This is a genomic window from Novosphingobium sp. FG137, assembly GCF_057809735.1.
In genome coordinates this window covers 1-56,588 of record NZ_JBMDKN010000010.1, presented here as the reverse complement: position 1 = coordinate 56,588, position 56,588 = coordinate 1, and the positions used below count along the sequence as shown (strand labels likewise).

At 63.1% G+C, this 56,588-nt stretch carries 59 protein-coding genes; 31 read left to right on the top strand and 28 right to left on the bottom strand.

The genetic code is table 11. The features are described from left to right. The first annotated feature begins 163 nt into the window (after positions 1–163). Together ACODS2_RS21460 and ACODS2_RS21455 are read left to right on the top strand one after the other, a co-directional pair. Positions 164–2,422 (top strand): heavy metal translocating P-type ATPase, encoded by a 2,259-nt coding sequence (locus ACODS2_RS21460; RefSeq protein ID WP_489000598.1) that lies wholly within the window; start codon positions 164–166, stop codon positions 2,420–2,422. Beyond that, complete coding sequence (locus tag ACODS2_RS21455) at positions 2,419–2,808, top strand: MerR family transcriptional regulator (protein WP_179563624.1); 390 nt, start codon at positions 2,419–2,421, stop codon at positions 2,806–2,808. Before ACODS2_RS21460 ends, ACODS2_RS21455 begins: the two co-directional genes overlap by 4 nt. A gap of 113 nt (positions 2,809–2,921) precedes the next feature. Here the strand turns inward: ACODS2_RS21455 and ACODS2_RS21450 are convergent, their stop codons facing one another. After that, complete coding sequence (locus ACODS2_RS21450; protein WP_489000597.1) at positions 2,922–4,103, bottom strand: site-specific integrase; 1,182 nt, start codon at positions 4,101–4,103, stop codon at positions 2,922–2,924. 32 nt (positions 4,104–4,135) lie between these two features. Beyond that, a complete protein-coding gene (locus ACODS2_RS21445) occupies positions 4,136–5,386 on the bottom strand; it encodes a hypothetical protein (RefSeq protein ID WP_489000562.1) in 1,251 nt (416 codons plus the stop codon). A gap of 213 nt (positions 5,387–5,599) precedes the next feature. On the opposite strand from ACODS2_RS21445, the gene ACODS2_RS21440 reads away from it, so the two are divergent. Beyond that, a complete protein-coding gene (locus ACODS2_RS21440; protein WP_489000561.1) occupies positions 5,600–6,478 on the top strand; it encodes a hypothetical protein in 879 nt (292 codons plus the stop codon). Positions 6,479–6,485: 7 nt separating this feature from the next. Here ACODS2_RS21440 and ACODS2_RS21435 read toward each other — a convergent pair whose 3' ends face one another. The 3 genes from ACODS2_RS21435 to ACODS2_RS21425 form a co-directional block, all read right to left on the bottom strand. Further along, positions 6,486–7,502, bottom strand: coding sequence for a ParB/RepB/Spo0J family partition protein (locus ACODS2_RS21435; protein ID WP_489000560.1), 1,017 nt, complete (start codon positions 7,500–7,502; stop codon positions 6,486–6,488). A 46-nt stretch (positions 7,503–7,548) separates the two neighbouring features. After that, complete coding sequence (locus ACODS2_RS21430) at positions 7,549–8,751, bottom strand: AAA family ATPase (protein ID WP_149523971.1); 1,203 nt, start codon at positions 8,749–8,751, stop codon at positions 7,549–7,551. 189 nt (positions 8,752–8,940) lie between these two features. After that, positions 8,941–10,035: a replication initiation protein gene (locus tag ACODS2_RS21425; RefSeq protein WP_489000596.1), complete on the bottom strand. Its 1,095-nt coding sequence runs from the start codon at positions 10,033–10,035 to the stop codon at positions 8,941–8,943. Positions 10,036–10,758: 723 nt separating this feature from the next. Here ACODS2_RS21425 and ACODS2_RS21420 point away from each other — a divergent pair. The 18 genes from ACODS2_RS21420 (at position 10,759) to arsH (ending at position 29,117) form a co-directional block, all read left to right on the top strand. Further along, positions 10,759–11,079, top strand: a complete 321-nt coding sequence (locus ACODS2_RS21420) for a single-stranded DNA-binding protein (RefSeq protein WP_021243468.1) — start codon at positions 10,759–10,761, stop codon at positions 11,077–11,079. Between the two features lie 80 nt (positions 11,080–11,159). Further along, positions 11,160–12,059 carry a DUF7146 domain-containing protein gene (locus ACODS2_RS21415; protein ID WP_489000559.1) on the top strand — a complete coding sequence of 300 codons (900 nt, stop codon included), beginning with the start codon at positions 11,160–11,162 and terminating at the stop codon, positions 12,057–12,059. A 69-nt stretch (positions 12,060–12,128) separates the two neighbouring features. Further along, positions 12,129–16,346 (top strand): strawberry notch-like NTP hydrolase domain-containing protein, encoded by a 4,218-nt coding sequence (locus ACODS2_RS21410; protein ID WP_489000558.1) that lies wholly within the window; start codon positions 12,129–12,131, stop codon positions 16,344–16,346. 123 nt (positions 16,347–16,469) lie between these two features. Continuing rightward, on the top strand, positions 16,470–18,533 hold the full coding sequence (locus ACODS2_RS21405; protein WP_489000557.1) for a ParB/RepB/Spo0J family partition protein: 2,064 nt from the start codon (positions 16,470–16,472) through the stop codon (positions 18,531–18,533). A 138-nt stretch (positions 18,534–18,671) separates the two neighbouring features. Next, positions 18,672–19,595: an ArdC family protein gene (locus ACODS2_RS21400; RefSeq protein ID WP_489000556.1), complete on the top strand. Its 924-nt coding sequence runs from the start codon at positions 18,672–18,674 to the stop codon at positions 19,593–19,595. Positions 19,596–19,726: 131 nt separating this feature from the next. Further along, positions 19,727–20,362, top strand: coding sequence for a hypothetical protein (locus tag ACODS2_RS21395; protein WP_489000555.1), 636 nt, complete (start codon positions 19,727–19,729; stop codon positions 20,360–20,362). 25 nt (positions 20,363–20,387) lie between these two features. After that, positions 20,388–20,999, top strand: coding sequence for a DUF6927 domain-containing protein (locus ACODS2_RS21390; RefSeq protein WP_489000554.1), 612 nt, complete (start codon positions 20,388–20,390; stop codon positions 20,997–20,999). Further along, a complete protein-coding gene (locus ACODS2_RS21385; RefSeq protein ID WP_489000553.1) occupies positions 20,992–21,915 on the top strand; it encodes a hypothetical protein in 924 nt (307 codons plus the stop codon). Before ACODS2_RS21390 ends, ACODS2_RS21385 begins: the two co-directional genes overlap by 8 nt. Before the next feature lie 26 nt (positions 21,916–21,941). Beyond that, complete coding sequence (locus tag ACODS2_RS21380) at positions 21,942–22,388, top strand: hypothetical protein (protein WP_489000552.1); 447 nt, start codon at positions 21,942–21,944, stop codon at positions 22,386–22,388. Between the two features lie 243 nt (positions 22,389–22,631). Beyond that, positions 22,632–23,579, top strand: a complete 948-nt coding sequence (locus ACODS2_RS21375) for a DUF2493 domain-containing protein (RefSeq protein WP_489000551.1) — start codon at positions 22,632–22,634, stop codon at positions 23,577–23,579. 226 nt (positions 23,580–23,805) lie between these two features. Further along, positions 23,806–24,435, top strand: coding sequence for a hypothetical protein (locus ACODS2_RS21370; protein ID WP_489000550.1), 630 nt, complete (start codon positions 23,806–23,808; stop codon positions 24,433–24,435). A 490-nt stretch (positions 24,436–24,925) separates the two neighbouring features. After that, entirely contained in the window at positions 24,926–25,339 is a 414-nt protein-coding gene (locus ACODS2_RS21365) for a single-stranded DNA-binding protein (RefSeq protein ID WP_056366854.1), read from the top strand. A gap of 101 nt (positions 25,340–25,440) precedes the next feature. Beyond that, positions 25,441–25,773, top strand: a complete 333-nt coding sequence (locus ACODS2_RS21360) for an ArsR/SmtB family transcription factor (protein WP_021243482.1) — start codon at positions 25,441–25,443, stop codon at positions 25,771–25,773. 11 nt (positions 25,774–25,784) lie between these two features. Then, the gene (locus ACODS2_RS21355) at positions 25,785–26,306 is read left to right on the top strand and encodes an arsenate reductase ArsC (protein WP_416466070.1); all 522 of its coding nucleotides are present in this window, start codon (positions 25,785–25,787) and stop codon (positions 26,304–26,306) included. Continuing rightward, positions 26,303–26,737, top strand: a complete 435-nt coding sequence (gene arsC / locus ACODS2_RS21350; RefSeq protein WP_149523984.1) for an arsenate reductase (glutaredoxin) — start codon at positions 26,303–26,305, stop codon at positions 26,735–26,737. Before ACODS2_RS21355 ends, arsC begins: the two co-directional genes overlap by 4 nt. Positions 26,738–26,740: 3 nt before the next feature. Next, positions 26,741–27,277 carry a GNAT family N-acetyltransferase gene (locus ACODS2_RS21345; RefSeq protein WP_489000549.1) on the top strand — a complete coding sequence of 179 codons (537 nt, stop codon included), beginning with the start codon at positions 26,741–26,743 and terminating at the stop codon, positions 27,275–27,277. Then, the gene (gene arsB / locus ACODS2_RS21340; RefSeq protein ID WP_179563560.1) at positions 27,274–28,341 is read left to right on the top strand and encodes an ACR3 family arsenite efflux transporter; all 1,068 of its coding nucleotides are present in this window, start codon (positions 27,274–27,276) and stop codon (positions 28,339–28,341) included. Before ACODS2_RS21345 ends, arsB begins: the two co-directional genes overlap by 4 nt. After that, the gene (gene arsH, locus ACODS2_RS21335) at positions 28,338–29,117 is read left to right on the top strand and encodes an arsenical resistance protein ArsH (protein WP_489000548.1); all 780 of its coding nucleotides are present in this window, start codon (positions 28,338–28,340) and stop codon (positions 29,115–29,117) included. The genes arsB and arsH overlap by 4 nt, the downstream gene beginning before the upstream one ends. 32 nt (positions 29,118–29,149) lie before the next feature. On the opposite strand, the gene ACODS2_RS21330 is transcribed toward arsH, so the two are convergent. Together ACODS2_RS21330 and ACODS2_RS21325 are read right to left on the bottom strand one after the other, a co-directional pair. Next, a complete protein-coding gene (locus ACODS2_RS21330) occupies positions 29,150–29,578 on the bottom strand; it encodes a thermonuclease family protein (protein WP_304562660.1) in 429 nt (142 codons plus the stop codon). A 28-nt stretch (positions 29,579–29,606) separates the two neighbouring features. After that, positions 29,607–29,831, bottom strand: a complete 225-nt coding sequence (locus ACODS2_RS21325) for a hypothetical protein (protein WP_489000547.1) — start codon at positions 29,829–29,831, stop codon at positions 29,607–29,609. Positions 29,832–30,274: 443 nt separating this feature from the next. Between ACODS2_RS21325 and ACODS2_RS21320 the strand changes: the two genes are divergently transcribed. After that, positions 30,275–30,439 carry a hypothetical protein gene (locus tag ACODS2_RS21320; RefSeq protein WP_021243491.1) on the top strand — a complete coding sequence of 55 codons (165 nt, stop codon included), beginning with the start codon at positions 30,275–30,277 and terminating at the stop codon, positions 30,437–30,439. Between the two features lie 49 nt (positions 30,440–30,488). Next, complete coding sequence (locus ACODS2_RS21315; protein ID WP_489000546.1) at positions 30,489–31,022, top strand: hypothetical protein; 534 nt, start codon at positions 30,489–30,491, stop codon at positions 31,020–31,022. Positions 31,023–31,133: 111 nt separating this feature from the next. Here the strand turns inward: ACODS2_RS21315 and ACODS2_RS21310 are convergent, their stop codons facing one another. Next, on the bottom strand, positions 31,134–31,511 hold the full coding sequence (locus ACODS2_RS21310; RefSeq protein ID WP_489000545.1) for a hypothetical protein: 378 nt from the start codon (positions 31,509–31,511) through the stop codon (positions 31,134–31,136). Positions 31,512–31,785: 274 nt separating this feature from the next. Here ACODS2_RS21310 and ACODS2_RS21305 point away from each other — a divergent pair, with 274 nt between their 5' ends. The 7 genes from ACODS2_RS21305 (at position 31,786) to ACODS2_RS21275 (ending at position 36,669) form a co-directional block, all read left to right on the top strand. Beyond that, positions 31,786–32,181, top strand: coding sequence for a DUF3768 domain-containing protein (locus ACODS2_RS21305; protein ID WP_489000544.1), 396 nt, complete (start codon positions 31,786–31,788; stop codon positions 32,179–32,181). Positions 32,182–32,234: 53 nt separating this feature from the next. After that, complete coding sequence (locus ACODS2_RS21300) at positions 32,235–32,528, top strand: DUF7673 family protein (protein ID WP_489000543.1); 294 nt, start codon at positions 32,235–32,237, stop codon at positions 32,526–32,528. Positions 32,529–32,815: 287 nt separating this feature from the next. Then, positions 32,816–32,995, top strand: a complete 180-nt coding sequence (locus tag ACODS2_RS21295; protein WP_489000542.1) for a hypothetical protein — start codon at positions 32,816–32,818, stop codon at positions 32,993–32,995. Between the two features lie 13 nt (positions 32,996–33,008). Further along, a complete protein-coding gene (locus tag ACODS2_RS21290; protein WP_489000595.1) occupies positions 33,009–33,773 on the top strand; it encodes a ParA family protein in 765 nt (254 codons plus the stop codon). Next, complete coding sequence (locus ACODS2_RS21285; protein ID WP_489000541.1) at positions 33,773–34,708, top strand: ParB/RepB/Spo0J family partition protein; 936 nt, start codon at positions 33,773–33,775, stop codon at positions 34,706–34,708. The genes ACODS2_RS21290 and ACODS2_RS21285 overlap by 1 nt, the downstream gene beginning before the upstream one ends. A 301-nt stretch (positions 34,709–35,009) precedes the next feature. Next, the gene (locus tag ACODS2_RS21280; protein ID WP_489000540.1) at positions 35,010–35,546 is read left to right on the top strand and encodes a mobilization protein; all 537 of its coding nucleotides are present in this window, start codon (positions 35,010–35,012) and stop codon (positions 35,544–35,546) included. Further along, positions 35,539–36,669, top strand: coding sequence for a relaxase/mobilization nuclease domain-containing protein (locus ACODS2_RS21275; protein ID WP_489000539.1), 1,131 nt, complete (start codon positions 35,539–35,541; stop codon positions 36,667–36,669). Before ACODS2_RS21280 ends, ACODS2_RS21275 begins: the two co-directional genes overlap by 8 nt. Before the next feature lie 31 nt (positions 36,670–36,700). Here ACODS2_RS21275 and ACODS2_RS21270 read toward each other — a convergent pair whose 3' ends face one another. The 20 genes from ACODS2_RS21270 to ACODS2_RS21175 all read right to left on the bottom strand — a co-directional run bounded on the left by ACODS2_RS21270 (position 36,701) and on the right by ACODS2_RS21175 (position 55,654). Then, entirely contained in the window at positions 36,701–38,467 is a 1,767-nt protein-coding gene (locus ACODS2_RS21270; RefSeq protein ID WP_149523997.1) for an ABC-three component system protein, read from the bottom strand. Then, positions 38,464–38,709 carry an ABC-three component system middle component 6 gene (locus tag ACODS2_RS21265; protein WP_021243503.1) on the bottom strand — a complete coding sequence of 82 codons (246 nt, stop codon included), beginning with the start codon at positions 38,707–38,709 and terminating at the stop codon, positions 38,464–38,466. Before ACODS2_RS21265 ends, ACODS2_RS21270 begins: the two co-directional genes overlap by 4 nt. Further along, complete coding sequence (locus tag ACODS2_RS21260) at positions 38,706–39,614, bottom strand: ABC-three component system protein (protein WP_179563571.1); 909 nt, start codon at positions 39,612–39,614, stop codon at positions 38,706–38,708. Before ACODS2_RS21260 ends, ACODS2_RS21265 begins: the two co-directional genes overlap by 4 nt. A gap of 94 nt (positions 39,615–39,708) precedes the next feature. Further along, the gene (locus tag ACODS2_RS21255) at positions 39,709–40,542 is read right to left on the bottom strand and encodes a nucleotidyl transferase AbiEii/AbiGii toxin family protein (protein WP_489000538.1); all 834 of its coding nucleotides are present in this window, start codon (positions 40,540–40,542) and stop codon (positions 39,709–39,711) included. Next, on the bottom strand, positions 40,542–41,372 hold the full coding sequence (locus ACODS2_RS21250; RefSeq protein WP_489000537.1) for a type IV toxin-antitoxin system AbiEi family antitoxin domain-containing protein: 831 nt from the start codon (positions 41,370–41,372) through the stop codon (positions 40,542–40,544). Before ACODS2_RS21250 ends, ACODS2_RS21255 begins: the two co-directional genes overlap by 1 nt. Before the next feature lie 212 nt (positions 41,373–41,584). Next, positions 41,585–42,550, bottom strand: coding sequence for an LPD7 domain-containing protein (locus tag ACODS2_RS21245; RefSeq protein ID WP_489000536.1), 966 nt, complete (start codon positions 42,548–42,550; stop codon positions 41,585–41,587). Further along, complete coding sequence (locus tag ACODS2_RS21240; RefSeq protein ID WP_489000594.1) at positions 42,531–44,489, bottom strand: type IV secretory system conjugative DNA transfer family protein; 1,959 nt, start codon at positions 44,487–44,489, stop codon at positions 42,531–42,533. Before ACODS2_RS21240 ends, ACODS2_RS21245 begins: the two co-directional genes overlap by 20 nt. A gap of 19 nt (positions 44,490–44,508) precedes the next feature. Beyond that, complete coding sequence (gene virB11 / locus ACODS2_RS21235; protein WP_489000535.1) at positions 44,509–45,513, bottom strand: P-type DNA transfer ATPase VirB11; 1,005 nt, start codon at positions 45,511–45,513, stop codon at positions 44,509–44,511. A 2-nt stretch (positions 45,514–45,515) separates the two neighbouring features. Continuing rightward, positions 45,516–46,742 carry a type IV secretion system protein VirB10 gene (virB10, locus tag ACODS2_RS21230; protein ID WP_179563576.1) on the bottom strand — a complete coding sequence of 409 codons (1,227 nt, stop codon included), beginning with the start codon at positions 46,740–46,742 and terminating at the stop codon, positions 45,516–45,518. A gap of 5 nt (positions 46,743–46,747) precedes the next feature. Continuing rightward, positions 46,748–47,605 carry a P-type conjugative transfer protein VirB9 gene (gene virB9, locus ACODS2_RS21225; protein WP_179563577.1) on the bottom strand — a complete coding sequence of 286 codons (858 nt, stop codon included), beginning with the start codon at positions 47,603–47,605 and terminating at the stop codon, positions 46,748–46,750. Next, positions 47,602–48,291, bottom strand: a complete 690-nt coding sequence (locus ACODS2_RS21220) for a VirB8 family type IV secretion system protein (RefSeq protein WP_179563578.1) — start codon at positions 48,289–48,291, stop codon at positions 47,602–47,604. Before ACODS2_RS21220 ends, virB9 begins: the two co-directional genes overlap by 4 nt. A 328-nt stretch (positions 48,292–48,619) precedes the next feature. Next, on the bottom strand, positions 48,620–49,564 hold the full coding sequence (locus tag ACODS2_RS21215) for a TrbL/VirB6 family protein (RefSeq protein WP_489000534.1): 945 nt from the start codon (positions 49,562–49,564) through the stop codon (positions 48,620–48,622). A 15-nt stretch (positions 49,565–49,579) separates the two neighbouring features. Beyond that, a complete protein-coding gene (locus ACODS2_RS21210) occupies positions 49,580–49,807 on the bottom strand; it encodes an EexN family lipoprotein (RefSeq protein WP_179563579.1) in 228 nt (75 codons plus the stop codon). Further along, positions 49,804–50,514 (bottom strand): TrbJ/VirB5 family protein, encoded by a 711-nt coding sequence (locus ACODS2_RS21205; protein WP_179563580.1) that lies wholly within the window; start codon positions 50,512–50,514, stop codon positions 49,804–49,806. The genes ACODS2_RS21210 and ACODS2_RS21205 overlap by 4 nt, the downstream gene beginning before the upstream one ends. Before the next feature lie 4 nt (positions 50,515–50,518). Beyond that, positions 50,519–52,936 (bottom strand): VirB4 family type IV secretion/conjugal transfer ATPase, encoded by a 2,418-nt coding sequence (locus ACODS2_RS21200; RefSeq protein WP_489000533.1) that lies wholly within the window; start codon positions 52,934–52,936, stop codon positions 50,519–50,521. Further along, positions 52,929–53,264 carry a VirB3 family type IV secretion system protein gene (locus ACODS2_RS21195; RefSeq protein ID WP_149524010.1) on the bottom strand — a complete coding sequence of 112 codons (336 nt, stop codon included), beginning with the start codon at positions 53,262–53,264 and terminating at the stop codon, positions 52,929–52,931. Before ACODS2_RS21195 ends, ACODS2_RS21200 begins: the two co-directional genes overlap by 8 nt. Before the next feature lie 10 nt (positions 53,265–53,274). Next, entirely contained in the window at positions 53,275–53,616 is a 342-nt protein-coding gene (locus ACODS2_RS21190) for a TrbC/VirB2 family protein (protein WP_489000532.1), read from the bottom strand. Further along, positions 53,613–54,296 carry a lytic transglycosylase domain-containing protein gene (locus ACODS2_RS21185; protein ID WP_489000531.1) on the bottom strand — a complete coding sequence of 228 codons (684 nt, stop codon included), beginning with the start codon at positions 54,294–54,296 and terminating at the stop codon, positions 53,613–53,615. The genes ACODS2_RS21190 and ACODS2_RS21185 overlap by 4 nt, the downstream gene beginning before the upstream one ends. After that, a complete protein-coding gene (locus ACODS2_RS21180; protein ID WP_179563585.1) occupies positions 54,293–54,655 on the bottom strand; it encodes a hypothetical protein in 363 nt (120 codons plus the stop codon). Before ACODS2_RS21180 ends, ACODS2_RS21185 begins: the two co-directional genes overlap by 4 nt. Before the next feature lie 240 nt (positions 54,656–54,895). After that, positions 54,896–55,654 (bottom strand): autoinducer binding domain-containing protein, encoded by a 759-nt coding sequence (locus ACODS2_RS21175; RefSeq protein ID WP_179563586.1) that lies wholly within the window; start codon positions 55,652–55,654, stop codon positions 54,896–54,898. Between the two features lie 264 nt (positions 55,655–55,918). Between ACODS2_RS21175 and ACODS2_RS21170 the strand changes: the two genes are divergently transcribed. Further along, a complete protein-coding gene (locus ACODS2_RS21170; protein WP_489000530.1) occupies positions 55,919–56,485 on the top strand; it encodes a hypothetical protein in 567 nt (188 codons plus the stop codon). Positions 56,486–56,588 lie beyond the last annotated feature (103 nt).

Below are 56,588 nucleotides of genomic sequence, written 5' to 3'. Positions count from 1 at the left end.
TTGACCCTGACACGATGTCAGACCCCAGATTGCTATTAGTCGATAAGGAGACGAGCCTGTGACTGACCCTGTTCCTGCTAGCAATTCGGGCACCCACAGCTGCTGCGCCGGCAAGCACGGCGGCGACACGGACGCGAAGAGCGCCAAGGATCCGGTTTGCGGCATGAAGGTCGATCCGACAGCAACGCCTCATCATGCCTCGCATGATGGCAAGGACTATCATTTCTGTAGCGCAGGCTGTCGCACCAAGTTTGTCACCGACCCCAAGCGGTATCTGTCGGGCGAGGGCAACACGGCCGCGGTCGCAGCGCCGGGTGCGATCTGGACGTGCCCAATGCACCCGGAAATTCGTCGCGATGGTCCGGGCACCTGCCCGATCTGCGGCATGGCGCTCGAACCCGAAGAGCCGTCGCTTGATGATGCTCCCAATCCTGAGCTGGTCGACTTCACCCGGAGAACCTGGGTGGCTGCTGTTCTTGCCGTCCCGCTGCTGGCAATCTCGATGGTCGCGGAGATGCTCGGCATGGATTTCGTGCCGCCGGCATGGTCGTCCTGGGTGCAACTCGCGCTGACGGCGCCGATCGTCCTGTGGGCGGGCTGGCCATTCTTCCAGCGCGGTTGGACCTCGATCGCGACGTGGCACCTCAACATGTTCACGCTCGTGGCGATCGGCGTCGGCGCGGCGTTCGCCTACAGCGTGGTCGCCACGGTCGCGCCGGGTCTATTTCCGTCCTCCTTCCAGATGCACGGGATCGTGCCCGTTTATTACGAGGCGGCAGGGGTCGTGGTGACGCTGGTCCTGCTCGGACAGGTGCTCGAGCTGCGAGCGCGGGCTGCGACCGGTCGCGCGATCCGTGCGCTGATGGATCTTGCGCCGAAGACCGCTCGGCGGATCGATGCCGAGGGCAAAGAGGTGGAGGTCGATCTCGCCGAACTGATGGCCGGCGACCATGTCCGCGTGCGCCCTGGTGAGGCGGTGCCGGTCGATGGCGTTGTTATCGACGGGCGCTCGTCGGTCGACGAGTCCATGATAACGGGAGAACCTGCCCCCGTCCTCAAGGAGAAGGACGCAACTGTCACGGCCGGGACCGTCAATGGCACGGGAACGCTGGTGATCGAGGCGCGCGCGGTCGGCACAGATACGGTGCTCGCGCGGATCGTGAAGATGGTCGCGGAAGCCCAGCGCAGTCGCGCGCCGATCCAGGCGGTTGCTGACCGCGTATCGGGCTGGTTCGTGCCGCTCGTCGTCGCGATCGCGATCGCGACATTCATTGTATGGAATTTCGTCGGTCCTGAGCCGCGCTTTGGTCATGCCCTGCTCAATGCGATCGCCGTGCTCATCATCGCCTGTCCCTGTGCGCTCGGCCTGGCGACGCCAATGTCGATCATGGTAGGAACCGGCCGCGGCGCGCGCGCCGGTGTGCTCGTCAAGGATGCCGAAGCGCTGCAGATGATGGAGAAGGTCGACACGCTGGTGATCGATAAGACCGGCACGCTCACCGAAGGCCGCCCGGCCCTTACGACCATCGAGTTGGCTGAGGGGTATGAGCACAACATGGTGTTATCGGCCGCAGCCGCCGTAGAAGCTCTATCGGAACATCCGCTTGCCCAGGCCATCGTCGAAGCCGCGCGTAAAGCCGAGCTTCCGATTGCGAAAGCCGAGCAGTTTGAGTCCCAGACCGGGCTTGGTGTCAGTGGCAAGGTCGACGGGCGCGACGTGGTGGTCGGCAATGCCGAACAAATGCGTCGCGTTGGCGTGGATCCGTCATCCTTTGATAACGTAGCCGACACGCACCGCAGTGAAGGCGCGGGGGTGATGCTCGTAGCGATCGATGGCCACCTGGTCGGCCTCCTCGTGGTCGCAGATCCGATCAAACAATCGGCGGGCTCCGCGATCGCCGCCCTGCGCGAGGAAGGGCTGCGGATCGTGATGCTGACCGGCGACGCGAGAGCGACGGCCGATGCGGTGGCGCGGGCTATCGGCGGCATTGACGAAGTCCATGCCGGGCTGAAGCCCGAGGACAAGGCCCGCATCATTGGTGAACTCAAAGCAAATGGCGCAGTGGTCGCGATGGCTGGCGACGGAATCAACGACGCCCCGGCGCTGGCGGCGGCGGATGTCGGCGTCGCCATGGGCACCGGGACTGACGTCGCCATCGAGAGCGCTGGCATGACACTGACCAAGGGCGATCTCGCCGCGATGGTTCGTGCACGCCGGCTCGCGGTCGCCACCATGCGCAACATCCGGCAGAACCTGTTCTTCTCGTTCGTCTTCAATGGGGTCGGCGTACCGGTCGCTGCCGGTATCCTCTACCCCATCGCAGGCATCTTGCTGTCGCCGATGATCGCTGGCGCCGCGATGGCACTGTCGAGCTTCACGGTGGTGACCAATGCGCTAAGACTCAACCGGGCGAGGCTATGAAGATCGGCGAGGCATCGAGCGCCAGCGGCGTCTCGCAGCGCATGATTCGCCATTATGAGAAAATCGGCCTGATCGGTGCCGCGCCGCGCCGCCAGTCTGGCTATCGTGATTATTCCGATGCCGATCTCCATCGACTGCGGTTCATTGCCAATGCCCGCGACCTTGGTTTTCCGATCGAGGATATTCGCTCGCTGCTAAGCTTGTGGTCGGACGGTGCGCGTGAAAGCGCCGACGTAAAGCACATCGCATTGACCCGTGCCGCCGAATTGCATCGCAAGGCGCTTGGATTGGAGGCACTCAGAAGGTCGTTGCTGGACCTCGCCGAGCGTTGCAACGGGGACGAGAGGCCAGATTGTCCGATCATCGACGCACTACAAACTAAATGATCTGGGTGTAGCTTGCACACTGAGAGGTCTTCGAAACGAATAGGAAGCTGCCGCAACTAGGATGCCGGGCGATGCCAGCGAGCGGTGTCGCGACACGACATGTGGGCGCTACGTCAGGTGAGCTTCGCCATGAGCCGCCCCGCCGCCCCCTGCTCAGCCGCAAGATTGCGATTGTAGGCAAGCGGCATGCGCGGCGACTTCCACCGCAGAGCGTCCATGATCCCAGCGAGATCCTCGCCGCTGGCGAAAAGGTCTTGGTTGAGCCCAATCCGCGTGGAGTGCGCGCTTATTCCCTTCAGTAGCCGAGTTAGATCCTCGGCCGTGAGATCGGGGAGTGCGCCGAGATCGAATGCCCGCTGAATGATCGACCGGAAGATCGGCCCGATTGACCCTGGATGCAACGCAGCCGTGCCGACATCGTATTCGACGCGCGCCTTCACTGCGGGCTTGGAAAGCGTCTTGCGCAGATCCCAGCCCTCGCGTCCGGAGATGCTGTCGATCGGCCTGCCGCGCACCGCCGCACGGGCCTTGTACCGTCGCACTTGCACTCGCCGGAACAGATGCCCCGCCGTGATATCGGCGGCTTCGGTCCAGGCCGTGATTGCCGCGACCGTGCGAGGGCTGAGATAGGCGGTCGCCCCCTCCCCGTCCTGATCGCCCTTGCTGCGGAGGATCTGTAGCAGCCGCGCCTCGGGGTCGATCGCCCCTTCAATATGTTCGACCGCGACCGCAACCAGTTCCGAAGCCCGCAGACCGGTATCGTAAGCGGTTGATAGCAGCGCCCGATCGCGCAGGCCCGGCAGATCGTCCGCGCAGCTCTCGAGCAGCGCGCGGATGTTAAGCCCGCGCGCCTTGTCGCGCTCGACGTCGCGGACTGGCCCCTTGAACCGCAGCGGCCGCGCCTGTTTCTGCGCGGCACCCTTCTCGCGGCGCACCGCCTGCAGCCGCAGCTTGACCAATGGCGCTGGCGTTGGATCCTTCAGATCGAGCAACTGGTGGATCTTGGCGATTGACGCCTTGTAGCGCGCCAGCGACGCCGGCCGGCTACCAGTCTCTGCTCGCGCATCGAGATAATCGGCGACGGTCTCAGCCGTCGCCGGCAGCGCGAACCGATTGGTTCGCCGACACCAGGCGTCGAACGCTTCGATGTCGGATTTCAGCGCGCGGATGGTGTGAGGTGACGAGGCAGCCTGGAAGGCGTCGATCAGCGCCTTATTGACAGTGATCGTCCCCCCGGCCCCCATCTTCGTCACCTCCCAGACGAGATCGATCCCGGAGTTTGGCGGAGATGGCATCAGCGGTAACAGGGCGGGCAGCTCAGCCACCTCTAGAGCCTCGATTCCTTGACGATCTGCTCATGGGTGAAAGGCTCGATGCCATAGGCCGCCGCAAGGCCATTGAAGGCCTCCACCGCGACACGCTGGAGCTCGCCGGGGTCGACGGACGTCAGTGTCGCGTCATATTCGTAGGAATCCTCGACGGCCGCGTAACCCTCATCACCAAAGTCGAAGCGACCGCGCGGCCACCAGCTTCCGCGAAGATCGCTCACGCCCAGGCGCACATGGATCGGGAGCGAGCCTCCATGCGTAAGCGCGAGCGCGCAGTTGCGCTCCAGAAAGCCGAGCCACCGTTGGTAGAAATATCCGGTCGCGAGCGTCAGGCGATCACCCTCACGGTCGAAGAGAAAGCCGCCACCCACGCCCCAGAACTCGCCGGTCTGCTCGAACCACTGGGTCGCCGCGAGGGTCGGATAGACCCCCTCCTCCGCCGTCCCGGGCCAATAGACCACCGCGCCGCCTCGGCTGATGCCGTAGCTCAGCGTATTGGCGCGGGCGAGCAGCGCCGCATGTCCAGGGTGGTTGGCCAGAGCCTGTTTGGCGCCGGGGTTGGCAGCCCATTTTGAGGGGATCACCCGTGCATATCCCGGATATTTGTCCTTCCAGACAAATTTGGTGGTGCCGTGGGCCGGGTTTGTCACCAACTGCGGCTCGGATCGGTCGAACCAAAGGTTGGCGTCGCCGGCGAAATGCGGTTGCCAATGCACCGCCTCGGGAAGCGGTGCCGGCAACTGATCCATCGCCAGTCGAAGATACTCGGCCATACGCTTTGCGAGGTCTGCGCGCACGCGCCGCAGCTCCTCGCGATCGGCATCGACCGCCAGGTGGAAAGGAATAGGTCCGCGCCGCCCACGCATATCGAAAGGCAGCTTATCGACGGCAGCGCCTTCGAACGCCGTGTTCCAGACTTGCAGGATGCGGTTCTCACCAAGAGCGCGATGTGCATAGCCGAGTTCGATGAGCACGTTCGGATTAGCGCAGGTCTTCCCGCTCACCGAGACAGCGATCGGTGTGACATCGCCCACGAACACCGCGGCTTCGTCGATCTTGCGCAGAATCGTCGCAACAATATCAGGCGTGCCGGCGACGCCCTGTGTGTCCGAGGTGAGGCTCGGCCGATCGGCCTCGTCGAGATCGGCAGCCAGCATGCCGATCGCCTGATCGAGCGCCGATCGGATCACGTCGCGCGTTACGCGGGCGTCGAGATCGCTCTGCCATGACCAGAATACTGTCTTTTCCACGCGCTTGTCGCCCCTACCCGCCTCGGCGGCTTGTACCCTACATTAATAAGACGGGTCAAATGCGCTTATGTGATAACTGCAATTATCGCACGTGCTTATCTGGTCAGGAACGTAGAGGGAAACCAACTGCTGACTTTGGTTTCCCCAAGGGTTGCGGTAGAGTCTGGGTTGATGCCCTCCCCCTCCCCTTCCTGTGCCTCCAGCGAGCTGGCAATGCTCCTGCTCGGCCGACTAGATGGACGACTGCAGAACAGCCCATGGGCTGATATCTGGCTGGCCCGTGCGCGGTTGCAGGGCGCAGCCCAACTCGCCGGTCTCGCCGGCGTGCCCATCGACGTCCGGCATCTGCAGGACTGGATCTGCGGACGCACACCCCCTCCCCGCGCCTCTGAAGGGCTGAACGATCCCGTCTCTGTGGCGGCGGTGTTTCATCTCGCGATCGAGGCCAGCGTTGGCGACAACGGGCCGCTGGCGCGTGCGACGCTCAACGTCTTTCGTACTGTCCTGGATGATCGATCCGAAGCCGAAGTCTGGGCAGGCAGCGACCTGGCCTATTTCGGTCCCGCGTGGCGGCAGGCTCGCATCGAAGCACAAGCCCCCTACCCTTCTCCCTCGCTGCTCTCCGTCGCCGATCGGATGGCCGCCATGCTCAAGACGGTCGTCGTTGCCGAGCAGTCTGCGGTGGACGTGACGGCGATCGACGGTCGGACGCTCACACTCGAGCCGCCGGCGCGCGATCGCGCCTGGTTGGTGGCCAGCCATGTCCCGGCCATGCTCCATCATGCCGGACTTACCCTGGGCATCCTGCCGTCTCTCATTCTATTGCCGAAATTCCCGCCACCTGACGTAGGTGCGTTGACCAATGTCATTACACGATCGCTGCTCGTTGCCTGCCAATCCGGCCTGAAGGATCTCGACTGGATCGAGCGCCAGGGGTCAAAGGCATTGGCCGTGTCCGCAACGCGTCGAAGCCGGGCACCACTCCTTGCCCGGCTTGCGCTCGCCTATCCTGGGCTTCGTCCGTCTGCCGTGGCGCGGCTTCTTGACGTTACTCCACAGGGGGCCCGCAAGCTGGTGGCTAAACTCGGGTAAGGCAGCGCTACCGCCAATGCGTATCGAGCAGGGTCTTGATAGCAGCCTCCGCTTCGTCCCGTGATCCGCCGGCATGCGGGAGCAAAGTGATCCTAACCCCCTTGCGATCCTTGCCTTCGAACCGAAGCAACGGCTTTCCGTTCTGCGACGCCACGGTTTCGCTCGATCCTGACCTCTTGGGGGATCCTGACTTCTTGGGGGGATCAGCCGCCAGCGCCAGCGCACGAACAATATCCGGCACGGCGACCGGAGCGCCCTCCCCTCCCGATCGCGCCCCCAAGGCCGCCGCTTCGGCAAATACCCGCTGGCGACGATCATCCGGTTTCAGCAATGGCTTGATCGTTGTGACGTGCTTGATCCGCAAATCCTGTGGATTGGGAAAGGCGATCATCAATTCGGTCGGCAGACGCGCGAGGTCGAGATAGCGGCTTAACCAGCTTTCGGTGACATTGATCCGCTCGGCCATGACCTTCTGCCTACCCTCATAATAGGCTTCCAGCGCGCGGAGATAATCACGCGCGCGCTCGAGATCGCTGAGGTCTTCGCGCGCCCTGTTCTCAATGTCCGCTATGCGGAACGCTTCCTCGTCCGACAGTTCGCGAATATCCACGAGGAAGCGGAAGTCGGGATAGTTGTGGCTGCGCAGCCAGCTGATCGACCAATGGCGCCGCGCGCCGCAGATCACCTCGAAATCATAATCGGGTTCGCCCCGCACACGACGGACAATTGCGGGCATCTCCTGCCGCCCTTGCGCCTTCATGCTCTCGATAAGATCGGCGCACCGCTCTTCGTTGAGCAAGGCATATTCGCGGTTATGTCCAGCCCACATCCGGCAACGCGCGGGATCAACCAATTCATGGGTGCGGCTGACGACCGTCCCCGCCGCCAGCTCCGCCAATCGATTCTCCCGATTGGTCAGGACATTGGCGCCCAACCCAGGACGGCGCGGCGCGGGCGCACCGTCTTCGGGCGGATTGATTCCAGCGGCCAGCTCTGCGGCGAAACTCGCATTCTTTCTGCTCATGAAGCCGTTCCTTCACCCGGAATTGCACCGGTGCAATTTTCCCGTTTCACGCCAGACCTTCCTTGCGCAAACGGCTCAGATGACTGGGCCACATGGCCCGAATATCCAACTCGAGTTCGGCATTCACCCCATCGAGATAGGTAAGGCAGCGGTTACGGACGGCACTGCTCGTCACCGGACCGTCAAGCTCATAGACCGTCATCAAACGGGCGGTCGCATTGTCGATTTCGGCCGAGTCCTTCAGCGGGGTGCGCACCATCGCCTGACCAAACAGCGTCCGCATCAGATTGAGCAGCTCCTTCTGCATCGACTTATTCTCATCCACCTTGGACGCAACGAAGCGCAGGAATCTGAGGGTCGGCGCGAAACCGCGTTCGGCCAGCGTCTCGATGGTCTCATCAAGCATCGCCAGAAACGCCGCGGTCGAGGAAAAGTCCATGACGGTTGGGGGCACCGGCACGACGAGTGCGTTCGCGGCGCGTAACACCGACAATGAGATGGCGCCAAGGGCGGGGGGCGGATCGAGAACGATGACATCAAAGCGATCGGAGATGCTGGCGATACCCTCGGAGAGGCGATCGATAAGCCCCCCCTGCCCTCGCGCCATCCGAGCCGCGATCTCATATTCCGACTGGAACAGCCGCAAGTTTGCCGGGATCAGTTCGAGACCGTCGAAATGCGTTTTCCGCAGCGCATAATCGAGCGACGTCATCTCCTCCTCTCGAAGGAACGGGTAGAGGGTGTCCTCCTCGCTTAGGTCGAGATCAGGCACATAGCCGAACAACGTCGTCGCGGAGGCCTGACTGTCGCAGTCGATAAGGGCAACGCGGTAGCCCTGGATCGCAAGATATTGGGCAAGGTGGACCGACAAGGTCGATTTGCCGACGCCTCCCTTGAAGTTCTGGACGGCGACGACACAGCATGGATCGTCGGCCGCTCGCCAGGGCCGGGTTCCGAACAGGCCTCGCATATCGTTGAGTTGGGCAAGGGTGTAACCAACCCTGCGATTGTTCTCGGTTCGAGGTGGCGGTGGAAGACGCCCATCCTTTTCCGCATCGCGGATCGCAGCAGGCGTTCGCCCGACCAGATCAGCGGCCTTTCCGATCGGGAAGGTGGGCTCGCGGCGTTCATCCGCCCGCGCGCTGCGCGCTGAGTCGCGAAGGCGTTCCAGCACCGAGGAGGTGCGCTGGGCAAGCGTCGCCACCGAGAGAAGGTCATGGGTGTCGTCGATGTCTAGTGATGCTGCCACAGGGCGCCCCTTTGCGAAACTAGGGGCATAGTAGCGCTACTTGCGCTTTTTCGTCAAATAGAAGCGCTATTTCGAAAGTGGGCCACCGCTATGGACGACAATAGCGGCGAAAGCGGTGGCCAAACGCCCTATCAGGCGGCCATCCTGACTCGGTGGGGGCATGACGAAATTGCACCGGTGCAATTTCGGTTATGGACGCCCCCTTCGGGCAACGAAGCTCTCGCAAAAACCCGTCCACGAACTGGTCAACTTCGCGCCCTTGAGCTTCGCCAGACGGTCGCCCATCTGTTGGCGATAGGCGTCAGCGATGAGATCGATATCCCAGCCACCGCCATGCGACCGGGCGATGGTCGCCAGCCCTTCCGCATTGAACCGGATCGTTCCTTGCGGAAAGACTATCTCCGCACTCTTCTCCGGCGCGACCAGTGCGCTGATGGCGGCCTTCACGACCGATCCCACGTCCACCGTTTCAGCGACCGTCTCGACAGCGCCCTCCCGGCGCGCCTTGCGCCCCGTCGAGTGCCGCTCAATCTCATCGACGGTCGCGATCTGCGCCGGCGCATCCTTCGGCTCGAATCGAAACTCGATCTCGGTTACCGTCCGGCCCTGTCGTATCTCCTTCCACTCCACACGGAAGTGGGCCAGCTGATCGATCTCGGCCTTCGCCTTCTCGAGCACCTTGCGGCGGAGCTGCGCGAAATCCTTATACACGTCCGGCGATATGCCCAGCGCTGCGCGCAGCGCCGCCATATCGCCCTTCCAGGTCGACTGGCGACGATGGAGCCGCAGCGATCCGATCTCATAAAGCTTGAGGGCATAGCTCGATCGAAAGCCGAGCACCGCCTGTCGATTAAGGACGGCATAGCTCTCGGACTCCTGAATGAGCTTGCGCGCATCAGGCGTAAACTCCCATTCAATCCACCCCGCATCCGCACCGTCTGTATCTTCAGCCTCTTCGCGGGACGACGAGATCAGGGAAAAGCGCAGCGTAGCTTTCTTGCCGCGCCAGGATCGGTCGTCGATCGCGAAGAGGGTGCGGTGAAGTTCCTCCAGCATGTCGGAGATACGTTCGTTACCCTTATGACCGCGGCGAATATCGGCCTTGCGCATACGATGCGGCCGGTCCTGCCAAGCATCGCCCCCTGCGGTCAGGATCATCAAAGCAAGCAACCGGGACGCCGTCAGGCTGAGCGATTGGCCTTTCACGAACTTGATCTCAACGATGCTGCCGGGTTTGGCGAATTCCTCGCCACCCTTCGCCTGCAAGGCCGCTGCAACGCGCATGGCACGGCCCGGCGCCGAATCGGCTTGCGCCTCTTGCGCTGCATCGGCGCTTAGATTTTCCGAATGTTCCATGTCATATAAGCCGAGCGCATATTGGGCAGATTCGGCTAATTGCTGCCTGACCTGTCCTCGCTCGTCAAGTCAGGGCAGGCTGAAACGCCCTTTCCCGCCCCCATCCGGTCAGGTTGAAATCGTATAGCGCTTCCGCAAAAGCCGTGAGATTCCGCCGAGTCGCAATGCGATTCGGGTTCTGCCCGTTTTCGGCTCGCGCACGCGCGATAAACACGACAGAATGCCGCCATTCCAGAGCGCGGGACCGCCAAATGCCATCGCCCCCAATCGGTCAGGATAGCCCCAATAGGTCAGCTATCTTCCCCCGACCGGTCAGGATGACGCCCCCGCCGGGTCAGGCAAAATCCCCCGCGCGGTCAGGACAAACGCGACAGACCATTGAAATTGCAGACCTTTTCGGCACTGAATCTGAATCACTTAGAATCATGAATCCTTCCGCTGCAAGCAGCGGCGTTGTTTTAAAATGATTCTAAAAGACCAAGCAGGCGATTCGCTGAGCCTCTACGGTCAGACAGCGTAACCGATCCCCCTAGCTGGAGGGATACCTCCACACCGGTGTTCCACGATAGCATCACGGTCCCGATCCTCGGCGAACCGATCGTAGCTGCATCGCCGCTCGTCGCCGCTGGGCAGACGCAGTGAGGAGGTCGCATGATCAATTTTGCCAAATTCGAGATCATCGGACGGATCGGTGAAATCGATGCCAAGCCCAAGGTCACCAACATCTCGGTATGCGCGAACTATCGCCGCCGCGGAGAAGGCGATCAGTGGATAGAGGATAGCTATTGGAACCGAGTTGTCATTTTCAGCGACGGCCAGCGCAAATATATCGATGAGAAGGCCCAGGTTGGCGATCTCGTGCGGATTGCCGGACGGCTCCGTGACACCTCCTACGAGCGCGACGGCACCACCCACTACACGACCGACCGGATCGTCGAAGAGTTCGGTGTGCTCGCGGCAAAGGCGGCATAGATCGCAAGAGGCAGCGCCGACAGGCAAGAGGAGAGGGGGCATGCGCGGAGCGACCTTGGATTTCGATAGGAGTTTCGCCCATGCCCGCCACCATCGATGCAGTAGTCCGCGCCAAACAAATCGTCGAGAGCTTGGGTGGACGCTGGTCAGGATCGCGCGGAGAGTGCCGCTGCCCCGCCCATGACGATCACTCGCCAAGCCTTTCGGTCCGTCTGGGCACCAAGGCGATCCTTTTCAAATGTTTCGCGGGATGCAAATCGACCGATATCCTCAAAGCTCTGGATCGTCAGGGCTTGCACGATCGGGTGCCGGTTCACGTCGAATCACGCGCGCCGGCGCGCGATCTGAGCGGCTTGGCCAGGTCATTGTGGCAGCACAGTATCCCCATCGCCGGCACACCGGCTGAAGCCTATCTTCATGCCCGGGGCCTTTACGCGCCAACGTCCGACCTTCGCTTCAACCCAGAGACGATCATAGGGAAGGGGAAGGATCGGCGCTCCCTTCCCGCAATGATCGCCGCGGTGAGAAACGAGCTGGGTCTGGTCGCGGTTCACCGGACCTTCCTCGATCCCACAGACATTTTGCGGCGCCCCTTCCGCAAACCCAAGCTGGCGCTAGGTCTACTCGGCTCGGGCAGCGTGCGCTTTGGTGAGCCGGATGACGTTCTGGGCATCGCCGAGGGGATCGAAGATGCCTTGTCCGCCATCGACTGGTTCCAATTGCCGGTCTGGGCCGTGCTTGGTGCCGAGCGCTACGCCCATGTCGGCATACCGTCGCATGTGAAGCGCGTCATCGTGTTCGGCCAGCGGAATAAAGCGGCGAAGATCTGCCTGAAGAGGGCAGGGGAGCACCTCAGCGCCAACGGACGAAGGGTCGAGGAATGGCTCCCATCCGAGCATGATGATTGGAACGATGCTCTGCGCGATCGGCTTGCCCGCAACGCCGTTCCTCGCACCGTGATCCATACGCACTTCCACTGAAGAGAGGAGAGGAGGCCTCCGGCTTGTTGATCCGGTGATGGGCACCGGACGATGCAATGGAGGCCTACAATGCGCACCTCAGCCGCTGCTTTCGAACTCGATTTCACCGAACCATCCATCATCGCGGCGAAGGCGATCTATGCCGTGCTGCACCAAGGCGATGGCCTGGGCCGGCCTGGCCTGCTCCGGACGATGGAAACCGCCTATGGTTCAACCGCAGCCGATGGGCATTGGTCACTCCGCAACGCCTATGATGTGTTGGAGCTGGCCCAGGTCTTGCACCTTGCCACGCTTGACCTGCCGCAAGGGCCGGCTGAGTGCCTTGCAGCCCTGACCGCGCTCACCGCATCCCTGCCGACGCACACCGTGCGCAGCGAAGAACAGATCGCGCTCCAGCAATTTTCGACACCGGCCGCGATTGGCTATCTTGCCGCGCTCGCCGCTCGCATCACCGCCGCGGATACCGTCCTGGAACCCTCCGCCGGCACCGGGCTCCTCGCGGTATTCGCCGCTCGCGTTGGCGCCAAGCTTGTCCTCAATGAGATCGATCCCGGGCGTTCCGCTATGCTCGAGGCAGCATTTCCCACCGCACCGGTCAGTCGCCACGATGGCGAACTCATCCACGATCTGCTGCCGCTGTCGATCCGCCCGACCGCCGTGCTCATCAACCCGCCCTTTTCCCGCAGCATGGGCAGACATGCGGATCCGCTTGCCGCGTTCCGTCATCTGCGCGCAGCTTTGAAGCGGCTTGGCGCCGGCGGGCGCTGCGCTGCTATCCTTCCCGATCGCGTGGACACATCGAGCCGCGCCTGGGCGAAGGCGACCGAGGGTTGCGCGATCACGCTCCACGTCGAACTGCCCGCGAATGCCTATGCCAAACATGGCACCAGCCAGATCGTGAAGCTGATCGTTCTGGAAAAAGGCTCGCGGGACGACGTCGCCCTCATCCGGTGCAGCTCGCTCGCCGAGGTGCTCGCGACGATCAGCACATCGGCCACCAGCCTTACGGCAACCCCGCGATGCTCGCCAGTGCGCCTTGCACCAACCCGTGCGCGCGGATCCCTGCTCGGCGGTCTTTCGAGCAGGCCCCGGCTTTCGGCTCCGATCGCTAAGGCCGCCCCGTCTCTCGGCGCGCTCGATATCAGTTACGATGTCTTTGCCGAACCCGTACCAACCGGCGAGGCGGTCGGTGTCTACTTGCCGTACCGGCCGAGCCGCATCGCCATTCCCTGTGCATCCGCGCATCCGACCGCTCTCGTGGAATCGATCGCCATGGGCTCGATTACGGCGCCGCGGCCCTCTTACGTTCCAAAGCTGCCGACCCGCGTCGTCGCAGACCGGGTGCTGTCCGACGCTCAGCTCGAAACGCTGATCTATGCCGGTGACGCCTTCGAGCGAGACATTTCTGGCCTGTTCAAGGCGGCCGAGGAAGGATTGTCGCTCGCGCCCGACCAGGACGGCCGACCTTACCGGACCGGATTCTTCCTTGGCGACGGCACGGGTGCCGGCAAGGGCCGTCAGGTTGCAGCCATCATCCTCGACCAGTGGCTGCGCGGGCGTCGCAAGCATATCTGGATATCCAAGACCGAGACGCTGCTTGAGGATGCACGTCGCGACTGGACCGCGGTCGGCGGTCTCGCGCTCGACATCCAGCATCTCAATCAGTGGAAACTCGGCACGCCGATCGGCGCGGCCGAGGGCGTGCTATTCCTCACCTATGCGACGCTGCGCTCCAACCGCGGCGACAAGGGCACCCGTCTTCAGCAGATTCTCGACTGGGTCGGTGACGATTTCGACGGCATGATGGTGTTCGACGAGGCGCACGAAATGGCGGGTGTCGCCGGCGGCGAAGGCCGTTTCGGCACCAAGGACGGCTCCGATCAAGGCATCGCCGGCGTGCGCCTGCAAAATCTGCTGCCTCGCGCCCGCGTCCTTTACGTGTCCGCAACCGGCGCGTCGGATGTCAACAATCTTGCTTATGCCACCCGGCTTGGCCTGTGGGGTCCGACCACCGCCTTCGCCGATCGCCGAGCCTTCGTCGACAGTTTGCGTCGTGGCGGGATCGCGGCAATGGAATTGATCGCCCGCGACCTGAAGATGCAGGGCCTCTATGTCGCCAGGGCGCTCAGTTTCGCCGGCGTCGAATATGACATCCTCGAACATCGCCTTACGCCCGACCAGGTCGAGGTCTATGATGCCTATGCCGACGCGTGGGCGATTATCCACGCCAATTTGCGCACCGCGCTCGATGCCACCCGGGTGACGGACAGCTTTTCCAACGACACCTACAACAGCGGCGCCAAGGCCGCTGCACTGTCGATCTTCGAATCCACCAAGCAGCGTTTCTTCGGCCAGATCCTGATCGGCATGAAGCTGCCGTCGCTGATCCCGGCGATCCGTGCCGATCTGGCCCGGGGCGAGAGCGTCGTGATCCAGCTGGTCTCGACGTCCGAGGCGATGCTCAACCGGGCACTTGCCGCGCTGAATGCCGAGGATCGTGCGAATCTGGACATCGAGCTTTCACCCAAAGAGTTCGTCATGTCCTATCTCACGGCGGCCTTTCCCGTCCGACAGATGAAGACCTTCGTCGATGACACCGGCAAGACCCGCTCCGAGCCGATGTCCGACGAGGAGGGCCGTCCCATCTTCAGCCAGGAAGCGATCGAGATGCGCGACAATCTCGTCGAGCGGTTCTGCTCCCTGCCGATCGTGGGGTCCGCCCTTGATCATATCATCGGGCATTTCGGAAGCGACGCGGTCGCCGAGGTTACGGGACGCAGTCGGCGTATCGTCGTCGACGCGCACGGTCGCCAGCGTATCGAGAGCCGTTCGCCGCGAACAAACCTTGCCGAGACCGACGCCTTCATGCGGAACGAGAAGAAGATCCTGATCTTCTCGGATGCAGGCGGCACTGGGCGCAGCTATCACGCCAGCCTCACCGCCGAGAACCAGTCGCGCCGCAACCATTATCTGCTCGAGCCCGGTTGGCGCGCTGACGCGGCCATCCAGGGGCTCGGCCGCACCCACCGCACGCATCAGGCAACCGCGCCGCTGTTCCGTCCGGTATCGACCGACTGCCGCGGCGAGCGGCGCTTCATCTCGACGATCGCCCGCCGCCTCGACAGCCTTGGCGCCCTGACACGGGGCCAGCGCCAGACGGGTGGCCAGGGTCTGTTCGACCCGCGGGACAATCTTGAAAGCGACTATGCCAAGGAATCCCTCGAAACATGGTTCCGCCTTTTGGCCGACGGCAAGCTACGCTCGACCACGCTCGACGAATTTCAGACCCTCACCGGACTTGAGCTGGAGGGCGAAGGCGGCGGGCTGAAGGAGGAACTGCCGCCCATTCAGCGCTGGCTCAATCGCATTCTCGCGCTGCGCATCACGCTGCAGAATGCGATCTTCGATGAATATCTCGGTCTGATCGAGGCCCGGATCGAGGCGGCGCGCGAAGCCGGCACGCTCGATCTTGGTGTCGAGAGCATCAATGCCGAACGCATCACGATCCTCGATCGCACGGTGATCCGGCGCGACGAGACGAGCGGCGCGGAAACCGAGATCCTGCGCCTCGAAACGGAGGAGCGCTACAAGCCGGTCCCGCTGGACCGCGCGTTGCGGATCCTGGGCGATGACGCGCGCCCGATCGTCAATCGCAAGTCCGGCAGGGCCGCGATCCGGTGCAGCACCTATTCGCTCACCGACGACGATGGCGAGATCGTTCGCCGCTACGAGCTGGTTCGGCCGACCCGTTCCGAGCGTATGCGGCAAGATTTGCTGCTCGAAACGATGTGGGAAGAGACCAGCGAGGAGGAATTTTCGGCGCTGTGGCAGGCCGAGGTAGAGGAGATGCGGGACAAGACCCGCACCAGCACGCTCTATTTGGTCGCGGGCCTGCTCCTGCCGGTCTGGGATCGTCTGCCCGACGATCATGTTCAGGTCTGGCGGCTGAACACCGATGACGGCCAGTCCTTCCTCGGTCGGATCGTCCCTGCACCGCTGGTGTCGAAGCTCGCGGACGCCTTCGGGATCAATGCCGCCATCACCGTGTCGGGCGACGATACCGCAAAGCATGTGATGACGACCGGCGAGATATCATCCGTCGGAGCCTACCGGCTCAAGCGCAGCCTGGTCGCTGGCCAGCAGCGCCTCGAACTGCTCGATTGGCCGCACACGCGGCTTGCCGAACTCAAGGCGGCGGGCTGTTTCACCGACATCATCCAGCACAGAACGCGGATGTTCGTCCCCGTCGCGCATGCCGCTGCCGTCATCGAGCGCATCACCGCCTGACGATCCAGGTCCTCTCTCCGCGCTCAGCGCAGGAGAGGGGAGGGAGCCTTCGGCTTTGTGGGCCTGATGAGCAGGCTCGCGTGACCGTCGAGGCGGCGCGCCAGTTCCAGATGGAGACGACCGATGATCCAGTCCGTGAAGGTCAAGAACCTCTCGCTGTCCAAGGACAATGTCCGCAAATCCAGCCGTGAGGCCGGTATCGACGCCCTCGCCGCCAGCATCGCAACGCAAGGCTTGTTGCAGAACCTCATCGTTACCCCGCTCAAGAAGGCGGGCCATTTCACCGTCAAGGCGGGCGGGCGCCGGCTGCGCGCACTCCAGAGCCTGATCGAACAGGGCACGTTGCCCGCCGACCATGTCGTGCCTGTCCTCGTCCTTACCGACGACGACAACTCGGTTGAGGCCAGCCTCACCGAGAACTTCCAGCGCGTTCCGATGAACCCGGCGGATGAAAGCACCGCGTTCAACTTCCTCATCCAGAAGGGGATGACCGCCGAGGACGTGGCCAAGCGACAGGGCGTCACCACCCGCTTCGTCGAGCAGCGGGTGCGGCTTGCCGAGCTCGCGCCGAGCGTGTTCCAGGCGCTCGCCGCCGGTGAAATCACCCTGGGTGTCGCCCAGGCCTATGCCGTGACGAGCGACATCGATCGTCAGGCGCGCGTCTTCGCACAGATGAGCACCTCCTATTACGGCGATCAGCCCGACAACATCCGGCGTGCGATCCTCAACGGCACGATCAAGGCGAACGATGCCAAGGCGCGGTTCATCGGTCGCGATGCCTATGTCGCGGCAGGCGGCCGCATCGAGGGTGATCTCTTTGCCGCCGAGGGGGACGAGAACTGGATCGACGTCGATCTTCTCGAAGATCTCGCCGGCAAAAAGCTGGAGACGGCCGCTGCTGAACTCGCGCAGGCCGAGGGCCTCGCGTTCGTGACGCCCATCGCGGCCACTCACGTTCCCTATGATCTCGAGCGTCAGCTTCATGAATTTCACGCGGCCGCGCGGCCGCTCAGCGAGGAGGAAAGCGCGCGTGTCGAAGCGCTTTCGGCCGAAAATGACCAACTCGTCGAGCGGCTTGAGTGTGAACTGACCGACGGGACGCCGGAAGCTGAAGCGGCGAACGATCGCCTCGACGAGATCGAACGGGAGCTTGAGGGCATCGAGGATTCCCGTCGCGAGATCGATCCGGCGGTCCGGGCGCAGATCGGGACGTTCGTCTATATCGGTGGCGATGGCGAAGCCCGCGTTCACACCCGCATGTTCAGTGAGAAGCCCGTTGTCGATCCGAATGCTCCGCCCAAGGCGACGGGCGGTGCCAATGGTGAAGACGGCGCCGACGACATCGATCACGGACCCAAGCTCAGCGCTACGCTGATTGACGAACTGGCGACCCAGCGCCGGCAGATCCTCGTCGCCCATATCGCCAGCGATCCGGCGATGGCGCTGGACCTCACCATCTTCCTGATGGCGCAGAATGTCGTCTTCGAGCAGAACTACGTCCGCACCCACTCGACGCTCAAGTCCGGCGGCGCGCAATTCCCTATCTTCGGCTTCCGCGACGAGGGGTCGATGGCGTCGCAGACCATCGAGGATCAGCGCCAGCGTCTCGATACGAGCTGGGCCGGTCACAAGACCATGACCGAGCGTTTCGAAGCCTTTCGTGCGCTCGACGACGAGGCCCGCGGCAGTTGGGTGGCCTTCTCGATCGCCCGTACGCTGGAACCGAGCCTGAACATTGCCGAGGGCGGACGGTCCAACGGGTTCCATGACCATCTTGGTCGCGCGCTCGACATTCAGGTCGAGCATTGGTGGCGCCCCACGGCCGAGAACTTCTTCGGCCGCGTCAAAAAGGAGGTCATGCTCGCCGCGCTCGAGGACATTGGCGGGCCGATCCTGCGCGGGCGCTACAAGGACGCCAAGAAGGGCGACCTTGCCGCAACCTGCGCCTCGCTCTGCAACGGGCAGGGGATCGTCGAGGCCGAAATCCGCGAAAAGGCGACGGCCTGGCTGCCTGATGCCATGCGCTTCGACGCCATCGAGCAGCCCGAGACCATCGCGCTGCGCTCGACGTTTATCGACGAGGCCGATGATGTCGATCCCGGCGATGATGGTGATGATGTCGATGATGAGTCGGATCTGGAGGACGCGCCGCACGACGATCAGGAGGATTTGAGCGAGGCGGCCTGACGCCCGTTTGCACGGTTCGAGGCGACTGGGGGCGGCACTCTTCGCGGAGTGTCGCCCCTCCTTTTGTGCCCCGGCGGCAGGCTCTCTGAGGGGAGGGTGCTGGTCCGGGATCGCCTCTACCAGATCAGGAGAATGACCGTGGCAAAGACCACCGATAAACCGTCGCCTGCCGACACCATCACCAACGCGATCATCGACAAACTCGAAGCGGGCGTACGCCCTTGGGTGAAACCATGGCGACCTGGCCTTGGCGGCCGTCCCCTTCGCGCGACCGGCGACCCGTATAAGGGCATCAATTGCTTCTGGCTGTGGCTCTGCGCCGAAGGCGCCGGCTACCATTCTCGCACCTGGATGACCTATAAGCAGGCGCAGGCGCTGGGCGGCCAGGTCCGCGAAGGCGAGCGGTCGCAAATCGCCATCTTCTACAAATCCTACAGCAAGACGGTGGAGTCGCCCGTCACCGGCGACTCCACGGACGAAATGCGACGCGTGCTGCGATCCTACGCCGTCTTCAATGCTGATCAGATCGAGGGGCTGCCGGAGAAGTTTTATCCATGCCCCCTCAGCGTGGTCGCCCCCGACGACGAGCTGCCGGCTCGCGCAGAGCGCTTCCTCGATGCCCTTCCGGCGAGGGTTCACCAGTGCGGCGATCGGGCCTTCTACGACCGTGTTGCCGACAGCATCACGATGCCGCCCGTCGCGTTGTTTTCCACCCGTGCCTATTTCGCTTCGACGTTAGCGCATGAGGCAGGGCATTGGACCGGCCATCCTGACCGGCTCAACCGAGAATTCGGCAGGAAATTCGGCGACAACGCCTATGCTTTCGAAGAGCTTTGCGCCGAGATGACATCCGCCCTGCTTGGCGCGGATCTTGGCCTCCCGACCGCCCATATCGACGATCATGCAGCGTATATCGGCTCGTGGCTCGCGGTGCTGCGCAAGGATCCCCGCGCCATCATGACGGCTGCGGCAAAAGCCGAAGCGGCCGCCGCCTTTCTGCTCCGCGCAACTGGCCTCGCCACGTCGGACGTCGCCCAGGAACAGATCCGTGAAGCAGCATGATCGCGGCGATCGTCCGCCCAGGCCCCGGCGGCTACCGCTGGTTCGCCGCAGCGTTCAGCCGCGTAAGGACAGGGGAGGGGAGGGAGCCTTCGGCTTTTTGAGCGCGCCAGAGCGCTCAGAAGGAGGCTCCCATGCTCTACGATACGCTCTACCGCCACAATCAAGCCCTTTCCCCCGCCGGTCTGGACCATCTGCCGGCGGCGCTCCACGCCCTCAACGCCGCCGTCGACGACTGTCAGCGTGCCGGCAAGCCTGTTGCCAGCGACGCGGCAATCCTTCTTCTCATCCGCCATCTGGCAGACGTTGCCGAACGCGATACGCCCAGCGTGAACGTCCTTCGCCTCCGTTGCGAAGCGGATCGCCGGGCGGTCGCCGCCGCGCCAGCGCTGCTCGACATCGCCGGGAAGAGCGTCGGCGGAAACGACCACGCCAAACGTACCTTCCACTATCAGGCGCGTCGCGCGCTTGCACGTCTCGCCACGGCCATCGGCCTCGACGCGGACGAGGCTCGTATCAACACCGTCATGGGTGCCGATCACGAAGACGGCACGACGGAGTTGCGCCACGCGGATCTCGCCGTTCGCGTGGTCCCGCGCGGCTTCCTCCCGGACAGCGAGGTATCTATCAGCCGCTGTCGCGACGGGCAGGAGGTTGGCAAGCCTCACCGCGGGCCGATCTCCGAGTTGCTCGACGTGGCCGCGCTCCAGCGCCGGCTTGCCGGCACGCCCGTGGATATCGGCGCTGTGCGCCTCGCGGCCGCCGCCTGAACCCCGCAATTGCAGGAGATCCCTCATGGGTTGGCTCTTCATGCGCGACATGGGTGGCTACGCCACTGCGCGCTCCTATCTCGACAACCAGTTCACCTATGCGCACGCGGATCATCGTCTCACGGTTCTCGCGTCTTCGATGGTCGGTTCGACCTATTACGCGGCCTGCGAACGGATCGAGGCGTCCGGCGCTCGGGCCGTCTTCGCCGTCGTGTGCCTGACCAGGCAAAGCACCGGCGCGCGCGACGGCTGCACGTTCGGCTACAAAGATATGACGGAAACGATGGGACCGTGCGAAAGCGACTGCCCCGCTGCAATTCTCGATGAATTGACCGAGACCGACAGCATCTACGCTTCCGAATGGCGCGCACGCTGTCGTGCCAATCTGGTTCGCCGCAAGCTCGAACGCGCGAAGCCGGCCCCGAAGCCGGGACAGACCATCGTCTTCGACGAGCCCCTTCGTTTCAATGACGGCGAAGATCGCGACCGCTTCACGGTCATTGCCAATCCGAAGGGCAAGGCACCGCTCTTTCGCGATCCCATAACAGGCGCCGTGTGCCGGATCGCAAAGTTCAAGACGCGCGCGTACCGACTTATCAACCCGACCATCGTCCCGAAGGACTCGGCCGATGGTTGAGCGCGCGCCAGTGATCGCGGCCTGGGGCGCGGGCGTCGATTCCACCGCCATGATCATCGAGCTCGTCGAACGAGGCGAGCCGATCGATATGGTGTTGTTCGCCGATACCGGATCCGAAAAGACCGATACCTATGCGTTCATTCCGGTCTTTCGTCGTTGGATGGACCGTCACGATGTCGCGTCCGAGATAGTCCGCTACGAACCGCGAAATTTCAAGCATTGGCCGCCCTATGATAGCTTGGGCACCAACATGCTGACCAACGCTACCCTGCCGTCCAAGGCATTTGGGCGGGGGTCGTGCTCGCTCAAATGGAAGGTGGCGCCGCAGGACAAATGGACGGCGCAATGGGCGCCCGCGATACGGTGCTGGGGAGAGGGCGGACGTGTCGTCAAACTGATCGGCTATGACTGTTCCAGTGCCGATCAGCGACGCTATGCGCATGCCGAGGGATATGCCGACCCTCGCTATGACTATCGGTATCCCCTTCGCGAACTGGGCTGGACCAGAGCGGATTGCGCTGCGCGTATTGAGCGCGCGGGCCTCCCTGTACCGCCCAAATCCTCATGTTTCTTCTGTCCCGCAATGCGGCCGCACGAGGTGGAGGCGCTCTCCAAGGATGAGCTTCGCACCATCGTTCTGATGGAGGCCCGCGCAAAACCGCGCTTGCGCACGATCGAGGGCCTTTGGCGCAAGCCCGTTGTCGGGCGCGGCGGGGCGACGCCGAGACCGGGCAATATCACCGCGTATATCCGTCAGCACGGCCTTCTCTCGGCGAGCGAGGTTGACCGGATCGTTGCGGATGCACCGCTCGCGCTGGTCGCGTTCCAGGCGGCGCAAGCGCGCAAACCCGTCGACCAGCGCATGTCGATGGCGCGCTGGCTCGACGCGTTTCACCGGGGTCAGTCCGCAGGCTGACCCCCTCACCAGCTACGGAGACTCTCATGGCCGATCGCGCTTCTGTCGCGATCCGCATCGGCGGATCGCTGTCCGCTGACCTCCTTCCCGGCTTCTGCGCTGCCGTCGCGAGTGACGGCGCCTTCACGGATTGGGAGGGCACCGCGTTCGATCCGGACGATCTCGATACGAGCGTTCCCCTGTACCTGGCCGACCATGAGGTTGCCTGGGGCCGGTTCGAGTCGATCGAGACTTTCTGTGTCGATCATGCCCTTGTCTTCGTGCGCTGGGCTGGCGGCGCTCCTGGGGCGTTCGGCCCGGAGCGGGTGGTCTTTGACGGCACGACCGTTCGGCGTTTCAGCGCCTCGGACGATGACGAGATCCTGATCTCGGCGGAAACGGTGCGCGGTCTCGGCAGCTACGCGGCGGTGCTGTCGCATCTCGCAGCGGCGGAATTGGAGATACCCCCGTTCCGAATCGACGGCAGAAGCTGAGGGCAAAGCGAAACCGGTCTGTGTCGACACCTCCCCGCCAGAGGATGCCGCATATGGGCGCCCGCGAGGCGCTGGCAACCCGCGAACGGCGGGCCGAGTTGCCGTGTGCCACGGCTGCCCGCACCACCACTTGTTCGCGAGTTTCCCTCGGCTGTGCCTCGGTGCCAGCCCCTCTTTTGCGAGCGCCCGGAGGATGCGCATCCGGCGGAGAGGCCGCCGGCACAGACAGAAAGGCTCGCTATCATGTCCACATCGCTTGCAGCCGCCCTCGCGGCACTGGAGCTAGGGCACCTCGAACCCCGCGCTGAAGACATCAGTGGCATGGTGCCGCCACCAACCGAGGCGCTGGAGCAGACCGTCACCGCAATCTGGAGCGATCTCTTCACGACGATGGGAAACACCGCGCTGGAGCGCGACATCGAAGACCTGGGCTGGGGCCTGGTGAACCTCTTCCACCGCGCCGCCGCCAAGAAACACGGGCTGGTCGATCGGTTGACCGACGACATCCGCCTTCTCCTCGCCGAACAGGACGGCTCCGAAATCAGCACGGCCAATCTGGAGGAAAAGATCGATCTCGCCAAGAAGGTCGAGGAATCCGCCGGTGCCTTCGAGATCATGCGCGATGTCGCCGCCGCGCACTATATCCGGGAGACCGGGAGATCGTGGGTGCCGTCGTCCGGCAACCGCATCTCGCTCGGCGTCACCGCCGGGATCGTCGATGGCCATGCCTTCCTGCGGGCGCGCCGCGAGCGGGCTCTGAACGCCAACACCGCGCAGGGTACGCCGGTGGTGTTCGCCGGTGGCCGCCTCACCTTCGCCAACGACGACGATATGAAGACGTTCGCCGATAACCTGTTGGCCACCCTCAACAAGGTTCGCGCCCATGTCGGCGACATGTATCTCGTACACGGCGGCGATATGAAGGGTATCGAGCGGCTTGCAGCGTCCTGGGCCGAGCAGAATGGCATCCAGCAGGTGCGGTTCGGTCTCGATCGCAAACTCGGAGATCGCGCGGGCTTCCGTCGCAACGAGCAGATGCTCTCGCTCAAGCCGCGGTTCGTGATCGCCTTCCAGGGCAACGGCGTGACGGAGCGGCTTGTCATCGAAGCCAAGGCTCGGGGACTGCGTGTCGTTGATCGCCGCGGCCCATTGGGAAGCCCTCCTTCAGCTGCCCGTCGCGCTGCGGGCTGAAGCCGCGGGCCGCCGGTTTTCCGGCGGCCCTTTTTGCTCCGCTCACCGTCGTCCCCTGGAAATTCCCGCAGGCGAGAGGGGGGGCGCCAAAGGCCGTTTTTGGTGTCGCTGAGCAGCACCGGAGCCCGTCGGCCGTTTTGGCGGCCGGGACGCGGTTCAGAGTCCACCAGCCACCCGCGTTGCCTGCGCTCGCCGGCGGTCGCCTTACCACGAACTAGAGAGAGAGATGATGATGCGCGATTTGCATGATGAGGAACTGCGCGCTCTGCTGGCGTTCCGGCAGCGTCACGGGCGCTGCTGGAAGGCCGCGCTGCTGCTACGCTGGTCGGCCGGCACCGACGCCGATGAACCGGGTTCTGCGCATTTGCGCCATCTGCGCAATATCGCAGGGCCGCGCTGGCTGATCGGGCTTCCTGCCGCAACGCTCGATGATGCCGCGCGACGTTTCGCCGGGATCGCGGATCCGGCGCTGGTCGCCACTTTCATGGCGAATGCTGTGGAATTTGCCCGCGGTGCGGCGGGTAGCGTGGAGTTCGCCCCCGCGAGTGCCGCACATTCGCTGGCGATCGCGATCGAACTCGGCCTCAAAGCCTTTCTGATGAAGGGCGGCTATGCCGACGACTGGAACCGCGTCCATATTCGGCATGACCTCGAAAAGGCCCTTGCGCTTGCGATGGAGGCGGGCCTGTCCGACCTGCCTCCGGAATTGCCGGCACTCGTAGCGATCCTTTCGCCGGCCTATCGCCGCCACCAGATCGACGCTTTGTTCCGGGCCGGAGCGTCACCTTTCGATGTGGCCGACGCATCTCACTGCGTCGACCGTCTCCTTGCCGTGATCAGCGTGCAGATCGCGTGACGGCGCACCACCGCATCATCCTTTGGGCGGTTCGAAAAGGCGCTCGCCAATCCCATGAAGCCGGGGATGGGCGGGCCTGCGGCGTACCGTGCGTCGGACGGCCATTATGTCTGTTGCCGTGAGCGTTGCCGTCGCTTCGCTGCGGACGACAGTCCAAGGTGGGAAAATCGCTGACGGCCTGTTGTGGGGTCTCCGCCTGGCGGGGACATGCCGCGGCGATAGGGCAAGGTTTCTGCACCGGTTCCTGGGTTCATAGAACCAAAGCCACCATCCCTTCTTTTTGACCTGATCCCTAAGTCGGTCGTTCGGTCCTTCCAACCCGCTCCCCGTCGGGCCGAGTTGCCGTGTGCCACGGCTGCCCGCACCACCCCTAGTGTCGGGGTTCCCCTGCGCGGCTGACGCGCTCCGGTGGAAGCACCGCCCATGCCCGCCTTTTTCGGGGGTCAGTCGAAGGGACGGTCCCTTCGGCACCCAAAAAAGGAACCTCGACATGCAGAACCTCGTCATCCTCGCCGGCAATGTCGGCGCCACGCCGGAAGCCCGCACCACCCAGGGCGGCACCAAGATCACCCACTTCAGCCTCGCGACCTCGCGGCCTAAGCGCGACAGCAACGGCAAGATCGTCAAGGACGACAATGGCCGGCGGATCGAAGATACCGAATGGCACCGCATCACCTGCTTCAACGGCGTCGGCAAGACCGTCGAACAATATGTCGACAAGGGGATGAAGGTTATGGTGCGCGGCCGCATCCACTACACCCGCTGGACCGACAACGAGAATATCGAGCGGTACGGCGTCGAGATCATCGCCGACGAGGTGACCTTCCTTACCCGCGCCAAGCCCGCCAGTGGCGACCAGGGCGGCAATGACAGCTCGGTCGATGACGACGAAATTCCCTTCTGAAACCCGCGAAGGCCCGGTGGCAGCAACCACCGGGCCTTTTGCTGTGTCGGCATTCTTCTGCTGGGCTTGTCAGAAATCCATATATCCAATATTATCGATATATGGACAATGATTCTGCTATCAGCGCACTGGCGGCGCTTGCCCAAGGCACTCGCCTCGATGCGTTTCGCTTGCTGGTGCGTCATGAGCCCGATGGCCTGGCCGCGGGCGAAGTCGCCCGCCAGCTCAATATCCCCCAGAATACGATGTCGTCGCATCTGGCCGGGCTTGCGCGTGCGGGCCTGATCCGTGCCGAGCGCCACAGTCGCCAGATCATCTACCGCGCCGACCTCGATCAGCTCAAGGCGCTGACCCTGTTCCTGGTCAAGGATTGCTGCGGGGGCAGGGCGGAACTGTGCGAGCCGCTGATCGCCGAGCTTGTTCCCTGCTGCTGACGGAGCCCTGCATGCCCGACCGTATTTATAATGTCCTGTTCCTGTGTACCGGAAACTCGGCGCGTTCCATCCTTGGCGAAGCGGTCATGAACAAGCTCGGCGAGGGGCGTTTCAGAGCCTATAGCGCCGGGAGCCAGCCAAAGGGGCAGGTCCACCCAATGGCATTGTCGGTGCTTCAGGGGCTCGGCTTCGATACCACTGATATGCGGTCCAAGAGCTGGGATGAGTTTGCCGGTGCCGGTGCGCCGCAGTTCGATTTCATCTTCACGGTCTGCGACAATGCAGCCGGTGAGACCTGTCCGGTATGGATCGGCCATCCCATGACAGCGCATTGGGGCATTGAAGACCCTGCCGCGATCGAGGGCGAGGGGCAACGCGAGGCCTTTCTGCAGGCGCTGCGCTATTTGCAGAATCGCATTGCGCTGTTTCTGGCGCTCCCGATCTCGAGCCTCGATGACATGGCGATGCGGCGCAAGCTCAAGGACATCGGACAGGGCGAAGGCGCGAGCGCCAAGGCGGAGGCGAGTGAATGACCGTGGACATCATCATCTACCACAATCCCGAATGCGGGACGTCGCGCAATGCGCTCGCGATGATCCGCAACGCCGGGATCGAACCGCATGTGGTCGAATATCTGAAGACGCCGCCTTCACGCAGTCAACTCGAAAGCCTGATCGCACGCGCCGGGATCGGCGCGCGTGCCTTGCTGCGCGAGAAGGGCACGCCCTTTGCGGACCTCGGCCTGGGCGATGAAGGTCTTTCCGATGCGGCGCTGATCGACGCAATGATGGCCCATCCCATCCTCATCAACCGTCCGCTCGTGGTCTCGCCGCTCGGCGTCAAGCTCTGCCGCCCTTCCGAAGCGGTGCTGGAACTCATCCCCGCGGCCCAACGCGGTGCTTTCGCCAAGGAAGACGGCGAGCAGGTCGTCGACGCTGCCGGCAACCGCGTCACGGCAGGCTGAACGATGGCAGCGTTCACGGTCCGACCGGCGGTCCTCGCCGACGCGCCGGCGATCGCCGCCATCTACGCCCATCATGTCCGGGAGGGCACCGCCAGCTTCGATACCAGCCCGCGCTCGGTGATGGAGACCGAAGCCAAGATTGATGCATGCTTGGCGAAAGGCTGGCCGTTCCTCGCCGCCCAGCAGGGCGGCCATGTTGTCGGCTATGCTTATGCCACGCAGTTTCGCGATCGGCCTGCCTATGCATCGAGCTGTGAGAACTCGATCTATATCGATCCCGGGCATCAGCGACGAGGTGTCGGAAAGGCACTGCTTGCTGCTCTGCTGACACAGGCCGAGGTGGCAGGATTTCGCCAGATGATTGCCGTCATCGGCGGGGGTGAAGCGGCATCGGTCGCCCTCCATGCCAAGCTCGGCTTCGAACATGCCGGCACGATGCGGTCGGTGGGACGCAAGTTCGGACGCTGGCTCGACACTGTCTACATGCAGATCGCGCTGGGCGTCGGTGACGCCGCCCCACCGCTCAAGGAACCGCAATGACCCAGACCCGTCGACCACGGCTATCCTTTCTCGATCGCTATCTCACCTTGTGGATTTTTCTGGCGATGGCCCTGGGCGTAGGCCTTGGCACGAGCATCGAGGGTCTACCTGCCGCGATCAACGGCCTGTCCTGGGGCACCACGAATATACCGATCGCGATCGGCCTCATCCTGATGATGTATCCACCGCTGGCCAAGGTTCGCTATGAGGAGCTGCCGCGCGTCTTCGAGGACAAGCGGGTGCTGGCGATATCGCTTGTCCAGAACTGGATCATCGGCCCGGTGCTGATGTTCCTTCTGGCCGTCATCTTCCTGCGCGCCGAGCCAGCTTATATGACGGGTCTCATCTTGATCGGGCTGGCCCGATGCATCGCGATGGTTATTGTCTGGAACCAGCTTGCCAAGGGCGACAATCAATATGTCGCGGCGCTGGTGGCGTTCAATTCGATCTTCCAGATCCTGTTCTTCAGCCTCTATGCCTGGTTCTTCCTCGCCTTCCTGCCGCCCTTGTTCGGGCTGGAGGGCAGCGTCATCAACGTCAGTTTCTGGATCATCGCGCAAGCGGTCGCGGTCTACCTCGGTATCCCTTTCCTCGCGGGATATCTGACCCGGAAGGGTCTCGTCGCGGCCAAAGGGCGCGACTGGTACGAGGGCGTATTCCTCCCGAAGATCGGTCCGGTCACGCTCATCGCCCTCCTGTTCACGATCGTTGCGATGTTCAGCCTGAAGGGCAGCGAGATCGTCACGCTCCCGGGGGATGCCGTCCGCATCGCCATCCCGCTGACCATCTATTTCGTTGTCCAGTTCTCGATCAGCTTCTTCATGGGCAAGCTGATCGCCAGCGACTATCCACGCACGACGGCGGTGGCTTTCACGGCTGCGGGCAATAATTTCGAACTGGCCATTGCCGTCGCGATCGCCGCTTTCGGGCTGGCGTCCCCGGTCGCTTTCGCAGCCGTCATCGGCCCACTGGTGGAGGTGCCAGTGCTGATCCTGCTGGTGAATGTCGCCTTCTGGTTCGGTCGCCGCTGGTTTCCTGATACCGTGCCCGAGCAAGGCCGATGAGCGAGGACATCATGGCCTTTGAACGCCTGCGCCAGCTATCCGAGCCGGATTATCTGCCGGCTCTGAAGTTGGCATTTGCCCGCCGAAGGCCCGCGCTTGGTCTCGGCCCGAACGATCCGCCGCCACGCATTCTTCTCCTCTATGGCAGCTTGCGGAAGCGATCCTACTCGCGGCTTGTGGTGGAGGAATCTGCGCGGCTTCTCCAGTTTTTCGGATGTGAAACGCGGATATTCGACCCTTCTGATCTGCCGCTTCCCGACCAGGTCGAAGGGGACGACCACCCGGCCGTTGCCGAACTACGGGCGCATTCCTTGTGGTCGGAAGGGCAGATCTGGTGCAGCCCGGAACGGCACGGGCAGATCACCGGTATCATGAAGGCCCAGATCGACCATCTGCCTCTGGCGTATCAGGGCATGCGCCCGACACAGGGGCGGACCCTTGCTGTGATGCAGGTCAGCGCGGGTTCGCAATCCTTCAACAGCGTCAACACATTGCGAATCCTTGGCCGCTGGATGCGCATGTTCACGATCCCCAACCAGTCGAGCGTGGCCAAGGCGTTCGCCGAATTTGACGATGACGGCCGCATGAAGCCGTCGAGCTATTATGATCGCATCGTCGATGTGGTCGAGGAGCTTGTACGCTTTACCGTCCTGCTGCGGCCGCATGCGGATCAACTCGTCGATCGCTATTCCGAACGGAGCGAAGCGGGCATTCAAGTAGATCCGACGAACGACCTCTCGTCGATCGCAATCGCGCCCCAAACCGTACAGGGATGAGCCGTTGGCATGCGGCAGGCCATCAGGCCCTGTCAGCGGCAATGGCCTGCCGCATAGCGCTGCCATCGCAGCACTGTACCTGTCGCGATCATGGCGCAACTCAGGTCGCCGATCCCCGGCGCAGAACACCAGGCCCCGGTGCGATCCCCTTTCGCGTTGCCGGTAGACCGGCATTGGAGCCTCGGGCCAGTGACAAGGATATGGCCGGTGCCGCTTCGGCCCCTGGCGCCGCCAAGCAATCGGACCAGCGCGTCCCGCGCGGCGATCCCACTGGCGCGCGGGCAGGGTTGCCCCCGCCGGCATGAGCCGTCGATTTCGCGCGCCGCTATTCCGCCAAGCCGAATCCGTGGTCCCTCCCGGCACCAGACCGGCCCGTCACCGTCCCACACCCTGATGGGCGTGCAGGCGAACATCTGCCCGGCGGGGACGGTCGCGACAGCGAGAAGCAAGGCTATCAGCATCAGCGATGGGATCGGGACGAGGTGTTCGTCATGCGTCGGGGAAGAGCGGCAATATCCCCGCCATCGCGGCGGGCTCGTCGGCAAGAATATCATAGCAGCGCAAACGGACCGCCAGATGCCGGGCCAGCTGTGCCACCGCACGCCGCCGTGCGGTCGCGTCACCGCAGCGAATATCCGTCACCAGTGCCGGTTCGGCGGTTGCGAGCGACACCTCGAGATGGAGGGTCAGGCTATCTTCATCGACTCGAAGCATAAGAGAAACATAGAACAAAAAAAGAACATACGGCAAGAGGCTACCCTCTATCCCGGCCTGCCGATCATTTTGGCAAGCGGCTATACCATGTCCTGGCCGACGAAGGAGCCAGCGGGTTCGCACTGCTCAACAAACCCTATTCGATGGATGAGCTCTCCAGCATCCTGCCCAAGACCGCGCGATCTGCGCAAGAGCCCACCCTGGAGACATTCTAGAAAGGTCGGTGCGAAGCCCAAATCCTGGCGTCAGGCGGGTCCAACCCGCTCTTTGAGGCGCAATCCTTGGTCCGGCCGGTGGCCTCATGCGATCAACCCGTAAAGGGTCCGGTCGCTTGCGCTACGGCTTTTTGGCCTGCGGCAAAAAAGTGATCGCGGCCACCGGCCGAACACGTCGGGCGCCAGTCGAGCGGGGATGAACCCGCCGGCTTGGCAAGGAGCCTCGATATGTTCACCGACATCAAGATCGCCCGCCTCCACGCGCTCGGCCTCTCCAGAACCCTCATGATCGCGACCATGGTTATCGGCATCGGCACGCAGTTCGCGGTCATCACCGCCGATGAGTTCGATGGCGACGTCGCGGTCATCAATGAATATGATCCGTTCAGCTGAAACCTTCAGGCGGGGGCATTCGCCCCCGCCCTTATTGTGCGAGCACTGATTGGACGATCTTACCGAGGAAGCGAGCCCGCATTTCATTCACTCGACCCTGCGTGAGCGCATCGTGGAGCATGTCTTTGTCGGGGACGCGCTGCGCCGCCTGTGGCAACGGGGCGTGACCGACGTCGAGGTGATGCGCTCCGAATTCGACGCGGGCGGCTATGATCTGGTCATGGCCCGCCGCCGCGTCACCCGCCATATCCAGTTCAAGACCAAAATCCTCGGCGGCAAAACCGATGAGGTCAAGATCAGCCTCAAGCTGATGGAGAAGCCGAGCGGATGCGTCATCTGGATCGTGGTGACGCCGGACCTCCTCTTCGACCATTATCTGTGGTTCGGCGCGGGACCAGGCGAACCTTTGCCGGACATCAGTTCGTTTGCCGTCGCCAAACATAGCAAGGGCACGGCGGAGGGCGAGAAGAATGAGCGGCCGAACCACCGCAAGGTGCGGATATCCAGGTTCGAGAAGGTCGCCAGCCTGGACGAGATATTGCTTCGTTTGTTCGGTGATCTGGATGATGCAAAGGGGGCTTGAGCGGGGAGGGCGGCTCCGGCTGCGCCGGACCGGGCTCTAGGCGAAACGCCCCGAGCCCCGTGCCGGGTCTCGGCCCATGCGGGTCACGATCCCTGCCGTGGGGCAGGCCCGTCAACGGCGCCGTGGAATGAGCAGGTCTGCGGCATTCGCGACAGGGGCTGGTCGCCCATAGGCGAGATGCGCTGGCGGGCACAGGCTCAGGCCGTCGCGCAGCGCCGCGGCGTCGAGCAAAATCCGCCACGGTTCGCCATGCCGCCGAGCGGCAAGGTAGAAGGTCGCGCCATCGCACGCGACCATCCGGCATCGTTCCTGGCGATCGATCAGCGACGCACTTGCGCCATAGCGGGCGACCAGATCGTCCAGATCGGCGCGCATCAGGGCGCCGCAGCGGCGGCACTGGGTGCGCACCTGGATCTGCAGCCGCTGCATTACGGCCACGCTCGATGTCCAGCGTGGCCAGAGGGCAATGATCCGGGCGGTGTCTGCCATGATCGAGGGGATAGCGAAGCCCTTAGTCTCGCGTCCAGCAGCACGTCCCAAAAGTCGGCCATGCCGTTCCATTTTCCCTATCACCGCTACACCGATGGTTCCTTTCTGGCTTGGCGTCCTCGCCGCGGCACTTGCCAGCGCAAGCCCGATGCCGGGCTTCTCCACATCCGTTGCGACCCTGCGGGTGCGCGGGCGCGCTATGCCCCGGCGGTCCGGTCGCCTGTCGAAAGGCCCCGATCGGCGGGGTCTGACACAGATCAGGAAGTCGAACGTCATGGCCGACCCCCAGAATGACAAAGCCGTATCCGCAGACCAGCGCGTCGCGACCATCGCGCGGCTCAATGATGCCCTGCGCCAGTCCATCCATAGCCCGGGCGTCGACCAGGTGGTCATGACCGCCGGGGTCGCCGACCTGATCGGCGATACCAGCCTGTTTCGCGGGTTCCAGCGTCGCGCCGAATTGCTGCGCACCGTGCGCGACTATGACGCCTTTGGTCCCGACGTCGATCCCCATGGCGAGCGTGATTTCGGGCGCTTCGAATTTGCCGGCCAAGCCTTATACTGGAAGATCGACTATTATGATCGCGCGCTGACCTATGGATCGCCCGATCCGACCGATCCCGACGTCACCACCCGCGTGCTGACGCTGCTTCTCACCCACGAATATTGAGCTATCATGGCCCCGACCCTGTCGGGGCCACCTTTTACCGAAAGGATTCGCAGATGAGCGAGCCTGTCATCCAAGCCCTCGACCGGCTTTTCGATCTGGCCGCCTCGGACACGGGGCAAGCGCGCCGCGCCGCCAACTTCCTGCTCGCCTGGTGGAATGCGCAAGACAATGGCGGGTTCGATCTTGCCGACCTGTTCGGCGTCGACCACGAAGTTGCAGCCGACATGGCCGTCGTGTTCGTCTATCTGGGCGGTCATCACGGCGCGATCTATCCCGACCAGCTCGGCTATGAGGACAAGATCGTCGCGCTGGTCCACCAGTGGCGGTTGCGTGAGGTCGCCGACTGACCATGGCGTCAGCCGCGAGCGCTGATCGCGTCGCGCCAACCGAGCCCGCTGGCATGGCCGCCGGGCTGCGCACAATGTCTCACCGAGCGATTGTGACACCGGCCATCCCCCTGACCGGGGGGATAGCCGAAAAGTCTGCTTGAGCAGACTATCGCCGGTGCCGTCTGACGCCCACCGGGTCTTGCTCCCCGGCACGAGAGGGGAGGCTGCGCGGCGAGAGCGGCCGCGTTTTGCTGCGCGGTGAGGGGACCGACCGGTTTCCCTGGAACATGCCAAGGAGACCCGCCGTGGCCGACTATTTTTCGCGTCATCCAGACCATGCGTTGCTGTTCGCATTCGTCTGCTTCGTCATCACCGTCTACCTGTTCCGTTATGTCGGACCCGGCATCGGCGGTGGTGGCGACCGGTCGTCGCGCGAGCATTATGAGCGCAACCTGCGCGATGGTCCGCACGACTATGAATCCTGACGGCGCGGCGGCGATGCGAACGATCGTCGTCAGCCTGCTCAAGGGCGGGGTCGGCAAGACCTTTCTCGCAACGCACCTTGCCTGGTATCTTGCCGAGCAAAGCGGCAACCGGGTCGCGTTTCTCGACCTCGATCCGCAGGGCAGTTCCACGCGCCGGCTCGCCGGCGAGCGGACCGGGTGGTTCGCAGCGGACCTGTTCGATCCCGAGGCGCGGCTCGACCTGACCGATGCGCCAGGCATCACGGTTTTCGCCGCTGATCCGCGCCTGCAGATGGTTAAGGCAGCCGCGGATGTCCGCGACTTCCTCGGCCGGTTTCCCGCACTTGGTGCCCATTTCGATCATATCGTCATCGACACCGGTCCCAAATGGGATGAGCTCACCTTGAGCGCGATGGCGGTGGCCGACGCGGTGATCGCGCCGGTTCAGGTCGCCGAGGATTCGATCGAGTGCGCTAAGATGCTGCTCACCGCGCTCAAAAAAGCGGAAGGGGCGAGAGGCGGGCGCAAAGTCGATTTTCTCGGGCTGTTGCCCTCGATGGTCAATCCGTTCGACCGGCGCGAAATGGACAATGCGGTCAAGCTCGCCCGCGCCGTCGGCGAGAAACTGATGTTTCCTGCCTTCATCAAGGCGCGACCGACCTACAAGCATTCGGCCGAACAGCATCATCCGGTCTGGCGCGAAACGGGCAGCGGCGCGAAAGCGGCGGCTGACGAAATTCGACCGATCCTGGCCGAGATCGTTCGCCGGATGGATGACCGTCGCCTGAGTGCTGCGTGATGGGCAAGTTCGATCAGCGCGTCGAAGAGTTCGGACTGCTTGTCGGTCTCCACGACAGCGCGCGGCGCGTCGAGGATCTGCCGCTCGACTGGATCATCGCCGACCCCGAAAACCCACGGCGCGTGTTCGACGAGACGGAACTCAAGGATCTTGCCGCTTCGATCGCTGCGCGCGGCGTCCTGCAGCCGATCATCGTCGCTCCGAAAAATGGGGACGGGCTTCACGTCATCCGCGTCGGCGAGCGGCGCTTTCGGGCATCGCGCCTTGCCGGGCGCGAGACTATTCCGGCGATCGTGATGGCGGTGGTGAACCGCGCCGACACGCTCGCCGATCAGATCGTCGAGAATGACCAGCGCGCGGGCCTGACCCCGCATGATCTCGCGACCGGCATCGAACGGATGCTGGCCGCCGGCGTCACCCAGGCGGAGATCGCTCGCGCGCTCGGCCGCTCGAAGCAGTTCGTGTCGCTCTATGCCGCCTGTGCCGATATGGCGCCCTGGCTGCGGGCAGCGATCGACCAGATGCCGATCCGCCTGCTCTACGACCTGCACCGGGCTGCCCGAACCCATGGCGACGCGGTGCGCGCCTTTGTTGAGCGGCTCGGCGATGAAAGCGTGACCCTGGCTGAGGGCGGCCGGTTTATCGCAGGGCTCAAGGCATCCGATGCTCCGCCTGATACCGGGTTACGTGACGTGCCTGCCCTGTCGAATGGGCAGGGCACCGAGCGCGCTTTGCCAAGAAGGTCGGTGCGTGCCGGTGCTGGCCTGCGGTCGATGTTCGGCGCAGAGGTGTCTTTGCAGCCCAAGCCCCTCGATGCGGTCCGGGTGACCCTGGACGGGCGGACAGGACGTTTGATCCTGCCCGAGCGGGTCCGGGTGGTGTTCGACGACGGCGAGGAGATCGAAGCGCCCGTTGCCGATATCGTTATGGGGTAAGCCATCGGCGGGGCGGGGCGGGCGCTCACTCATTCACCCCTCACTCCGCGTAGAAACGATCGAGCTTTTCAGACAGTTTTGGCAGCCGCGCCCCTTCTTCAGGGGCGCGGCTGTCTTCATTTTCGCGGATCGGGCGGATTGGACCGCTCGGAAATATTCTGCATTTTTGTAGATGTCAGATTGGATGAGATACCTGCCTTGAAGACGGGCAGAGTCTGCTTGAGCAGACTATAGGACGAGTGGTTTTAGGTGAGGGCCGGATAGGCTTGGCGCCGTCATTGTTAAACAATAGCAATGGGGTGTGGCGTTTTTTGGCCTCCGTCTGCCCGATGATCTCGCGGCGCGCTTCGATGCTAGGGCGACTGCCGCCGGCGGTCGCTCAGCGCTCCTGCGCAAGCTGATCGACGGTGCGCTTGAGGACGCCGGGGACAGGTCGAACGAGACGGCTTCGACTCGAACCCGCAAGACTGACCGGCTCCAGCTTCGGCTCATGCGCGAGGATATCGTCCAGCTCGATGCGGCCGCCGATGCGCGCGGGCTAAAACGCACCGAATGGCTCGTCATGCTGTTGCGTCGGCGGCTTCATACACATCCGCTTCCACCGCGCGCCGACCGGGTACAGATCGCGCAGTCCTGGCGCGAGCTCAACCGGATCGGCATCAATCTCAACCAGGCGGTCCATGCCCTTCATGCCGCGACCATGGTGGATTCGCGTCTCGATCTGGCGCGCGAGGCCGCGCGCGTCGCCTCCTTCCGCGACGAGGTGGCCGACCAGCTCCGCGCGCTTGGCCGCGCGCTCAAAGGTGACCTGACCTATTGGGATACGCCCGATGACTGAGGATGATGATGGCGTCCTGCCGCTCCCCAGTCTGATGGAAGCCTGGCGACCGCCGACCGGGGGCAAGCGCAGCCTGCGCGGGGGGACGCTGCGGATCCGCTCGGGTGGCAAGGGGAGGGGCGGGAGCGCCGCCGCGCCGATGTTGTCGCCGGCCGAGGCACGCGCCAAGCTTGAGCGCATCGTGCGCAAGGCGCCCGAGGTCATGGTCAAGATCTCGGGCAAGCAGCGTGGCGCCAGGCACCTCGCCGAACATTTTGGCTATATATCGCGGCACGGAAAGCTCGAGGTTCGCAGCAGCGAAGGCGAGATCATCACCGACGAAAAGCGCCTGAAGGCGATTGCGGCCGATTGGGACATGCTCGATCAGGCGATGAACCTTCATGGCAAGGAGCGACCGACCTCGATGTCGATGGTGTTGTCGATGCCCGGCGGTACGACCGATGCCGCGACGATCCATGATGCCGTCCAGGCGTTCGCGCGCGTCGAGTTCGAAGGGCAATTCAGCTATATGGTGGCGCTCCACACCGACACCGCTCACCCCCATGTCCATCTGACCGTCGCGACCCAGGGTGCGGACGGGGCGCGGTTCAATCCGCGCAAGGCCGACCTTCATCATTGGCGCGAAAGCTTCGCCCATGAATTGCGCGAGCGCGGCATCGCCGCCGAAGCGACGCCGCGCCGCGCGCGCGGCCATGTTCAAAAGCGGGTGCGCTCGCCGGCGCACCATCTGGAGGCACGGACAGCGGGGCAGGGGAGGGATTTGGATCTCAACCGGCTGATCGAAGAGCGCGCGCAGGCGTTCGCACGGTCACAGAATCCGGAGCGGAGGGTGGAGGACGTGCTGGCGCTCGGCCGCCAGAAGCAAATCCGGGGGGCTTACGCAGAGGCCGCGGCAGCGCTGGCGGCAACCGGGAAGGACGAGGATCGCGCGCTGGCCGAGGATATCGCAGGGTTCGTGGCAGATATGCCGGCGGCGGTGTCTCGGCGGCTGCAGAGGGCGCGGGAGATCATGATCGCCGATCGGAGTTCGGCGGCAGCGGACAGCCGCAGCCGTAAATCAGATGCTCTGCCCTCGGCTGAGTCGGACAAAGATATACGCAAGCCCCCTGATCGCGAGCGCTAAGGACGTGGATAAGTTGGGGTAGGGGCGTACTTCAGTTAAAGCGCAGTCCGAATAGCCCGCCGGTTTCGGTTGCGTCGGTCAGCTTGGTGTCGAGGACATAGGCACTAACATCAAAGCCGTCACGAAAGCCGTCCTTCGGCAAAGCATCCGAATTCATCGTGACGATGTATTGGAATCCGACCGCGGCAGCATGATCGGCGCCGAGCTGCAACGCTTTGGCCACCTGCCGTTCGTCGACCCCGTCAAACAGATGACTGTCGTGAACCAGGAAACCCGGCCCCATGCCCCTGCGGGCGGTCAGTTCGGCCAGCATGAGATCGAAGCAGAATATCTGCATGTTGGTGATGCCCTTGCTGCGCTGGGCATCGATACGAATATCGACCTGGGGACCGTTGGGCGTGGCGCTGACCGTCAGGCTCCCGGCTTTTTCGTAAAGCGCGTTGGACAGATCCTCGAAGACGAGGATCGCTTCCTCGATGATGCTCTGACGCTCGTGATGATCGTCCTGAAGCGTCTTCAGGAGCCGGGCGCGCTCAATGTCGAGTTCGGCTTTCGTGCTTTCGATCTGTTCCGCCGTCGTGAGGCGTTGTCTCAGCCCCTCGGCGTCCGCCTCCGCGCGACCGGCTTCCTGCTGGAGCGCTGCGTAATGTTCCAACGCGCCGCCGGATTGGAGGATGCCCATCAGCTGTCGACGACGGCCATCAAGCGTTTCGCGCGCACGATCGCGCGTGCGGATACGATCTTCCGCGGCCTGGACCTCGGACGTCAGATGCGATCGCCGATTTTGCACGATCGCCTGGTGAAACTCTTCCACTTCCTCGAAGCGGCGACCGACCGATCCCGGCAGTACGACACCGGCTTCGCGATAGAGGCGGTCCAGGCTGGTCGTCGCCGGCGGAAGCTCGCTGTCGATCGCCGCGCGCAGCTGTAGGATCAGTTCCCGATCAGCGGTATTGTCGTCGCTGAGTGTCGAAATCTCTCGCGTGATCTGCGAAGCCTCCTGCTCCATCCCCGAATATTCGGGAACGACATTGAAGGTGTCGAGTTGCTCGCGCATCCGTCTGGCACGGGCTTCGGCGATCGTCATGCGGGTCCGGAGATCAGCCGCCGTGCCGAAATAACGGCCGAGACTGCCGTCCTTTGCCGCCTTGCGCAACTCCGCCATCGCGCGCTCTCGCGTGCGGACCTCCTGAAACTGTTGCGGCACGCTCGCGTCGAGGCCCAGGAGATAACTGATCGCTACCTGCTGATCCCAAGCCTGCTGCATCGAGGATTGCTGTGTGGGCGACACGAACCCGCCGCTATTCTGCCGCCGCACGAAATAGGAGAATAGAGATCGAAAGCTCGGCCGAAAGCGGCCGTTTGCTTCGTCGTCCACATCCGGGTTCAGGCGGAAAAGCAGCGCGCCCAATGCGGCGCGCCAATTTTCGTTGCTGATGACCAGATCGCCGGTCTTGGCTTCGAGAGACGGGGCGATCGGCCAATCGGATGTGTCGCCCTGCAATCGGATGCGGGATGGCTTGGTGCCGGATCGCGCGACATCGACGAGCGTCGGTCCGATATCGACGCGGGCCTCGAAGCTGAAGCCTGCCAGTTCATCGGAGCGGAAAATGCTGTCCTTGTCGGCATTGGCGCCGAACAGGAAGTGGATTAGCTCGACAAGGCTGGTTTTGCCGGCGCCGTTGCGGGACTGCCGATCGGTCGCCCCATCGCTCTTGTCAGCGAGCAGGATGTTCAGCCCGGGCCGGAAGGCCAAGCTCTTGAAGCTCGGAAGGTCGCTGGAAAGGCCGTGGATCATGAAACGGTCTTCTGGACCAGACCACGATCGAACTGCACGGCCTTCACGATAAACAGCAGGTCGAGCGCCAGGACGAACCAGTCATAATTGATCGGTGCCGACACCGCCCGATCGCTGCGAGAAATGCGTATCTCATCCCAGAGACGCGAGACGGTCATCGGCTCGCGCAGGCAGCCGAGCACGTCGGCACCAACCGCCAGGAGCGCCCGATCGGGCCGGATATGTTTGGTCGGTAGAATCATATCGCGTCGATTCGAATCGCGTCCTCAAAGATGTCACAACGCTCAAAAAAGTAGGAAAGCACAGCGAGCACCGCGCCTTGGCGCGCTGGCTCTCCGGTCATACCCCCCGCGAAGGCTTGAAGCTCGCCGAAGATATCGTCCGGTGATAGCCCGACCGCCTTCAGGGCCTGATAGCGCACCCGGAACGCTTGTGCGATCTCTTCGCCGAGGTCGGGATCAGGCCAGCCGGCAAAAAAGGCTTCGACCAACTGCTCCCGGCGGCGGCCCTGCCGCAGCAGCCCGGCTGCGTCCTGGGAGAGGGCATTGCGTTCGAGCTTTGCCGCCGACGGCGCCACCAGCGATGGTTCCGCGTCCGGTTCCTGCCGTTGAATTGCAAGCAGCACCGGCCGCAACGCCTCGAAATCGAGCTTCTCCATCACACGGCCCGATGGAACGGCGCCAAAGAGATCTTCGAGCTGGTGGAGCGCGAGCGACATGGCGATCAGCCGCAATTCCGCTTCGCCGCAGACGGCCAAGGCGACGTTCGGATTCGCGGCGTTGAGCGCGGCGAGTTTCTTGACGGCCTCGGCCGGGAGGCCGCGGCTGTCGTTATGGACAAACTCCCACCGCAGCATTTTTGTCGTCCAATGGACGAGCGCGCCTGCGAAATCTTCATCGACCTTGGCAAGGAGGGGTTCGAGTTTCATTGCATCGGGCGCATAGCATTGGAACACGGTGCCATCGCTGGCCCGGAAGCCATCGCATTTCAGGTCGCCTTTCGGACCGTAAGGACGGACGGGTTGGAAATCGCCCGGAAAGGCATGCGCCATGATACGGGCGAACAGGCTCTCGAACGCCTTGCCGCGCTCGCGCAGAAAGGCATTCTCGAACTTGAGCCCATAGGCAAAGCGTTGCGTGTCGTCCAACTCATCCCCCGAACTTGACCACCATAACCTTTGGCAGAATCAGCAAGCAAATCTATTAATTTACGCCCATCGTTGGGGCGATGAACGGCGCGCTCTACTCCGGCAGGTCGGCTTCGCGCAGAACGCGCATAACCTCGCGAAACACCCCTTCGAATGGCGGCAGATCGCTCATCTGTTGCTGCAGCCGCCCCGTCCAAAGCGTGCCTAAACGCTTTTCCTTAGCGGCGATCGCGGCGGTCACGCCATTGGGCATGCGTTCCCGAAGGGCGAGCTTCTGGGTGAACTCGGCGAGATATTCCGCTGGTCGAATATCACGCTCCTCGAGCAAATTCCAAAGGTCGTAGAGATCGCGCGGCTCGGTGCGGGCCTTGTCCGACAGGGCCGCCAGCTTCTCGATGAATATCTCCGCCAGGCTGTAGGCCAGAATGGTCGGGCCTTCCGGCAGGTCGGCAAATTCCTCGAAGGTCCGCAGGATCGGGCGCTCAGCCAGTGGAAAGCAGAACACCTCATTGATCGTGATATCGACTTTCACGTCGCTGCGCGCGGGCAGGGGGCCTTTGTAGCTCAGATAGAAGGTGTGGGTGTTCTGATGGCCATGCCGGTCGGGCCGGTCATAGGCCATGTTGATCCCAGACGCCGCCTCGACGATGGCAAAGATCTCGTTCAGGCCGGAGAGGATCGCGTCCAGGTCGATCGGTTTGATCAGCGAAAAATCGAGATCCTCGGAAAAGCGGTAATTCTCGAACCAGCAGCGGCGCAGTGCCGTGCCGCCCTTGAACGCGAGAAATTCGCGCAATGGATGCTGGGCCAGGCCGGTCAGGAACCAGGCCAGGCAATAGTCGCGTTCGATCACCGCCTCGGGCACGCGGCGGCCGCGAGGCTTGAGAAGGCCGTTGGCGATACGGGAGAGATCGCGCTGGGGAATCATCAGCTGCTCCGGATTATATCGAGTTCGTCGGGCTCGACGTTGAGTCGGATGCGCCATCGGGCCAGCATCCTGCCCTCATTGGGAAACAGGGGATCGAGGCGCTGATAGGTCGGCGTCAGCCGCGCGCGCAACGGCTCCAATGCGGCTGTGTCGGCCAGCCCGTAAAATTCCAGCAGATAGCCTAGGCGGCGGATCACCGCGCCAACGCCGAGGCGAAGCGCGTATTCGATCATCAGTTCGACCCGCAGCGTGTCGCGCTTCATCCAAAGTCCCTTGGCAACCTCCGTGACACCACCGACATATTGTGGGTGGTCGAGACCATCGATGATGGTCCGCTCGGGGTCGCTGACCCTGACTTTCTCTTCGGATGTGATCCAGATCTCGGTCAGGCCGAAGAAATCCTGCGGTTTGACGTCGACGAAGCGGAACTCATACCCATGGATGTGCTGCGGGCGCAGGCGTTTGGCGCAGGAGACGATGATGGCCAACTGCGGTTGGGTGACCATGCGGTGCAGCTCGAGGGCGCTGCCGTGGGAGATGAAGTAGTCCGCGTCGCCAACCAGCGTTCTTGCGATGAGGTAAGGATCGCTCACATGCTCGGTGTCGCGGCCCCGCTCGAATGGCACCAGATTGTAGAGACCAGGCTTTAGGCGCGTGACGATCCCGCGCGCTTCCGTATTCGCGACGAAGCTGCGTGCCGATGATGGGCTCAGACCTGTGATCTCGGTGACGTCCGCGAGCGAAAAAATCGGCTGACGGCGCTCGTTCAGTTCGACGATCAGCTGAGCGGCACGAGGTCCAAGCGTCTTGAGATTATATCCTTCGCGCAATTTGAGCCTCTCTGGGCGATGTATGGCGCGTTCGATATAACGGCGATTATATTATCTGGCAAGATTGTCGCGCTTTGTGGGACGCTCCGCGCAGACAGTATACATCCGACAGGCTTAGGGTTGGGCCGCTCGCAGTTTATCAATCATGATAAATGCTCGGCACAGGCGAACAAACGTGGCGGTTCGTAAACCAGGAGCCGATCGATCCCCGGTCACCGAGACCGGCTGCGTTCCTGGGGCTTGGGCTCGCGACCTGGACGAGGGATGGGGGGCGTGGCTGGGTCACGGCCGCGTACGATATCCTGCCTGACGCTGGGGGAGGTATCCTTGACCATTGCCGGTCGGATATTGCGTCCCGCCGCAATATGCGCATCAAGCTGTGTACGGGCGACTGTCATCACCCGCGCGACCGCTTCGGGATTGTCGAACAATGTCCGTCGGATCACCGCTTCCATCACGCGCATCTGACTATCGGCCGCACGATCATTCGGCGTGTCGCCACGATCGCCGCGCCGGGCATCCGGTCGTTCCAAACCATTGCCGTCGCTCTGGCGGCTTATCCCGGTTGACCCACGGGCGACATCGACGTCACGGGCTGCCATGGGCGCAATCGAATTACGGTTCGTCTCTCCGCGGAGCCGGTCGAGCTCCTGGAGATCGCGATCGTTGGGTTTGTAGCCACGTACCTCGAGCCCCTTTTGACTGGCCTCGATCCAGACCGATCGCCGAAATTCTTCCGATCCCGTGACGTGAATCCGATCCCAATTGCGATGTTGTGCGATCGCCACCAGATCCTTGACGACTTCCTGGCTCTCCGTCGCCGTGACCAGGCGCCGGCCCTGATCGCGAAACGCGGGATCCTTCGCTTGCGCCGTCGTGAAAAAGGCGGGTTCGCCCGACCATTTCGCCTTGTCGGCATAATAGCGCTTCCGCACGCTGTCCGGCACATCGCCCGCCTCGATCGAATACACCTTGGGCGCGCTTCGCGGCGCACCGACAGCGCCAGCATGATCAGGCGCTTCAGTCGGACCATCCTTCGGTCCCCCAGGCGACGACTTTTCCGGCGGAGCCGACCCAGGCGCCTGCGCCTTGCGCCGTTCGGCGGCGTCGATGCCAACGCTGTTGGTAGTGGTCCGCGCCGTACCCGATTGCTTGCGATCACTCTCTGCCACGGTCATGCCTCTCGGTCACAAATGCTGGAGATTGGGCGCCGGCACCCACGGGCTCAAGAACGGCCCGGGCCGTCATCGCCGTGACAAAGGCAATAGCGGCCTGTTCGTCGCCGGGGGGTGGCAGATCCACCATGTCGCCGAGCACCAACATGTCATCGGTGATTTCGGCAAAGCCCGACAGTTCGTCATCGGTCAACGCGCGCGCGCTGGATTGCGCCTGCTCCGTTGCCGCAGTCTCTGGACCGTCGTTCAACAAAGCAGCCCGCTTCGCGCTAAGCGCCTGCGCCAACGGATCACTGCTGCTCGCCCCGCCTGCCAATTTGGCGGCGGACGACACGGCGTTGATCGCGATCGGGCGAGGCGCGACCTTGGGTGGGTCACTGATCCGGTTCGTGAAGCGCTTCGAGCGGAAATACTCGATCTTGCGGCCCCTGACGGGCGGAATGCCACCGCGCATCAGCAGAAGGTCTCCCTTGGGCATCTGCATCAGTTCCTGGGGCATCATCAGCGCGCGCCGCTGGTCCGATTCCGACACGCTGCGGTTGGCGAGCAGGCCATGGATCGTCCGGCTCTTCGATTTGACGTTCATCGTAAAAAAGCCGAGCCGCTCGGACAGTTCGTTGGCGACCTTCAGCTCCTTGGGTGTGAATACGATCTCCAGACCGCAGTTGGCGATGATCTCGTCGGTGACGTCCACGCCATAGATACCGCGGGGCTGGGACCGGCTCTGGATCACTGGCAACAGGCGAAGCCCGTAGCCTGCAACGTAGGAAAAAGCCGACGCGATGACCGGTGCCTTGCCGAGGCGGGCGAACTCATCGAGCAAAATGAGCACCGGCACGCGGCCACCATTTTCAGGCAGTTCCCGCGTATTGAGATCGATCAGCTGTTGGAGGAAGAGGTTATAGACGGGCGCGATCCGGTCGATATTGTCGGGCGACACGCCAAGATAGATCGATATCCGCTCGCGGCGGATCTGGCGCAGATCGAAATCGGTCTCCGACGTCGCGGCATCGACATAGGGGTTGAGCCAGAGATTGAGCTTCGAGGTGATCGTCTGCTTGATGCCGGAAAATGTGTTGTCGGACGCGGAGGTGAAGTCACTTAGCGCCGAGACACAGGCCTGGCTCAACCGCTGGCCGCGGCGCTGGGCCTCTTCGACGACCTTCGGCAGTTCGACCTTGGGGTCGCCTGTCGTCAGTCGCCGATAGATTTCGCCAATCGTGAAGGGGAGGGCGGGATTGGCCGCGACAAGGGCGCCGACGCCGACAAAGGCGGCTCGCGCCGCCTCCGCCCAGAACGGATCAGCCTTTTCCGGAGCCGGAAACAACATGCCGCCGATCTTCTGGAGCTCATTGATCACATCGGTGTCGTCGAGCCGGTCGATGAAGCTCAAGGGATTGTAGCGGGCGCTTCGCCCTTCGGGATCGAGCGGATCGAACAGATAGACCGACTGGCCATGGCGCGCGCGAAAACCAGCGGTGATGTCCCAATTCTCGCGCTTCACATCGAGCACCACTACCGAGTCCGCCCAACTCAGAAGATTGGGGATCACTACGCCGACGCCCTTGCCGGCGCGCGTCGGCGCCTCGAGCAAGACATGTTCGGTGCCGCCGAAAACGAGATAGCGACCGCCTTTCTGCCCGACGATGATCCCGCTGTCGCTGCGCAGATGTTCGCGCCGGATCTCGCTTTCGCGCGCGAACCGTGCCTCGCCATGGAGCGTGCGCCCCCGCTTCAGGATGATGAGCACGATGACGAAGGCGATGGCGCCGCTGACCAACGCACCGCGCTCCAGCCACAGATGCAGAAGCGGATCGCCGCGGTAATACCAGAGCCATGCGGGTATCGCCGAGATCTGCATGCGCGGGCCGATCTGGTTGAGGCCGACGAGCGCGACCAGCACCGCGCACAAAGCACATGCCAAGAAGGTTGCCGCGAGCATCCCCGCGACGATCGCGACTTTAGTGAGCGGTCGAGCGTCCGACAGGCGGGTCAAAATACACCTCCTCGACTTCGAATTTTCCGGCGCGCTTGCGGGTCTGGACGACGACATCGACCAGCATGTGCAGCAGCCCACGGATATCGTCGCGGGCCAGATCGCGCCCGCCTTCGGACTCCTTCACCAGTAAGGTGAGCTGCTCGAAAGCGCCCATGGCCGAGCCGGCATGGACGGTCGTGATCGAGCCAGGGTGGCCCGAGTTCACGTTGCGCAGATAAAAGAAGGCAGTGCCGTCTCGCAGCTCCTGCAGGAGGATGCGATCGGGCCGCATGCGCAGCGCGCTTTCGAGCAGCTGCTTGGGGCCGACTTTGGCCAGGCCCTGTCGCTCGCTCGAATAGACCATGTGCACGACATTGCGATGCTCGACGACAAGCTCGCGCGTATCCTCGATCGTGAGCAACCGCTCGTCGGGCGGGATCAACTGGATCAGCGCCTTGGCGAAAGTGGTTTTGCCCGAGCCGGTCGCGCCGCTCACCAGGATGTTTTTGCGGGCGGCGACGGCGGTCCTGAAGAAAGCCGGCCAGTCGCCGGCGTCGCGCTGTGCCACCAATTGGGCATCGACCTCGCCAAGCCCAAGCGCTGCTGAACGGGTTCCCTTGAACAGGCCCGTCTGCGCGAGTTGATCGATCGCAAGGTTGACCCGGGACGGCTTGCGCACCGTGAAGGACGGCGCCCCGTTCGGCGTCACCGAGGGTATGACGATCTGGCACCGCTCCCCGCCCGGCAAGATCGTCGAGCAGATTGGGGTCTCGGCATTGACGTCCTGCCGGGTAAAACTTGCGGCCGCGACGGCCAGCGTCGCCAGCCAATCGCTGTCGAGCTCGGCGACGCTATGCCAATGCCAACCGCGATGATCCTCGATGCCGACTTCGCCGGGCTTGTTGATCACCAGTTCGGTGACCTCGACCGGCTCCAGCAGCGGCAGGATCGGCGCGAGATAATGGCGCAGGACGGCGGTATCGCTCATCCTCAGCGCCGAAGCTCGAGATTGTAGACGTCGGCGAAGTTGAAGTCCTTGGCCACGAAGATCCCGACCTCCTCGCCCTGGTTCTTCTTCAGCACCGGTCGGATATTGATGCTGTTCTGGAGCGCGATGCTCGCCCCCTCGCTCGGGGTCCGGGTCGTGTTATTGAAGTTGTTGCTGCCACCCGAAACGGACTGACCGGCGATATAAGCGGCGTCGTCGACCAGCGAGAGCAACAACGCGCTACCGAAGCGCGCCCAGAAGAAGGTGTCCACGGACCCGGCGATGCCGGCGCGGCCAAGGGCGTCCGACCCCGGCGAAGCCAGGTCGATGCGCACGCCCTGCGGCGTGACGGCCCGCGTCCACAACACGAACAGGCGGTTCTGCCCTTGCTGGATGCCGCCATGATATTCGCCGAGGACTTTGGTGCCCTTCTCCATGAGCACGACACGGCCATTCTCCGAATAGACGTCGCGCGGAATCAGGCACGAGGTGTAACCGGGCTGCGCAGAATTCATCGCTGTCTGGAGGATGCACGGGATCAGCGTGCCGGCGGTGACGAGATAATTGCGGTTGGGCAGCATCGAGGCCCGTGCCTCGCCGACCGCCGAACTCTGTCGAAGCGCGTCGAGCGCATTGGGTGCGCCGCGGGCGGCCGTATCGTTAGCACCATCGCCGCCGTCCGGACTGGCGGTGCCGCTACCTGCGCCACTTCCACCGCCCGATGGCTGAAGCGCATCGCGCCCTCCATAGGCGATCAATGTCGATCGCCGTGCCTGGTCGGCCAGGTTCTGCCGCGTATTCTGCGGCGCGCCTGCCGGCGCTGCGCCCGGTTGCATGGCAGGAACGATCTGTCCGTCAGGGCCAACGACCTGCGTGCCAGGTGGAGGATTGATGACGGGTGCGTTGGGATCTGCGGCGAGAGCGCCAAGCGGCTTGGGTTTCGCCGCGACGGCATCATACGCGACGGTCTCGCGCGCTGCCAGATCGGGGCGTTTGGCCATCGACTCCGGTTTGCCCATCAGGCTGCCGGCATTGTTGGTGCTTGGCCCCGAGTTGACCCACAAGATGCCGAGAACCATCGCCGTTCCCGCGAAAATCAGGGCGGTGTTCCGCTTTGCCGGTGTCATCCCACCGATCGGATCGATGCCGCGCTCGCGGATGATTTCGTCGCGTTCAGGTGTTGGATCGCCTTGCGGGCGACGAGGGGCCTCGGCCGCAGACTCGTCCATCGCGCTCACTCCTTCGGGTCTTGTATGGTGCGTTCGACATGCGGCGACGCTGTGTTGGTGCCGTGATCGACGCCGTAAGGTGTCGGCGCGAGATTATAGATGCACAGCACCTCCCGGTTCCGGCGCAGACGCAGTTGAGCCGCCACAGCGTGAACGACCACGAACTCGTCCCGGACATCGAATGGGACCAACGTCTCCGAGCCGTCCGGGCGCACGAGATAAATCGCCGGGATTTCGTGGTTGCCGGGAAAACGCAGGACCGTGAACTGGCCGTTGTCGGAGATCTCCGACGGCTGAAGATCGCTCGCACCCTGGACCTTGTAGTTCAGATTACGCGGTCCATCGATGACGCCGTGGTCAAGGGCTCCCCGAACGGCGCTCGCCTGCAATGCCGCGACGCGCTGTGCTTCCTGCGTCGCGCGCATGCGAGCGGCACGATCAGCTTCATCGCGCGGGTAGCGAAACCGAACCTGGAAGAATGTATCACGGCTCCCGCTGCCGATGGGTCCTCGGCGCGCCGTCAGTTCGAAGGCGTAGTTGCGCAGCTCACCCCCGCGATTGGTCGTGACGATAAGGTTCGTTGGTCCCGCCCGCTCACGGGGTTTCAGGAACAGAATGTGACCGGCAACCGCCACTTCCCAGGAGACGGTGTCGCCGAGCGCGACATGTTCAATCGTCTCGTCGGCGCCAAGCACGACCTGGGTCGCTGTCCGGAATGTGCCGACGATCCGGTAGACCTGGGTCTCCTGATATTCGACGAACTTCACGCGTGGATCCGCCGGCCCACCGCGCGGCGTGTCCTCCGCGAGCGCGGGTGTCGCCATAATGGCGATAAGGCTCGCTAATGGAAGAAGGCGGTTCACCGCACCACCTCGGGGTCCGCGCGGTAATTCTCGACCTGGAACCCCAATGGGTTGCGATAGCGGTCGCCCTCCGCCATCGGCGCGTTCGTGTACCGGAAGGTGACGGTCGCGATCCAGTCGCTGCTTTGCGTATCGGTGTCGGTCTGCACTGTCCGCGTGAAGCGGACGTTGGCAACACGATCGTTGATGAAGGCGATATTGCGCACGCGGGCCTGGACGACCGCGCTCTTGCCCCACACGACCTGTGGGCTTGCGGCGTTGTTCGAGCTGAAAAACCGGCCCCAGCGTTGCTGCTCGCCTGGTTCGGACAGGATAGTGACGGCCCGGAAATTCTCTTCGGCCGCCGCCGGCAACCAGCTTTCCCGGGTCCGGACATATTGCGCGAGGAAAAATTTCGTGACCGCCTCATCATAGCGCATCGGCTTCTGGGTGACGGTGGTCTGCACGTCGACGGCGCCCGTCGTCTGATTGACGCGAATGATGTACGGCATGACCGTCTTCAGCGGCGCAAGGCCCGCGAGTGCGAAACCCTCCGCGGTCGCGGCAAGCAGGCCCAGGCCAGCCACCACCCAGGCGATGCGTTCGGACCGCAACGATTTACGCTGGCGGTCCTGATCCCAGGATCGGGCATGGCCGAAATAGAGTTCGGCGTCCTTGGCCGGCACGCCTTCGGTCTGATTCCGCATGATCAGCAACTTCCATAGGTGCTTGGAGCTGCTCGCGCCGATGTCTTCTCGGACAAAGGAACGGGCGGGGGCGGTGTGCCGCGATCAGCTGGTTGCTTGATCTGTGGCACGGGTGGTGGGGCAGGGGGCACCACCACGGCGGGGATCGGCGAGCCCGGCAGTACGCTCCCATAGATGTTGACGTCGCGCAGGTGCTTGCCATTGCAGACGGGCAGTTTCTTCGGCCCGGAAGCCCCTTGGGCGAGTGTCGGGAGCAGGGCGATGACGACTGCCGATCGTCGGAGCGCACGGACTATCGTGGACGGCCTCGTCATTGGGTGTTCCTTCCTCATGCGCGGCTGACCGAACCGCCGCGCTGAGCGGCCCGTTCGAGATTGCGACTGTTGCGAGCAATACGGCGTTGCTGGAACGGTGCAGACACGGACCCCCACGCAGAGCCGGCGAAAGCGCCGATGCCGGCAGACGCGCCCCCGGCGATGCCGGTTGCGATTGACGGCGCCTGGAAAAAGAAGATCGTTCCCAAGAAAATATAAACGGCGAACAGCACCGCACCCAAGGCGGCGTCTCCAACACCTTCGGATGCGGTAATCGCGGTAGCACCAAGGTCAGTGATCAAGGCCGTGATCGCGATGATCACTGCCATCAGCACAATGAAGTTGAAGGCCTGCCCGAGCCAGCCGTGAAATAGCCTTCGCGTGGTCTCGAAGAGCGAAAGGGCGATGAAGATCGGTCCGAGCGCGATGATGATGGCCAGTGCCACCTTCGCGAAAACGGTGATGGAGAAGCCGATCGCCGCAGATAGTCCGGCAAGCGCTTTAAGACCGAGGCTCAGGACGTACAAAACGAGCTTGTATGGGTTGATATCGCTGTAGGTTGCCGCCTCGGTCTCGATCCTCGCGATAATAACGTCACACTGGCTGAAATAGTCGTCGAACACGTTGCCAACGCTCGTGACGGTATGCCCCGCCAACGCCTGCGAGATCGCATCAGGCATGCCGTGAAACAGGGGATTAGTTACCCACTCCGTGTAGGCGACCGTGGTGGCCGCAACGTAGAGCAAACACAGTTTCACCATTCGGTAGACAAGCTCGCCCCACGGCTCGCTGACGATGCCGCGCATCACCATGTAGCCGAACAGCGCAATATAGATGACCAAACCAAGCGCGAGTGGGCCGCGCACAACCTCGATGACATTGTTCAAGCGCTCGTTAAGGAACATGTCGAGCTTGCCGTCGATGTTGGTGTAGAGAGTGGTGAAGAGCCCGTCGGCCATCTCATCTTTCCCCGGTCAATGGGCCGGCGACAGCGAGCGCAGCTTTTGATCAAGCGTCTTCACACTCTCTGCGTTCGAGCATTCCTGTGCGTCGCGATGCGTGCCATCGGCGCACGCCTTCAGGACTTCCGCGAGCTCTTGGGGGTGGGCTTTGAGGTAATCCTTTCCGCGCGCAGGGGGTTGGCACGCGACCAGAAATGCCGGGACCAAAAGCGCGAATGCCTTGAAGATGGTTGCCTTCATTGATGGAGGCTCCCAAGCTTTCTTGCTAAGATTTGCTCGCTCTCCTGCTGCGATCGAATCCGCTGCTCCGCCTGCTGCCTCATTGTGAGCGCCTGAAGTTGCACTGCGTCGTTCTGGATATGAGCATTTTCCACGCCGACACGGGCTTGGATATCCATCACGTCCTTCGCGTCTGACGCGGTGTCGAGCGACGAGCGCAGTTCCTCGAGACCTGTCGTCCGCTGGGCGGTGACGCCATACGCTGCCTCGGCAATGGCCGCGTCGCGCGCCGCCATGTCACCATTTCGAGAGATGGAATCGCGGTTCGACCGCTCGAAAGCCGTCGCATCCGGGCGCAGTTCGGGAAGCTCGACGCGGTTGCTGATACGGATCCGATCTGCGGCGGTCCCAAGGCTACCGAGGCCCGTGGTGTCAGATGACATGAGGCGCTGAATATCCCGTGCTTCGCTCGGCAAGAGGTGGCGAACGGCATCGGTGTTCAGGGACGACGCGATCTGGTTGACGTTCGTCAGCTTGTTGACGCTGTTGTAGAGCTCGGTCGCCTGCGAAATCTGCTGTTTGCCCTGCTCGATCATCGACAGGGTGTTCTTCACGGTCGAGAGCGTCTGCAGGAAGGTGCTGGAATCATAGACCGGGATGCCTTGCGCGAACGCCGGCATGGACATCGTCAGTCCGCTGACAATCGCGAGCGCTCGTAATGCTTTCATGACCTCATCCTTTCCTTCTGGTGGTGGCTCGGCGGCGCTCGTGAAAGACGGGCAGCCAGTCGCTGGGATCGTCGCCATGTTCGCGGCGAACCTGATCGAGGATTCCCACGGTCTCAGTTGTGCCCGAGAGGACGGCCAGCTCGTCGGACAGCCCGCCGAGATCGAGTTCCACGACGATGGAATCGTGACCCTGCTTGACCAGAAAGCGCCGGCTTTCGGGGATCAGATCGTTTCTGATGAGTTTGAACTCGGCGCGGGTGAGGCCAAGCCCATCGATATAATCGACCTCCCGGCCATGCGGGTTGGGCAAGAGGATCTTGGTGGCGACCTGCTCCATGATGCTATGCGAGATGTCCGAGCGCAGCGCGTCGGCCGGGCTTTGCGTGCCGAAGACCAGAAAGGCATTCTGCTTCCGGTAGGTCTTGAGGCCATCCTGGGCGAAGGCGCGGAACGCGTCGTCGCCCAGCGCTTTCCAGAACTCGTCGATATCGATCACGAGCCGGCGGCCATCGAGCAAGGCATCGATCCGGTGGAACATGTACATCATCAGCGGCGTGCGGATCTCGGGATTGTCGAGGAAATCCGTCATGTCGAAACCGATGAACCGGGCATCAAGGGTCAACTCGTCACGGTCATTGTCGAACACCCAGCCAAGCGCTCCGCCGCGCGACCATTTCTCAAGCCTCGCGCCGATACCTTCCGGATCGCGCTGCCCGAGCAACTGCCGGAGCGCGAGGATGGACCGCTCCTCCGGGGGAAGGCGTCCGATCGAGAGGATACCCTCGTCAATCATGCGCTCCTGCGTGACGCCGAGTTGGCTCCCTGCAGGCGTTACGAGATGGCGGATCAGCCTGCCGAGGAAGACGATGTTGCCCGGGCTCTGCTCGAGCGCGCGGAGCGGTGCGAAGCCGGTCGGCACGCCGTTGCGCAGCGCCAGATACGTGCCACCGGATGAGCGCACATAGATCTCAGCGCCTCGGTCCTTATCGATGAAGATCTGCTGCGCGCCGGTTTTCTCCAGCTGCGCCATCAGGAAATTCTGGACGACAGTCTTGCCGCCTCCCGACGGACCGATGATCAGCGTATGACCGAGATCGTTCACATGAAAATTGAAGTAGAAAGGGGACTGAGCCGCGGTCTTCATCAACGCGATCGCAGCGCCCCAATGGTTGCCCTCCGCCTTGCCGGCAGGAAAGGTGTGGAAGGGGGAGAGGGCGGCGAAATTGCGTGACGTGATCGCCGCAGGCCGCGCCCGCCACGCAAAGTTGCCCGGAAGCTGCGACCAGAAAGCGGCTTCCAGCGCCGGGCCTTCCCGCGCCGAGACCAGACCGGCATCGGCAAGCGCTGCCCGTGCCGTCGAAAGATTTTCAGCCAGGCGTTTCTGATTTTCACCGAAGACCGCGAGCGAGAAATGATGCTCGCCCAGGACAAAGCGATTGCTCTGCAGATCGTCGGCCGCGTCGGCCAGCTCAAGCGCTTGGCTTGCCGCGGCATCCTCGGTCGACGCCATCTGGTTCTGGCGCCGCCGCAAGCGCTCGGAGGCCCGCGCCTTGCCCATGAACGCAAAGGACTGCGTGACGACGAACGCGAAATCCTGGCTAAGCAGCGCGTCCATCTGGCCGGGTCGCGTCATGGCCGGATATTCGCGGATGCCGAACAGACCGACGAAGCGGCTCGTATCATGCGCGCGCACCTCGACCGTCTCGCGGCCGAAGATCACGCGTTCCCCATAGATGGCGGAACCGAGATGCCCGCGGACCAGCGGCACCCTGCCGGCGCGGCCCATCATCACCAGCTCGAGCACCTCAAGCGGCTGGGAGAACATCAGGCCGTTATGCTCGTAGAGATGCAGACGCCGAGGCCGGCAGCGTGCGAGGAGCTTCTCAATATCGCGCGCCTTGTCTTCGAAGCGTGCGAGCTCATCCTCGTCCACCTCGGTCCCTTCCTTGCGCGCCGACGCCAGACGGCGAAGCAGCACGCCGGTGCGGTCGGCCGATCCCACGGACGGGCGCATGATCAGGGTGAGGTACAGTTCGTTGACGAACATCCGCTTGGCGGTGACCCGCGCACGATATTTTGCATCGAGGTCGGCCGCAAAGACCGAGCGGAACTCGCCCTCGGGATAGTCCGTGATCGGCCGGCGAACGATATGGGTCCAGATCGCGAGGCGGTCGTCGGCAATATTGCGCAGCGTACCGTTGAGCTTCTCGTGCCAGTCGTTGAGATGGACAGGGTCGGCAGTTTCGAACGCCATGCCTTCGAGCTTGAACATCATCATGAGGTCCCGCCCGTCGAGCGCGATGACGTTCTCGTCGATATGGCGCGCATAGGGCAGGTAACGCGCCGGATCGGCCTCTTGTTTGAGGATCCGCCACGGCGTGCGGGCTGTCGCTCCGCTCAATGCGCTGGCCCGGCTAGCCACGTGCGAAGCCCGGGCGCTTCGCCCCGTCGATCGGCAGGGGAGAGTAGGAGCTGCCTCCCCACCAGCCGCGGTTGCGGCAGCGCGCCTTGGTCGTCGTCCAAAGCCACAACAGTCGAAACGCGTTGGCGTCGTGCCGGACAATGAGTCGGGCAATCGCCAGAAACGCACCGGCCAATGCAAACGCGTAGAGCGGGTTGCCGGTGATGATGAGGGTCAGGCACGCTGCCAGCGCGATCGGCAGCGACGCCTCGATCGGTACGCCCAACCACATCGTTGGTCGGGTCACGGCCAGGAAGAGCGTCTCTTCCCTAAGCTTTTCGTCGTCCATCACGACGCACTCACGCGCCGCCGGTGATCGTATCGACGATCCACTGCGCGCTGAACACGATGAAGATACCGACGATGACCGTCACGAGGAGACCGAGGCTGGCACGGCCGGTGAAAAACATGAAACCGACGATAACGACCGCGATCACCGCGATCGTCTTTGCAAATGTCCCCGTCAGCCAGGTCTTGATATTCTCGGCCATCGACGTGACGCCATCGGCAGCCTGGGCATGCGCGGGGTCGCTCAGTAGCATCGAAATCAGTATGGCGGTGGCGACGAGCGCCAGCGTCTGGACGAAAGCGCGGCGATGTGGTGGGAGCCAGATCGATATGGTCGAGGCGGAGATTGTCATTCGGTCGGTCCTTCTCTCGATGGCGGTGTCCCGTCGCCAAACACCATCATCGAGGCGGTTTGGGCGCGTGCGGAAATGTCCCAGGACCGCGGCGCTTTCGCCGCCGCCTGCACAATGCGAGGCTCCTGGATTGGCGTTTCGGATGCGGGTATTGGAGGGGTGGACCTGGCCGAGCCTGCGCCGGTTGGCGCCAATCCCCTGATCGCGGGAATAATGACCGCAGAGCTCGCATAGACTCTCGCCACATAGCCGTTGCCAAAGCCACGGGCCTGACTTCCGGTATTGTACATCGAGAGAGCAACGGAGATCGCGCGATCGGACGAACCCTGGGTGCGCGCCGCGTCAAGAAAGTTGCTCGACAGGACCCGCGCTGCTGCGGCGAGATTGCGACAGGGATCGAATGTGTCCTCGACCGAGAGACCCAGCCATCGAAGATTGGCGCTGTTGATCTGCCCGAGGCCGAGGTCGATATTATATCCCTTGGCGATCAACGATCGGGCGATCCGGGCGGCCGCCGCAGGCGTCGCGGGTCTTTCGGGTCGGATGCCGCGGGCGTTTACGCCGATGGCCAATGTGTCGAACTTGCTTTCGGTATGCACGACGGAAACCAGTGTTTCCGGCGCGACCGATGGCGCGCATTGCTGCGCGAGGGCAACGACGCTGGCCAGTTGCAGGATCATTGTGAACCCATTCTGGCTGGATACGGGGCCGGCGTAACGCGCTCGATATTGGCAAGCGAATAGGTTTGTTGCCGACCATCGGCAAACGTCATCACGACACGGCGGCGGGTGGCGGAGTCACGGTCGTAAACCTTGGTCTTCGCGACACCGCCGCCGCTACAGCCGGGAAAGGAGCCGCCGGTCGCCAGCTTTTGCCAAAGCTTGGTCATCGGGGGGATGCACGCGCCGTATTGCATCGCACCGCCCGGATTTGCGAGGCAAAGCAGAACCTGGCAGCCAAGATCGTTGGCTCGCGCCGGAACCGTCTGGGCGGACATCGCCACGAACGGCACGGCAAGGGCGATGTGCAGGCGCTGCATCCGATTTCTCCGCTTTTCAGCGCCGCTGCATTAAAAATGCTCCGACCACTTTCCGTTGAAAATCACCTCTCTTTTGAACCCGGCGCGGCAAATTCGGGCAATCCCCCCACAAGGGGGGAGCGGACGAACAAAGGATGGCAAGGGCGTAGAAATGGAAGTCGGCGTTGATGGCCAACGACCCTAGGAGCCTCAAGTCAAAACGACCTGAAGTGCTGCTCGCTATTGTGAGAGGCGGCGCTACTAGACGAGCGCGTCGATGTTCAGATGTCCGTCTCGCACGGCGCGAAGCACGAGCTGGGTCCGACGACGCACGCCGTATCGCCGGCGTGCACCTTCGACATATTCATGAACAGTATCGCGGCTCAACCCCAGTATCTGTCCGATCTCCCAGTCGCTCTTGCCCTGTGCCACCAGATCAATGCAGTCGATCTGGCGCGGGCTGAGCGCTATCGGCACGTTTGCCAGTTCATCTGGACCGAGAAGGGTTCGAGCCTGGTCGAACGCAACGGTGCCAATCAATCGGGCGGAGAGAAGGTCCGGGCTTGAAATATTGTCATCGCCCTGACGCGCTATGGTGAACATCGCGTCGGGCTCGTCGTGCATCCTGATCGGCATGGTGAACCCAGATGCCAGTCCATGTGCGCGACCCCGTTCAAGGATCGACCGCTGGCGAGCATTGGGCGCGATATAATCGCCGATCTGATCCCAGGTGAGCCCGGAGACGGTTTTGACGCAAGCGGCGTGAACCGGATCCTCAAGATAGAGACGTGACTCCAGGATTTCCTCGATCCAACGCACCGGATAGGTGGTTATCAGCAGGGCTTTGCGGGTGGTCCGCTTCAAGTCGACATTGTGCACCAATGCGAACCAACGGAATCCGAACTGGCGCACAATCGCATCAAGCAAGGATTTGAGCTGATCGAGCGTTGTCGCCTGGCGGCATTCTGCTTCGAATGCGGTGATATCGCCCAAGCGGCCGGCATCTTCGAGACTGCTCATAGTGCGAACGATTCGCATTTTGCTTGCGGCTTCGTCCATTCACCGTTCGGCGAAGCCATTGAAAAACAAGACCGGCTGCCTCCAGCACCCAACTCCCCGCAAGAAAAGCACAGGTCGTCTTTAACACGAGCCGACCGATGCGATGATGAAAGGGCGCGCGTGACACTTTACCTTCGGGCAAAGTGTCACAGCCGACAAAATGATGAAAATCTGCGGCAAAGGGGATTCACTTCACCCCCTATATGTGCTTGATTCAATCCTGTTATGTTGCACGCTCCGATCATTGGCGACGGCCGCCCGCAACTGGATATGCCCTGCTTGCTGGAGATGCTTGCGCGGTCCTCGTCTCGACCGCGCTACGCTTTCATGGTGCTCAACCTCATTGCACAGGTTTCCCGATCCGATGGCAGCGCGGGGCCGTTAGTGGCCAAGGGCGGCGGCCTCATTCCTTTGCGTGACTGGCTTTGTGATGCGCTCACCCCGATGGGGCAGCGTGACCCCCGGCGCGTTGCCCTGGAAGAGCGGATACGCAGCGATCTGGCAATGTCAGGCGCATTGCCCGCCAACGTCGATCAGGCGACGGCAATCGTCGACGACGCCATCCGTGAGCAAGTGCGGGCGTCGGGAAAAACGAATGTGAGCCGGGCAGTATCCGAACTCGTGCGCGCTGGCTTGCTCAAGCGGCAATATCAGGGCTATTGTGTCGATCATCATAATCGCGGTGCGCAGCGCCAAGCCGTATATGTTCTGGCAGGGTGCGCGCGGGGTCTCATCGGCGGCCGACAAGACCAGCCGAGAGCGGTTCCAAGGCAGGCAGAACTGGCGTTCTAATCGCCTGGGAACTGGCCAAATTTAACATAACTACTATTATCAATCTTTGATTTCCGGCCCTTGTGTAAGCGCAACGTACAAATGTCACTCTTGCGCCAGATAG

Coding starts and splice junctions, on each gene's coding strand:
- ACODS2_RS21460 (WP_489000598.1), top strand. CDS start 164: ATGAAGGTCGATCCGACAGCAACGCCTCATCATGCCTCGCATGATGGC.
- ACODS2_RS21455 (WP_179563624.1), top strand. CDS start 2,419: ATGAAGATCGGCGAGGCATCGAGCGCCAGCGGCGTCTCGCAGCGCATG.
- ACODS2_RS21450 (WP_489000597.1), bottom strand. CDS start 4,103: ATGCCATCTCCGCCAAACTCCGGGATCGATCTCGTCTGGGAGGTGACG.
- ACODS2_RS21440 (WP_489000561.1), top strand. CDS start 5,600: ATGCTCCTGCTCGGCCGACTAGATGGACGACTGCAGAACAGCCCATGG.
- ACODS2_RS21435 (WP_489000560.1), bottom strand. CDS start 7,502: ATGAGCAGAAAGAATGCGAGTTTCGCCGCAGAGCTGGCCGCTGGAATC.
- ACODS2_RS21425 (WP_489000596.1), bottom strand. CDS start 10,035: ATGCGCGTTGCAGCGGCCTTGCAGGCGAAGGGTGGCGAGGAATTCGCC.
- ACODS2_RS21420 (WP_021243468.1), top strand. CDS start 10,759: ATGATCAATTTTGCCAAATTCGAGATCATCGGACGGATCGGTGAAATC.
- ACODS2_RS21415 (WP_489000559.1), top strand. CDS start 11,160: ATGCCCGCCACCATCGATGCAGTAGTCCGCGCCAAACAAATCGTCGAG.
- ACODS2_RS21410 (WP_489000558.1), top strand. CDS start 12,129: ATGCGCACCTCAGCCGCTGCTTTCGAACTCGATTTCACCGAACCATCC.
- ACODS2_RS21405 (WP_489000557.1), top strand. CDS start 16,470: ATGATCCAGTCCGTGAAGGTCAAGAACCTCTCGCTGTCCAAGGACAAT.
- ACODS2_RS21395 (WP_489000555.1), top strand. CDS start 19,727: ATGCTCTACGATACGCTCTACCGCCACAATCAAGCCCTTTCCCCCGCC.
- ACODS2_RS21390 (WP_489000554.1), top strand. CDS start 20,388: ATGGGTTGGCTCTTCATGCGCGACATGGGTGGCTACGCCACTGCGCGC.
- ACODS2_RS21385 (WP_489000553.1), top strand. CDS start 20,992: ATGGTTGAGCGCGCGCCAGTGATCGCGGCCTGGGGCGCGGGCGTCGAT.
- ACODS2_RS21380 (WP_489000552.1), top strand. CDS start 21,942: ATGGCCGATCGCGCTTCTGTCGCGATCCGCATCGGCGGATCGCTGTCC.
- ACODS2_RS21375 (WP_489000551.1), top strand. CDS start 22,632: ATGTCCACATCGCTTGCAGCCGCCCTCGCGGCACTGGAGCTAGGGCAC.
- ACODS2_RS21370 (WP_489000550.1), top strand. CDS start 23,806: ATGATGATGCGCGATTTGCATGATGAGGAACTGCGCGCTCTGCTGGCG.
- ACODS2_RS21365 (WP_056366854.1), top strand. CDS start 24,926: ATGCAGAACCTCGTCATCCTCGCCGGCAATGTCGGCGCCACGCCGGAA.
- ACODS2_RS21360 (WP_021243482.1), top strand. CDS start 25,441: ATGGACAATGATTCTGCTATCAGCGCACTGGCGGCGCTTGCCCAAGGC.
- ACODS2_RS21355 (WP_416466070.1), top strand. CDS start 25,785: ATGCCCGACCGTATTTATAATGTCCTGTTCCTGTGTACCGGAAACTCG.
- arsC (WP_149523984.1), top strand. CDS start 26,303: ATGACCGTGGACATCATCATCTACCACAATCCCGAATGCGGGACGTCG.
- ACODS2_RS21345 (WP_489000549.1), top strand. CDS start 26,741: ATGGCAGCGTTCACGGTCCGACCGGCGGTCCTCGCCGACGCGCCGGCG.
- arsB (WP_179563560.1), top strand. CDS start 27,274: ATGACCCAGACCCGTCGACCACGGCTATCCTTTCTCGATCGCTATCTC.
- arsH (WP_489000548.1), top strand. CDS start 28,338: ATGAGCGAGGACATCATGGCCTTTGAACGCCTGCGCCAGCTATCCGAG.
- ACODS2_RS21330 (WP_304562660.1), bottom strand. CDS start 29,578: ATGCTGATAGCCTTGCTTCTCGCTGTCGCGACCGTCCCCGCCGGGCAG.
- ACODS2_RS21325 (WP_489000547.1), bottom strand. CDS start 29,831: ATGCTTCGAGTCGATGAAGATAGCCTGACCCTCCATCTCGAGGTGTCG.
- ACODS2_RS21320 (WP_021243491.1), top strand. CDS start 30,275: ATGTTCACCGACATCAAGATCGCCCGCCTCCACGCGCTCGGCCTCTCC.
- ACODS2_RS21310 (WP_489000545.1), bottom strand. CDS start 31,511: ATGGCAGACACCGCCCGGATCATTGCCCTCTGGCCACGCTGGACATCG.
- ACODS2_RS21305 (WP_489000544.1), top strand. CDS start 31,786: ATGGCCGACCCCCAGAATGACAAAGCCGTATCCGCAGACCAGCGCGTC.
- ACODS2_RS21300 (WP_489000543.1), top strand. CDS start 32,235: ATGAGCGAGCCTGTCATCCAAGCCCTCGACCGGCTTTTCGATCTGGCC.
- ACODS2_RS21290 (WP_489000595.1), top strand. CDS start 33,009: ATGCGAACGATCGTCGTCAGCCTGCTCAAGGGCGGGGTCGGCAAGACC.
- ACODS2_RS21285 (WP_489000541.1), top strand. CDS start 33,773: ATGGGCAAGTTCGATCAGCGCGTCGAAGAGTTCGGACTGCTTGTCGGT.
- ACODS2_RS21275 (WP_489000539.1), top strand. CDS start 35,539: ATGACTGAGGATGATGATGGCGTCCTGCCGCTCCCCAGTCTGATGGAA.
- ACODS2_RS21270 (WP_149523997.1), bottom strand. CDS start 38,467: ATGATCCACGGCCTTTCCAGCGACCTTCCGAGCTTCAAGAGCTTGGCC.
- ACODS2_RS21265 (WP_021243503.1), bottom strand. CDS start 38,709: ATGATTCTACCGACCAAACATATCCGGCCCGATCGGGCGCTCCTGGCG.
- ACODS2_RS21255 (WP_489000538.1), bottom strand. CDS start 40,542: ATGATTCCCCAGCGCGATCTCTCCCGTATCGCCAACGGCCTTCTCAAG.
- ACODS2_RS21245 (WP_489000536.1), bottom strand. CDS start 42,550: ATGACCGTGGCAGAGAGTGATCGCAAGCAATCGGGTACGGCGCGGACC.
- ACODS2_RS21240 (WP_489000594.1), bottom strand. CDS start 44,489: ATGCTCGCGGCAACCTTCTTGGCATGTGCTTTGTGCGCGGTGCTGGTC.
- virB11 (WP_489000535.1), bottom strand. CDS start 45,513: ATGAGCGATACCGCCGTCCTGCGCCATTATCTCGCGCCGATCCTGCCG.
- virB10 (WP_179563576.1), bottom strand. CDS start 46,742: ATGGACGAGTCTGCGGCCGAGGCCCCTCGTCGCCCGCAAGGCGATCCA.
- ACODS2_RS21220 (WP_179563578.1), bottom strand. CDS start 48,291: ATGCGGAATCAGACCGAAGGCGTGCCGGCCAAGGACGCCGAACTCTAT.
- ACODS2_RS21215 (WP_489000534.1), bottom strand. CDS start 49,564: ATGGCCGACGGGCTCTTCACCACTCTCTACACCAACATCGACGGCAAG.
- ACODS2_RS21210 (WP_179563579.1), bottom strand. CDS start 49,807: ATGAAGGCAACCATCTTCAAGGCATTCGCGCTTTTGGTCCCGGCATTT.
- ACODS2_RS21205 (WP_179563580.1), bottom strand. CDS start 50,514: ATGAAAGCATTACGAGCGCTCGCGATTGTCAGCGGACTGACGATGTCC.
- ACODS2_RS21195 (WP_149524010.1), bottom strand. CDS start 53,264: ATGGACGACGAAAAGCTTAGGGAAGAGACGCTCTTCCTGGCCGTGACC.
- ACODS2_RS21190 (WP_489000532.1), bottom strand. CDS start 53,616: ATGACAATCTCCGCCTCGACCATATCGATCTGGCTCCCACCACATCGC.
- ACODS2_RS21185 (WP_489000531.1), bottom strand. CDS start 54,296: ATGATCCTGCAACTGGCCAGCGTCGTTGCCCTCGCGCAGCAATGCGCG.
- ACODS2_RS21180 (WP_179563585.1), bottom strand. CDS start 54,655: ATGCAGCGCCTGCACATCGCCCTTGCCGTGCCGTTCGTGGCGATGTCC.
- ACODS2_RS21175 (WP_179563586.1), bottom strand. CDS start 55,654: ATGAGCAGTCTCGAAGATGCCGGCCGCTTGGGCGATATCACCGCATTC.
- ACODS2_RS21170 (WP_489000530.1), top strand. CDS start 55,919: ATGTTGCACGCTCCGATCATTGGCGACGGCCGCCCGCAACTGGATATG.